The 57,671-nt window shown below is 70.4% G+C and carries 46 protein-coding genes and 1 pseudogene (2 of these 47 cut by a window edge); 32 read left to right on the top strand and 15 right to left on the bottom strand.

The features are described from left to right. The 11 genes from HS104_26200 to HS104_26150 form a co-directional block, all read left to right on the top strand. A protein-coding gene (locus tag HS104_26200; GenBank protein ID MBE7483457.1) for a HEAT repeat domain-containing protein crosses the window boundary here: on the top strand, positions 1 to 851 show its 3' end. 1,252 nt of this gene lie to the left of the window's left edge; only the last 851 of its 2,103 coding nucleotides appear in the window; its start codon lies off the left edge, out of view; the stop codon is at positions 849 to 851. Then, positions 848 to 1,729, top strand: coding sequence for a protein-glutamate O-methyltransferase CheR (locus HS104_26195; GenBank protein MBE7483456.1), 882 nt, complete (start codon positions 848 to 850; stop codon positions 1,727 to 1,729). The genes HS104_26200 and HS104_26195 overlap by 4 nt, the downstream gene beginning before the upstream one ends. Position 1,730: 1 nt before the next feature. Beyond that, entirely contained in the window at positions 1,731 to 2,798 is a 1,068-nt protein-coding gene (gene cheB, locus HS104_26190; protein MBE7483455.1) for a chemotaxis-specific protein-glutamate methyltransferase CheB, read from the top strand. Positions 2,799 to 2,949: 151 nt separating this feature from the next. Further along, positions 2,950 to 3,393 (top strand): Hsp20/alpha crystallin family protein, encoded by a 444-nt coding sequence (locus HS104_26185; GenBank protein ID MBE7483454.1) that lies wholly within the window; start codon positions 2,950 to 2,952, stop codon positions 3,391 to 3,393. A 12-nt stretch (positions 3,394 to 3,405) separates the two neighbouring features. Continuing rightward, positions 3,406 to 3,768 carry an Hsp20/alpha crystallin family protein gene (locus HS104_26180; protein ID MBE7483453.1) on the top strand — a complete coding sequence of 121 codons (363 nt, stop codon included), beginning with the start codon at positions 3,406 to 3,408 and terminating at the stop codon, positions 3,766 to 3,768. Positions 3,769 to 3,780: 12 nt separating this feature from the next. Continuing rightward, positions 3,781 to 5,235 carry a Do family serine endopeptidase gene (locus HS104_26175; GenBank protein MBE7483452.1) on the top strand — a complete coding sequence of 485 codons (1,455 nt, stop codon included), beginning with the start codon at positions 3,781 to 3,783 and terminating at the stop codon, positions 5,233 to 5,235. An 18-nt stretch (positions 5,236 to 5,253) separates the two neighbouring features. After that, positions 5,254 to 6,849, top strand: coding sequence for a serine/threonine protein kinase (locus HS104_26170; protein MBE7483451.1), 1,596 nt, complete (start codon positions 5,254 to 5,256; stop codon positions 6,847 to 6,849). Beyond that, positions 6,849 to 7,616, top strand: coding sequence for a hypothetical protein (locus HS104_26165; protein ID MBE7483450.1), 768 nt, complete (start codon positions 6,849 to 6,851; stop codon positions 7,614 to 7,616). Before HS104_26170 ends, HS104_26165 begins: the two co-directional genes overlap by 1 nt. After that, positions 7,598 to 8,068, top strand: a complete 471-nt coding sequence (locus HS104_26160) for a DUF2269 domain-containing protein (GenBank protein MBE7483449.1) — start codon at positions 7,598 to 7,600, stop codon at positions 8,066 to 8,068. Before HS104_26165 ends, HS104_26160 begins: the two co-directional genes overlap by 19 nt. Before the next feature lie 137 nt (positions 8,069 to 8,205). Next, positions 8,206 to 10,527 carry a transglycosylase SLT domain-containing protein gene (locus HS104_26155; GenBank protein ID MBE7483448.1) on the top strand — a complete coding sequence of 774 codons (2,322 nt, stop codon included), beginning with the start codon at positions 8,206 to 8,208 and terminating at the stop codon, positions 10,525 to 10,527. Position 10,528: 1 nt separating this feature from the next. Further along, positions 10,529 to 11,275, top strand: a complete 747-nt coding sequence (locus HS104_26150) for a serine/threonine protein phosphatase (protein MBE7483447.1) — start codon at positions 10,529 to 10,531, stop codon at positions 11,273 to 11,275. 137 nt (positions 11,276 to 11,412) lie between these two features. Here the strand turns inward: HS104_26150 and HS104_26145 are convergent, their stop codons facing one another. From HS104_26145 to HS104_26135, 3 genes are all read right to left on the bottom strand, one after another. Beyond that, positions 11,413 to 11,805 carry a hypothetical protein gene (locus HS104_26145; GenBank protein MBE7483446.1) on the bottom strand — a complete coding sequence of 131 codons (393 nt, stop codon included), beginning with the start codon at positions 11,803 to 11,805 and terminating at the stop codon, positions 11,413 to 11,415. Positions 11,806 to 11,930: 125 nt separating this feature from the next. Next, positions 11,931 to 13,586, bottom strand: coding sequence for an outer membrane protein transport protein (locus HS104_26140; protein MBE7483445.1), 1,656 nt, complete (start codon positions 13,584 to 13,586; stop codon positions 11,931 to 11,933). 65 nt (positions 13,587 to 13,651) lie between these two features. Then, the gene (locus HS104_26135) at positions 13,652 to 17,608 is read right to left on the bottom strand and encodes a hypothetical protein (protein ID MBE7483444.1); all 3,957 of its coding nucleotides are present in this window, start codon (positions 17,606 to 17,608) and stop codon (positions 13,652 to 13,654) included. A 104-nt stretch (positions 17,609 to 17,712) separates the two neighbouring features. Between HS104_26135 and glmU the strand changes: the two genes are divergently transcribed. Continuing rightward, on the top strand, positions 17,713 to 19,128 hold the full coding sequence (glmU, locus tag HS104_26130) for a bifunctional UDP-N-acetylglucosamine diphosphorylase/glucosamine-1-phosphate N-acetyltransferase GlmU (protein MBE7483443.1): 1,416 nt from the start codon (positions 17,713 to 17,715) through the stop codon (positions 19,126 to 19,128). Position 19,129: 1 nt separating this feature from the next. Here glmU and HS104_26125 read toward each other — a convergent pair whose 3' ends face one another. The 4 genes from HS104_26125 to holA form a co-directional block, all read right to left on the bottom strand. Then, positions 19,130 to 21,037, bottom strand: a complete 1,908-nt coding sequence (locus tag HS104_26125; GenBank protein MBE7483442.1) for a response regulator — start codon at positions 21,035 to 21,037, stop codon at positions 19,130 to 19,132. 22 nt (positions 21,038 to 21,059) lie between these two features. Next, on the bottom strand, positions 21,060 to 22,451 hold the full coding sequence (locus tag HS104_26120) for a sigma-54-dependent Fis family transcriptional regulator (protein MBE7483441.1): 1,392 nt from the start codon (positions 22,449 to 22,451) through the stop codon (positions 21,060 to 21,062). Between the two features lie 123 nt (positions 22,452 to 22,574). Beyond that, positions 22,575 to 23,291, bottom strand: a complete 717-nt coding sequence (ribA, locus tag HS104_26115) for a GTP cyclohydrolase II (GenBank protein ID MBE7483440.1) — start codon at positions 23,289 to 23,291, stop codon at positions 22,575 to 22,577. 91 nt (positions 23,292 to 23,382) lie between these two features. Continuing rightward, complete coding sequence (gene holA, locus HS104_26110) at positions 23,383 to 24,441, bottom strand: DNA polymerase III subunit delta (protein MBE7483439.1); 1,059 nt, start codon at positions 24,439 to 24,441, stop codon at positions 23,383 to 23,385. Between the two features lie 63 nt (positions 24,442 to 24,504). On the opposite strand from holA, the gene HS104_26105 reads away from it, so the two are divergent. The 9 genes and pseudogenes from HS104_26105 (at position 24,505) to HS104_26065 (ending at position 34,051) form a co-directional block, all read left to right on the top strand. Further along, positions 24,505 to 25,485, top strand: coding sequence for a bifunctional riboflavin kinase/FAD synthetase (locus HS104_26105; GenBank protein ID MBE7483438.1), 981 nt, complete (start codon positions 24,505 to 24,507; stop codon positions 25,483 to 25,485). A 29-nt stretch (positions 25,486 to 25,514) separates the two neighbouring features. Continuing rightward, positions 25,515 to 26,627: a tetratricopeptide repeat protein gene (locus HS104_26100; GenBank protein ID MBE7483437.1), complete on the top strand. Its 1,113-nt coding sequence runs from the start codon at positions 25,515 to 25,517 to the stop codon at positions 26,625 to 26,627. Between the two features lie 45 nt (positions 26,628 to 26,672). Then, complete coding sequence (locus tag HS104_26095) at positions 26,673 to 27,470, top strand: hypothetical protein (GenBank protein ID MBE7483436.1); 798 nt, start codon at positions 26,673 to 26,675, stop codon at positions 27,468 to 27,470. 13 nt (positions 27,471 to 27,483) lie between these two features. Further along, a pseudogene (locus tag HS104_26090) lies at positions 27,484 to 28,630 on the top strand (peptide chain release factor 2). A gap of 78 nt (positions 28,631 to 28,708) precedes the next feature. Continuing rightward, on the top strand, positions 28,709 to 28,852 hold the full coding sequence (locus HS104_26085; GenBank protein MBE7483435.1) for a hypothetical protein: 144 nt from the start codon (positions 28,709 to 28,711) through the stop codon (positions 28,850 to 28,852). Between the two features lie 137 nt (positions 28,853 to 28,989). Beyond that, the gene (locus HS104_26080; GenBank protein MBE7483434.1) at positions 28,990 to 30,708 is read left to right on the top strand and encodes a lysine--tRNA ligase; all 1,719 of its coding nucleotides are present in this window, start codon (positions 28,990 to 28,992) and stop codon (positions 30,706 to 30,708) included. After that, entirely contained in the window at positions 30,708 to 32,456 is a 1,749-nt protein-coding gene (locus HS104_26075; protein ID MBE7483433.1) for an ABC transporter permease, read from the top strand. Before HS104_26080 ends, HS104_26075 begins: the two co-directional genes overlap by 1 nt. 8 nt (positions 32,457 to 32,464) lie before the next feature. Continuing rightward, positions 32,465 to 33,202, top strand: coding sequence for an ABC transporter ATP-binding protein (locus HS104_26070; GenBank protein ID MBE7483432.1), 738 nt, complete (start codon positions 32,465 to 32,467; stop codon positions 33,200 to 33,202). 525 nt (positions 33,203 to 33,727) lie between these two features. Beyond that, the gene (locus tag HS104_26065; GenBank protein MBE7483431.1) at positions 33,728 to 34,051 is read left to right on the top strand and encodes a four helix bundle protein; all 324 of its coding nucleotides are present in this window, start codon (positions 33,728 to 33,730) and stop codon (positions 34,049 to 34,051) included. On the opposite strand, the gene HS104_26060 is transcribed toward HS104_26065, so the two are convergent. Further along, on the bottom strand, positions 34,014 to 34,271 hold the full coding sequence (locus HS104_26060) for a hypothetical protein (protein MBE7483430.1): 258 nt from the start codon (positions 34,269 to 34,271) through the stop codon (positions 34,014 to 34,016). The genes HS104_26065 and HS104_26060 overlap by 38 nt on opposite strands. 275 nt (positions 34,272 to 34,546) lie before the next feature. On the opposite strand from HS104_26060, the gene HS104_26055 reads away from it, so the two are divergent. Then, positions 34,547 to 34,795, top strand: a complete 249-nt coding sequence (locus HS104_26055; GenBank protein ID MBE7483429.1) for a plasmid stabilization protein — start codon at positions 34,547 to 34,549, stop codon at positions 34,793 to 34,795. Next, a complete protein-coding gene (locus tag HS104_26050) occupies positions 34,792 to 35,208 on the top strand; it encodes a type II toxin-antitoxin system VapC family toxin (GenBank protein MBE7483428.1) in 417 nt (138 codons plus the stop codon). Before HS104_26055 ends, HS104_26050 begins: the two co-directional genes overlap by 4 nt. 134 nt (positions 35,209 to 35,342) lie before the next feature. On the opposite strand, the gene HS104_26045 is transcribed toward HS104_26050, so the two are convergent. Then, positions 35,343 to 35,813: a TerB family tellurite resistance protein gene (locus HS104_26045; protein ID MBE7483427.1), complete on the bottom strand. Its 471-nt coding sequence runs from the start codon at positions 35,811 to 35,813 to the stop codon at positions 35,343 to 35,345. Positions 35,814 to 35,943: 130 nt separating this feature from the next. Between HS104_26045 and HS104_26040 the strand changes: the two genes are divergently transcribed. Together HS104_26040 and HS104_26035 are read left to right on the top strand one after the other, a co-directional pair. Then, on the top strand, positions 35,944 to 37,641 hold the full coding sequence (locus HS104_26040) for an IgGFc-binding protein (GenBank protein MBE7483426.1): 1,698 nt from the start codon (positions 35,944 to 35,946) through the stop codon (positions 37,639 to 37,641). Positions 37,642 to 37,941: 300 nt separating this feature from the next. Continuing rightward, on the top strand, positions 37,942 to 39,612 hold the full coding sequence (locus HS104_26035) for an IgGFc-binding protein (protein MBE7483425.1): 1,671 nt from the start codon (positions 37,942 to 37,944) through the stop codon (positions 39,610 to 39,612). Positions 39,613 to 39,622: 10 nt separating this feature from the next. On the opposite strand, the gene HS104_26030 is transcribed toward HS104_26035, so the two are convergent. Together HS104_26030 and HS104_26025 are read right to left on the bottom strand one after the other, a co-directional pair. Then, positions 39,623 to 41,533, bottom strand: coding sequence for a serine/threonine protein kinase (locus tag HS104_26030; protein ID MBE7483424.1), 1,911 nt, complete (start codon positions 41,531 to 41,533; stop codon positions 39,623 to 39,625). Between the two features lie 22 nt (positions 41,534 to 41,555). Beyond that, on the bottom strand, positions 41,556 to 42,563 hold the full coding sequence (locus tag HS104_26025; GenBank protein ID MBE7483423.1) for an arginine N-succinyltransferase: 1,008 nt from the start codon (positions 42,561 to 42,563) through the stop codon (positions 41,556 to 41,558). A gap of 102 nt (positions 42,564 to 42,665) precedes the next feature. Between HS104_26025 and HS104_26020 the strand changes: the two genes are divergently transcribed. After that, positions 42,666 to 43,532 (top strand): MoxR family ATPase, encoded by an 867-nt coding sequence (locus HS104_26020; GenBank protein MBE7483422.1) that lies wholly within the window; start codon positions 42,666 to 42,668, stop codon positions 43,530 to 43,532. Between the two features lie 16 nt (positions 43,533 to 43,548). Here HS104_26020 and HS104_26015 read toward each other — a convergent pair whose 3' ends face one another. Further along, complete coding sequence (locus HS104_26015) at positions 43,549 to 44,961, bottom strand: OmpA family protein (protein ID MBE7483421.1); 1,413 nt, start codon at positions 44,959 to 44,961, stop codon at positions 43,549 to 43,551. Positions 44,962 to 45,196: 235 nt separating this feature from the next. Here HS104_26015 and HS104_26010 point away from each other — a divergent pair, with 235 nt between their 5' ends. Further along, positions 45,197 to 46,399: an aminotransferase class I/II-fold pyridoxal phosphate-dependent enzyme gene (locus tag HS104_26010; protein ID MBE7483420.1), complete on the top strand. Its 1,203-nt coding sequence runs from the start codon at positions 45,197 to 45,199 to the stop codon at positions 46,397 to 46,399. A gap of 1 nt (position 46,400) precedes the next feature. On the opposite strand, the gene HS104_26005 is transcribed toward HS104_26010, so the two are convergent. Beyond that, entirely contained in the window at positions 46,401 to 50,279 is a 3,879-nt protein-coding gene (locus tag HS104_26005) for a protein kinase (protein ID MBE7483419.1), read from the bottom strand. 104 nt (positions 50,280 to 50,383) lie between these two features. Between HS104_26005 and HS104_26000 the strand changes: the two genes are divergently transcribed. From HS104_26000 to HS104_25980, 5 genes are all read left to right on the top strand, one after another. Further along, entirely contained in the window at positions 50,384 to 50,722 is a 339-nt protein-coding gene (locus HS104_26000; protein ID MBE7483418.1) for a hypothetical protein, read from the top strand. After that, complete coding sequence (locus HS104_25995) at positions 50,722 to 52,188, top strand: hypothetical protein (protein MBE7483417.1); 1,467 nt, start codon at positions 50,722 to 50,724, stop codon at positions 52,186 to 52,188. Before HS104_26000 ends, HS104_25995 begins: the two co-directional genes overlap by 1 nt. Beyond that, positions 52,185 to 53,114, top strand: a complete 930-nt coding sequence (locus HS104_25990; protein MBE7483416.1) for a hypothetical protein — start codon at positions 52,185 to 52,187, stop codon at positions 53,112 to 53,114. The genes HS104_25995 and HS104_25990 overlap by 4 nt, the downstream gene beginning before the upstream one ends. A gap of 237 nt (positions 53,115 to 53,351) precedes the next feature. Then, positions 53,352 to 54,131 (top strand): AAA family ATPase, encoded by a 780-nt coding sequence (locus HS104_25985; GenBank protein ID MBE7483415.1) that lies wholly within the window; start codon positions 53,352 to 53,354, stop codon positions 54,129 to 54,131. Between the two features lie 13 nt (positions 54,132 to 54,144). Further along, complete coding sequence (locus HS104_25980) at positions 54,145 to 54,351, top strand: hypothetical protein (GenBank protein MBE7483414.1); 207 nt, start codon at positions 54,145 to 54,147, stop codon at positions 54,349 to 54,351. 33 nt (positions 54,352 to 54,384) lie between these two features. Here HS104_25980 and HS104_25975 read toward each other — a convergent pair whose 3' ends face one another. Beyond that, the gene (locus HS104_25975; protein MBE7483413.1) at positions 54,385 to 56,736 is read right to left on the bottom strand and encodes a hypothetical protein; all 2,352 of its coding nucleotides are present in this window, start codon (positions 56,734 to 56,736) and stop codon (positions 54,385 to 54,387) included. A gap of 36 nt (positions 56,737 to 56,772) precedes the next feature. Continuing rightward, positions 56,773 to 57,671, bottom strand: the 3' portion of a protein-coding gene (locus HS104_25970; protein MBE7483412.1) for a cupin domain-containing protein. It continues 124 nt past the right edge of the window; only the last 899 of its 1,023 coding nucleotides appear in the window; its start codon lies beyond the right edge, outside the window; the stop codon is at positions 56,773 to 56,775.

The following is a 57,671-nucleotide window of genomic DNA, read 5'->3' as shown; positions in this document are numbered from 1 at the left end:
CGACGCTGGCGCGCCGGCACCCGGCCGACGCCCTCGGGCTGGTGCGTTCGGCCAGCCCGAGCGGTGCGGGCGCCGAAGCCGCGGCCATCGTGATCGAGGCGCTCGGCGCCAGTCAGCCGGACGTGGGCGCGCACGTCGCCTTCTTGGCGGCGGCGCTGGGCGGACCGATCCCTACGGCGCGGCGCGCGGCGCTCTCGGCGCTCTCGGCGCTCGGCGGGAGCGCAGCCCTCGAGCCGGTCGCGTTCGCCTTGAACGACGAAGAGCTCGAGGTGCGGATCGCGGCGATCCGCGCGCTGGGCCGGCTCTCGGACGAGACGGGCAGGCCCCTTGGTGTGGAGCACCTGACGGAGATCGCGCGCCTCTCTTCGGACCGCTCGCTGGTGGCCGCCGCGGCCCGCGCCCTGGGCGAGGTGGGCGACGCGCGCGCGGTCCCGGTGCTGGGAGAGCTCCTGGGGCGCGAGCCGGTGGTAGCGGTGGCCGCGCTGGAGGCGCTGGGTGCCTTCGCAGGTGTCGAGCGGGACGAGCACGTGGTGTCGGCGCTCTCACACGCGGATTCGGAGGTGGTCAAGTCCGCGATGCGGGTACTGGCCAGCGCGAGCGACCCGCGGGCGGCGTCTCGGCTCGGGGTCTGTCTGGAGCACACCGAGTGGGACGTGCGGCGGCTCGCCGCAGAGCTGCTCGGCACCCTCGGCTGCGACGAGGCGCTGGCGCTGCTGCGCGGTCGGCTCTCCTTGGAGCGGCAGGATCTGGTGCGTGAAGAGCTGACCCGCGCCATCACCGACGCCGAGACGCTGAGCGGTCGCCGGCGCACGGCGCCGCCTCCCAGCTTGCGCGGGATGCGGCGACAATGACGCCGGCGTCCCGCCGGCCGCGGCTGACGCCGGAGGTGTTCCGGCTCTTGCGCGACCTGATCAACGCCCACGCGGGTCTCGAGTACCATGACGACGCGCTGTACGCGTTCGAGCGTCGCCTGTCCGAGCGCGTCGCGGCGCTGTCGCTCGAGGGCTTCAACGACTACTACCAGTACCTGCGGCTCAGCAGCGGCGGCAGCGCCGAGCTCGACGAAGTGGTCGACCTTTTGACCACCAAGGAGACCTACTTCTTTCGCCAGGAGTACCAGCTCAGGGCACTTCAGCACGAGCTGTTGCCCGAGCTCGCGCGGCACAACGTGCGCTCGCGCCGGCTGACGATCTGGAGCGCGGGCTGCGCCACCGGGGAAGAGGCGTACACCGTCGCGATGTGCGTGCTCGAGTCCCGGCTCTTCGAGGGCTGGGACGTCCACATCATCGGCAGCGACATCTCGAAGAAGAGCGTCGCAGCGGCGCGCCGCGGTGTGTACCGTCCGAATGCGTTCCGCTCTACGCCGCCTCAGCTTCGCCGCACCTACTTCGACGAGCGGCCGGACGGCAGCCACATCTCCGAGAACGTCAAGCGTCTGTGCCACTTCGGGCAGGTCAACCTGCTCGACGTTTCCCGGGCTTCCATCGTCGGCCGCGTGGACCTGGTCTTGTGCCGCAACGTCCTCATCTACTTCGACGCGCGCGCCCGCGCCAAGGTCATCGAGAACCTGTACGAGCGCCTGCTCCCAGGTGGCTACCTGCTCCTGGGACACTCGGAATCGCTCTGGAACGTCTCCACCGCGTTCGAGCTGTGTCACCTGAAGGACGATCTGGTGTACAGGAAGCCTCTGGTCACCGGACGACTGGACGGTCTGGTGAAAGACGCCTGAGATGAGCCTGCCGACCATAGCTCCCACCTCCGTCTTGGTCGTGGACGACTCCGCGTACAACCGCCGGAGCATCGGGGCGATCCTGGAGGCTTCGCCGGACGTCCGAGTGGTCGGCAAGGCGGCGGACGGCGAAGAAGCCCTGCGCTTGGCGGTGTCGCTCAGGCCGGACGTCATCACGCTCGACCTCGAGATGCCGAAGATGGACGGGTTCACGTTCTTGCGCATCTTGATGAGCAAGCAGCCGACGCCGGTGATCGTGGTCTCAAGCTACAGCGCCAAGGAGAACGTCTTCCGTGCGCTCGAGCTCGGCGCGCTCGACTTCGTGGCCAAGCCGGATCAGAAGAGCGACGGAGACTTCCAGGGCATCGCGCGGGAGCTCCTGGCAAAGGTGCTCTTGGCGCGGACGCTCAAGCGCGGGGTGTTCGTCGTGCGCCCGCAGCTCGACTCGCTGCCGGGCACCGATTCGGTGCCGCCCCGCTCCGGCGAGCGGCAAGCGCCCCGCCAGGTCATCGGCATCGCCTCCAGTACCGGCGGACCCACGGCGCTCATGCAGGTGGTGTCCCGAATGCCCGCCCGCTACCCCAACGCGCTCTTGGTCACGCAGCACATGCCGGACAAGTTCACGCGCACGTTCGCCGAGCGGCTGGACCGGCGCAGCGAGCTCGAGATCCGCGAAGCGGCCGACGCCGACGAGCTCGCGGCCGGGGCGGCGCTGGTCTGCCCGGGCGGCCGCTGCATGACGCTCGAGGCGGGCGGCCCGGGCGGGATGCCCAGGGTCCGGATCCGGCCGCCGGGGCCCGAGGACCGTTACGTCCCCAGCGCCGACCGGCTGTTCACCAGCCTCTCGCGCCTGCACGGGGCCCGGGCCATCGGCGTGATCCTGACCGGCATGGGGGACGACGGGGTGCAGGGGGCGCGGGCGATCCGCGAGGCCGGCGGGGTGGTCGTGGCGGAGAGCGACGCCACGGCCATCGTCTACGGCATGCCGGGAGCCGCCGTACGAGCGGGGGTCGTGAGCCAGTCGATGGCGCTGCCGGAAATCGCCGAGTACCTCGGCTCGCTGCGCTGAGCTCGGGGCCCGTTGACACTTCCGGGGCCGGTGCACATGGTGCCGGCTATCCACGGCCTCTCAGCCTCGTTCCGGGGCTCCGTGGACGAAAGGGAATGGGCCCTGGCGCGCCTCGTGCCGGTCCGCCCCGACACGACCAGGAGGACTACCGATGTTCGGCTATCGCAATGATCTCGATCGCACGCTGGCGCTGATGGACCAGCTCCGGCGACGCATGGACCGCGTCTTCGACGACTACGACCGCAGCGCTCCGCCGGAGCCCGCCACCGGTGGCGCGCCCCGAGTCAATTTCCACGACACCGGCAACGCCTTCGTGCTTCAGGCCGACGTGCCCGGGGTCCAGGAGAGGGACCTGACCCTCTCCCTGGAGCAAGACGTGCTGACCCTGAGCGGGCAGCGCAAGAGCGACGCTCCGGAAGGGTATGCAGCCTACCGCCAAGAGCGCGCCCCCTATCGCTTCACGCGCAGCTTCGCCCTGCCGGCCAAGGTGGATCCGGAGAAGACGCAGGCGACGCTCAAGGACGGTGTTCTCACCGTGACGCTGGAGAAGGCCCCGGAAGTGAAGCCGCGCCAGATCGCGGTTCGAGTCGCGTGAGGAGGAAGGACCATGGCTCGTGACGAGAAGCTGGCTCAGACCAAAGACCGACCCGTCGCCACGCCGCGCGTGGACGTGTACGAGAACGAGAAGGAGATCCTGCTCCTGGCGGATCTGCCCGGAGTGACCAAGGAGACCCTCGCCATCCAAGCAGACGGCGACACGCTGACCCTCGAGGCCAAACGCTCCGAGGGGCCGAGCGGTGCGGTGCTCGCCTCCGAGTACCAGGCGCTGGACTTCAGCCGAACCTTCACCATCCCGCGCGCCATCGACCGCGAGCGCATCGAAGCCAAGCTCGAGGCTGGGGTGCTCCACCTCCACCTGCCCAAGCAGGCGGCGCTCGCACCCCGGAAGATCCCCGTCCGGGTCGGCTGACCCCGACGGGGAATGTCCAGGAACCTGGGGGTGTTCTCCCTCTACATGTGGGAAGAAGCTCCTCGGCGTGCGCCAACCCTGGTGCTGCTCGCCGCGCTGACCGCGCTCTCTTGCGCGCGCTCCCAGGACTCCGCCGCCAAGGTCGCTTCCCCCGAGCCCACGCCCCCGCCGAACGCGAGCGCCGCTGTCGTCCCGCTCCCGACGCCCGCGCTCGCGCGCGCCGGGGGGGTGAACATCGCCGACGTCGTGGAACGGGTGCTGCCCTCGGTGGTGAGCGTGTCGTCCAAACGTGCGACTCCCTCGCTGCCGTTCGGCTTCGGCCCGCCCGGGAGCGGCTTGGGCTCGGGCGTAGTGGTAGGCCCGGGGCTGGTCGTCACCAACAACCACGTGGTCGCCGACGCGGACGAGCTGAAGGTGAAGACCGCCGACAAGCGCGAGCTCCCCGCCAAGGTGCTGGGGACCGATCCGAAGAGCGACCTGGCGGTGCTGGAGGTCTCCGGGGACACCAAGGGCCTGGTGCCCCTCGAGCTCGGGGACTCTTCCCGACTGCGCCTGGGTGACGTGGTCCTGGCCGTCGGCAACCCGTTCGGCGTCGGTCAGACCGTCACCATGGGCATCGTGTCGGCCAAGGGTCGCGCGAACATGGGGATCGTGGACTACGAGGACTTCATCCAGACCGACGCGGCCATCAACCCCGGCAACTCGGGCGGCGCCCTCGTAGACATGGAAGGACGCCTGGTCGGGATCAACACGGCCATCCTGTCGCGCACGGGCGGCAACGTGGGCATCGGCTTCGCGATCCCGACGAACATGGCCAAGCCCATCATCGAGAGCCTCCGTACCAACGGCAAGGTCGTGCGCGGCTGGCTCGGGGTCTCGATCCAGGACGTGGATCAGGAGCTGGCGACGGCGATGAAGCTGCCCGCTCCGACTGGGGTGCTGATCTCCGACGTGCAGGCGGGAGGGCCGGCGGAGAAGGCCGGGCTCTTGCGCGGCGACGTCATCACCAAGCTCGAGGGCCAGAAGGTAGACGGCGTCGGTCAGTTCAGGAACCGGATCGCAGAGAGCGGCGCGAGCAAACAGGTGAAGCTCGAGCTCCTCCGCGAGGGCAAGGCGCTGGAGCTCATCGCGGCGCTCGAGTCGCAGCCAGGGGACCTGCGCCGGGCGTTCGCGCCGGCACGAAGCGACGGCCTCGACGGCCTCACCCTGGGCGAACTGAGCCCCGACGTCCGGCGCTCGCTGAACCTGCCGAAGAGCGTGACTTCCGGAGTCCACGTCGTCGAAGTGGAGCGGGGCAGCCCGGCGGCGCGCGCGGGGCTGCGCGGCGGGGACGTCGTGCTGGAGGTCAATCGAGAAAAGGTCACGGGTGTCGCGCGCTTCCGCGAGATGTACGCCAAGGCCAAGGGCCGCACGCTGCTGTTGGTGTTTCGCGAGGGCAGCACGCTGTTCGTGGTGTCGCGCCGCTGAGGTAGCATCGCCTCGGCGATGAGCTCGCGTGACCCACAGGGCGGCGGATCGGCCACAGTGTCGAGCGCGCCGTCGATCTCTTCGCTCGGGCTCAGCCCGACGCCGCCGATGGCGTCTTCCGCGCTGCCCCGCATCTGCCCGGCGTGCTCTGGGCGCTACCCCGCAGACTTTCGCGTCTGCCCCCGCGACGCCACGCCGCTCGCGGACGCACCGGAGGACGCAGACCCGCTGGTCGGGGCCACGCTGGCGGAGTCCTACGAGATCACGCGCGTGCTCGGCGAGGGGGGCATGGGGCGCGTCTACGAAGCTCGGCACACACGCCTGCCGAACAAGCGCTTCGCCATCAAGATGCTACACCACGAGCTCGCCCGCCAGCCGGAGGTGGTCGCGCGCTTCCAGCGCGAAGCCGAGGCGATGGCTGCCATCGAGCACGCCAACGTAGTGGGCGTGTACGACGTGAATCGCGCGGCCGACGGCCGTCCCTACATCGTGCAAGAGCTGCTCGAAGGTGAGGAGCTCGGAAAATACCTCGATCGGGTCGGCAAGCTTCCGCCCTCGACGGCGGTTTCCGTCGTGCGCCAGGTGTGTCGTGCCCTGGCTGCAGCACACGCGCGTGGCATCGTGCACCGGGACGTCAAGCCCGAGAACGTGATCCTGCTCGGCGATCTCGCCGCGCCGCGGGTGAAGATGGTCGACTTCGGCATCTCCAAGCTCGACGAAGGCAGCGCGCTCACCAAGACGGGAGTGGTCATGGGCACGCCGGCCTACATGGCGCCGGAGCAGGCTCGCGGCGATCGCGTGGACGCCCGTGCCGACGTGTACGCCGCGGGTGCGATCTTGTATCGCGCGCTCACCGGCAGGAAGCCCTACGAGGGCCTGGACCAGATCGCGACGCTGACGGCCGTGCTCTCCGAGGAGCCGCCACGCCCCCGCACCCTGGCGCCGAGCATCCCAGAAGCGCTCGAGCTCTTGATCCAGCGCGCCATGGCCCGGGAGCCTGCGGATCGCCTGTCGCGTGTCGAGGAGCTCGACGCCGGCCTCGCCGCGTTCGACCAATCCGGACCGTCCGTGTCCGCGACGGGAGGTGACGCCGGAGGTCATGACAAGACGATGCTCGCTGCCGGCGTCGCCACGCTGCTCGGCGCGTCCACCGTCGCGGACGCCAGCAAGAACGCCAAGCGCGCCCGCCCGCTCTTGGTGCTCGCGTCGCTCGTGGGACTCTGCCTGTGCCTGCTCGTGGTCGGCGACGGTGTGCTGGGTGCCGTGCGCTGGATCGGCGACCCGACGCGTGGGCCCAGCACGGGCGAGCTCGTGCTCTCGGTCGTTCTGTCCGTGGTGCTGTTGCTCGCGCCGCTGGGTCTCTGGGTGCGCTTCCTGGCCAGGAGCGTCTGGTCGAGCACTCCGCGCGCCCTCGAGACGCTGATCAGGACGCGCGCCGCGCTCGGCGCGGGGGTCGTCGCCTACGCGCTGCTCGCCCTGGCAGCGCGCCTGTTCGAGCTGGTCGTGCAGCGCAACCCGGCGGCCATCGCGCACCCCGCCTGGTCCTTGGCTGCGATGCTGCTCTGTCCTCTGGCCGCCGCCCTGGCCTGGTTCCTCCCACGGAAGAGGTCGTGATGGGGGAGCCGGCGGGGCGCTCGAACGACGAGCGAGACTCGCTGTGGCTCAAGGTCGGTGTCGCGAGCGTCTGGCTGGCCACCGGCGTCCTGGTCGTTCACCCGCTGTACCGGAGCATCGGCGCGAGCTACCTCGGGCGTCTCGGCCTGCCCGCCTGGCTGATGCCGCTGACCTGCGCGTTCGAGATCGCGCTGGCGTTCCGGGTCGCGCTCGGTCGGGCATCGAGCTGGGTCACCCTGCTCCAGGTCTCGATGGTGTCGAGCTTCACGGCCATCCTGGCCCTCGCCGAGCCGAAGCTGCTCGTGAGCCCATTCGGCATGCTGACCAAGAACGTGCCGATCGTCGCCGCGGTCGCCGGCGCGTGGTTGCTCGAGCGCGAAGGCTTCTCGCGCCGCACGGAGTGGCTGCTCCGGGTCGGCATGGCCAGCGTCTGGATCACGGAGGGCTTGTTCCCCAAGATCCTGTTTCAGCAGAGCGAGGAGCTGTGGATCGCCGAGCAGACCGGGCTCGCCTTCGGTGAGCCGGGCCTCTTGCTCGCGCTCATCGGCGTGGCGCAGCTCGGCTCCGGCATCGCGGCGCTCCTCTGCCGGGGCCGACTCCTTCGGCTCGTTCTGGCGGCGCAGCTCGTGGGCCTGGTCGTCTTGCCCGTGGTGGTCTCGGTGTTCGTGCCGTGGATGTGGTTCCACCCGTTCGGACCGTTCACGAAAAATGTCCCAATCGTGCTCGGCACGCTAGTGGTCCTCAGGCGATGCTCCCGCTGGTCCTGAAGACGATCCACATCCTCGGGGCGGTGCTCTTCCTGGGCACCGGGCTCGGCAGCGCCTACTACAAGCTCAGGGCCGGGCTCTCGAAGGACGTGGCAGTGATCGCCTGGTGCGACCGCGAGGTGGTGCGCGCGGACTGGCTCTTCACCGTTCCAGCCGGTCTCACCATGCCCGTGACCGGCCTTTGGCTGGTCGACCTCTACAAGCTGCCGCTCCACACTCCCTGGGTCTGGCAGGGACTCGCCGGCTACGCCGTCGCCGGCATCACCTGGCTCCCGGCCGCTTACCTCCAAGTCCGGATGCGGGCGCTGTCGGCTGCGGCCCAGCGTGACGGCACCCCGCTTCCTCCCGCGTGGCACCGCATGCAGCGCACGTGGGCCCTGCTCGGTGTGCCGTCGTTCTCGGTCACGCTGGCGGTGGTGTGGATGATGGTCTCGAAGCAGGCGGTGCTCTGATTTGGCCTCCGTGGCAGATCGCGCTGTCGCTGAAGGTCGAGTCTGACCCCCCCGCACAGCTCGCGGCCTCTGCACAAGAGTTCCGCGACAAACTCGGGCGATTTGACCCCATCCGGCTTCGTCGCTACGACTCGACAATGCGTCGCGCGAGTGGCTGGCTGATGCTCGGGGCGTTCCTCGGCCTCGCGTCGCCGGCTCGCGCGCAGGAAGTGGTGCTCCCCAAGCCGAGCGCGGCTCCGCCCAAGGCTCAGGCGCCCGGTGCCGCCGCACCGGCGAAGCCCGCGCCAGCCGCACCGCCGAAGCCCGCGCCAGCCGCACCGGCGAAGCCCGCGCCAGCCGCACCGGCGAAGCCCGCGCCAGCCGCACCGGCGAAGCCCGCGCCAGCCGCACCGGCGAAGCCCGAGCCGGCCCCGGCGACCTCGCCCAGCGGCCCAGCTCCCGCCCTGCCGCCAGCTCCCGCCGCTGCGCCCGCTGCGCCACCCCGCGGGTCGTCCGCGCCGAAGCCGGTCGCGGCCCCGGTCGCGAAGAAGAAGGGCAAGCCACCCCGAAGGCCGGAGGCGACGCTTCCGGCAGGTGCCGCGCGGCCCGTGCCGAACGAGGCGGCGCGACGCCGCGTCGCGGCCGTCGGCGGTTCGACCGGCAGTGACAAGAAGGATCCCGAGCTCGAGGCGTTGAAGGCTGCCGAGCGGGTGTTGTTTCCGAAGCCGCTCCCGGGCTCGACCCCGGGCTTCAGCTGGGATCTGCCGAAGCCCGCCGCGACACCCGGCGCGCGCGTCCACGCCTCGGGCCTGCCGCCGGCTGCTGCCGCCGATCCCGGCCTCGATGACGGGGACGACGCCCCGAGCGACGCCGAGTGGATCCGCTCGCTGACCATGCCGGACTTGCCGGTGCGGCTCGAGTCCCGCGTCGTCCGCTACCTCAAGTTCTACCGCGACAACCCCAAGGGCAAGGCCATCGCGCGGGTGTGGGCGAAGAAGAGCGGGCGCTACGTCGGCGCGCTAAAGGCCGAGCTCACCCGCGCCGGACTGCCCTCCGACCTGGTCTGGCTCAGCTTGATCGAGAGCGGGCACAACCCGACCATCGTGTCGCCGGCTGGCGCCGCGGGCCTCTGGCAGTTCATGCCGGACGCGGGACGCTCGTACGGGCTGAACGTCGATCGCTGGGTGGACGAGCGCTACGATCCGAAGCGCGCGACCGACGCCGCCGTGCTCTACCTGGGAGACTTGTATCGGCGCTTCGGTAGCTGGGAGCTGGCGATGGCCGCGTACAACATGGGCTACGGCGGCCTCTCGAAGGCGATTCGCAAGTTCAACACCAACGACTACTGGGAGCTGTGTCGCTACGAAGCCGGCATTCCCTGGGAGACGACGCTCTACGTTCCAAAAATCTTCGCGCTCGCGCTGGTGATGTCGAACAAGAAGGCGTTCGGGCTCGCCGACGTCGCGGTCGATCCGCCGGAGAGCTTCGACGGGGTCGTGGCTCAGGCGGGGGTGCCCCTCGAGCGCATCGCCGAAGCCGCTCGAGTCCCGCTCGCGACCATCGAGGCCCTGAACCCCCAGATCCTGCTCGGACGCGTGCCGCCCGCCAGGACCCAGGGGCAGGCGACGTTCCGCGTCCGCGTGCCGGAGGGCAAGGCGCAGCAGGTGACCGCGGCGCTGGCGAAGTCCGACGAGGCTGAGCCCGATGCCGAGCCGTACGTGGTGAAGCTGGGTGACGACGCCGCCAGCATCGCAGGAGCGCGGGGCACGGATCGGGTCGTCTTGGCTCGCCTCAACAAGCTGCGAAATGACGAGCCGCTGCGCGCCGGAACGGTGCTGCTCGTCCCGAAGCGCGCGGCCAGCGCTGCGCAGCCGTCCGCCGCGGCGGATGACGTGGTGGTCATCTCGCCGCGCGAGTTCCGCTACGCGGACAAGACCCGGATGTTCTACCGCGTGCTCGGCGGCGACACCCTCGAGCGCATCGCGCGGGCCGTCGGCGTCGCGGAGAGCGAGGTGCTCGCCTGGAACGCCCTGGATCCGAGCGCGCGCTTGGTGTCGGGGATGGTGCTGACGGTCTGGGTGCCCCAGGGCAAGGCCGTGACCGGCGTCCGCCTGCTCTCGGAGAAGGACGTGCGCGTGCTGGTCGCCGGCACCCCTGAGTTCTTCGATCACTTCGAGGGGCTGAACGGCAAACGGCGCATCAGCGTGGAGGCCCGGAGCGGCGACACGCTGGCCAGCCTCGGGCGTCGCTACGGCATGAGCGTCGGCTGGATGGAACGCATCAACCGGCGCTCGCGCAGCAAGAAGCTCGAGACGGGCGAGAAGCTCGTCGTGTACGTTCCCGTCGGCAGCGCGGCAGCAAAGGCAGCGGCAGTGCCGAACGAGCCCGAGCCGCCGGAGACGCTACCGGCGGGCGCAGAGAGCCCCGAGCCCGCCGCCGAAGGGCCCTCGAGCGACCCCGAGCCCGCAGCTGGAGGCTGAGATGGCGGGACGCACCTTCGTCGTGGGCGACGTGCACGGCGACCTCGGGCAGCTGACGACCTTGCTCGGGCGCCTGCCGGCGCTCGACGCCGAGGACACGCTGGTCTTTCTGGGGGACTACTTGGACCGTGGCCCCGACTCCCGGGGCGTGATCGAGCTCCTGATGGGGCTCGACCAGCACACGCCGGCGAAGCTGGTGTTCCTGCGCGGCAACCACGAGGACGGCTGGCTGCGAGTCCTGAACGGTGGTTGGCCGGAGTTCGTGCTGCCGCAACCAAACGGGTGCTGGGCCTGTGTTCGTTCCTACCTCGGGCGTCCCCTGCCCGAGACGCAGCCGCAAAAAGAGGACCTGGAGGCGCTGTTCTCCGGCTCTTTCTTCCCGGAGCCGGTGGCGACCTGGATGGCGGGGCTGCTGCACTTCTACGAGGACGAGCACGCCATCTACGTGCACGCCGGCCTGCCGGAGAAGGCCGGACGATTCCTGCACCCGAGCGAGGTCCCGGACCCGATCGTGCTGCTCTGGCTGCGCAGCTCGAAGTTCTTCCGAGAGTACAAAGGGAAGCGGGTGATCTGCGGGCACACGGCGACCGAAGACCTCCCGGTCGAGCTGTCGACCTACACCCCGGAAGACCCCGGCGATCTCTGGTTTCGGGGCGACGTCGTCGCGATCGACACCCGCTGCGGGAAGGAAGGCGGTTTCCTCACCGCGATCGAGCTGCCCGCGTTGAAGGTGTACGAGTCGCGTTGAGACTAACCGCCAAGACGCCAGACAGAACGCCAAGTACGCCAGCAGAATTTCTTTTGTTCTGAGCCAGGAGACTTGGCGAACTTGGCGCTCTTGGCGTCTTGGCGGTTTGTCTTCCTCTGCTCCGAGCCTTGGCCGCCTCACTCGCCGATGGTGTTGGTGTCCACGACCAGGTCGCCGACCTTCACGCTCACGCCCTTGCCCTTGCGCTGCACCTTCACGTCGCCGGCGCTCACGTCCTGGTCGCCGCTCTTCGTGCTCTTCACCTCGACCTTGCTCGCCTCGTCACCGCCTGGGACACGCACGGCGCTCCCGCTCTTGCCCCGCTGCACCTCGACGCGCTGCTTCTTGTCGGAGCTCTCGACCTTCACCGACTGCTCCTGTTCCGCGGGAGCCTCCTTGGTCTCGAGCACCACCGTCGTGTGCGGGGAAGGCGCCGGGGTCGCCGGGGTGCCGGTAGCGAAGTAGGCGCCTCCTGCTCCTGCGGATGCGGCGAGGGCGGCGATTGCGGCAATGATGTTCCTGACAGCCATGATTCGGACCTCCGACGCGAGGCCTTTTCACGCGGCGTGCCAGCGGCGGAAGCCGCCAATTTCACGGCAGGCGGCGCCAGGGTGGCGGGATGGCCCCTGCCAGCGGCGGGGCGCTGCCCGCCGGGTTACTTCTTCTTGCCGCCCTTGCCGGGCTTCTTCTCCGGCTTCTTCTCCAGCTCCTGCTCGAACGCCTTCTCGAAGTCCTCGTCGGCCTGCCGAGTCTCCGGCTCGGCCTTCGTCTCCGGCGGCTCCTCGCTCTTGGCCTTGGCCTTCGGGGTCTCCGGCTCGTCTTCCTCGTCGGCGGGCCTCACGCTCGGCTTGGTCGGCGGCTCCGCCGGTGAGTCGAACTGATAGACCAGCCCGACGCCGAGCACGTTGGCGCTCGCGTCGTACTTGCCGGCGTTGATGTAGTTGGGGTTCGCGGCCGGGTTCGCCAGCACCGGGTTCAGCTGCTTCACGCGCTGCTCGTCGGTGCCGACCTCGACGGGTGTGCCGATGACTCGGGCGATCACCCCGTCGAAGCGCCACTTGCCCAGGTACAGGCTGCCGCCCACCGCGAGAGTGACCTTGTCCAGATCGATGGTGGTCGCGGACAGGTACTCCTTGGGGATGGCGCTCTTCTCGTACATCGCGCCGGCGCGTAGCCCCAGCGCGTAGCTCGAGACCGGGAACTTGTACTCGGCGCCCACGCGCACCGAGTAGGTGTTCTGGAAGCCGCGCTCGATGCTGAGCGGCGGGATCTTGTAGACGGGAGGGAAGCCCGCGACGTTCTCCAGCGCGATGTCCTCCGAGCTCACCCTGATCTCGTCGTGCATCGCCCAGGCCTCGTAGGCGAAGCCGCCCTCGATCGCGAGTTTGTCGGTCGGACGCAGCTCGACGCCCAGGCGCAAGACCCAGGGCAGGGTGAACTCCACGTTCACCGCGTCGCCGCTCACGCTGGCGCCGTCGAACACGGCGGCGCTGGGCAGCCGGACCTTCTGCGTTCCGGGCGAGTCGATCCAGACCGGCAGGTGGAACGACGCGCCGATGCGCAGCGAGTCGCTCGGCAAGAGTATGACTCCCAGGATGCCCGACGGCGCCACGATGGGGCCGACGCGCAGCTGCCCGTAGGCGTCGTATTCGGGCTGCTCCGGCGCGCAGATGAAGCGCTCGGGCACGCAGGCGCTGAAGTAGACGCTGGTCTGGAAGTAGCCGGTGAGCGCCTCGACGCCGGCGCCGAGAGCGATCTCCTTCTGGGGCCGGTAGGAGGCGTACGCGCCCAGCACCGCCAGCGCGGAGCCGTCGAGGGTGATCAGCGAGTAGCGCTGCGGGGCGGGCTGGCCCTTCACCTTCTCCGGGAAGCTGGTGATGGCCGCATAAGGCGCGTGCAAGCCGATGGCGAAGTTCCAGTCCTTCTGCCCGAGCGGGTTCGAGTAGACGGCGGTGGGGATGGGCAGGATCGGCGTGCGCCCTTCGACCTCCGGAAAGGTGAACTCCCAGGTCTGCCCGGTGGGCTGCCCCGTGTTCGGATCGACCTGCGCCACCAGCTGCTTGCGCTGATAGGTGCTGGTGTAGTTCACCCAGGCGAAGTCGCCGAGGTAGGCGTGGCCCGCGAAGGCGAGGCCGGCGGGGTTGTAGGCGATGGCGCCGCCGTCGTCGGCGCCGGCGACGAACGCGCCGGCGCGCCCGAGCGGACGCACCCCGCGGTCACCGAAGTAGAGCCCTGCTGCCTGCGCGCCGGTCGCGCTCGCGAGCACGAGCCCCGTCACGCACGCGAGCGAAGCACGTCGTTTCCCTGCCACTTCAGCCTATTAATGCAGATTCCCAGCAAATGAGCGAGCGGGATTCTGCGCCACGGACTCCTGACTCACTTGCCGTTCCGGTGGCGCATGATCTCGTAGAGCTGCTCCATGCCGCGGGTCTTGCTGGTCAGGAAGTCCCGCATCGTGGCGAACACCAGCTGCAGGTCGTCCGGAGACAGCGGCTCCTCGCGCGGCGCCCGCGCGTCGATGCGGTTCACCTCCGCGAAGGTGTCGAGGAAGATCTCGATGGGCGTCAGCTTGTCCGGGTTCCCTCCGATGGGGGTGACCAGGTTGGCCAACATGCGATCCTGGAAGCGGTAGGGGTCGTAGGGATTCGGCTGCCCCGCCGGCTCTGCGGTCAGGGCGTCGAGCAGCTCGAGCACCCGGTCCGCGGTGCCCGGTGCCGGCTTGCCGTCGGCCGTGGCCCCCTCTGGCGCCGCCGCCGTCGCCACCGCGTTGTAGATGGCGGGCATGTTCGCGTCGTCGCTCAGGATCTGCATCATGTCGGCGGAGCTCGCCAGCATGCTGATCATGGCGTCGTTCGAGCTCGCCTCCTGCACCAGGTAGCGCAGGTGCTTCTCCAGCGCGCGGCGCGCCTCTTCGTCCTCGTTGATCAGATCCAAGAGGAACATGCTGGTGCCGAACATCGGTCCGCGGATGCTCTCCGCGGCCTTCGCTGCCAGGCTCACCGCCGGGGTCGACGGGCTCGGCGGCTCCGGAGCCGTCGCCCACAGGCACGGGACCGGGCTGGTCTCGCGGTCCGGGCAGTTGGCGTTGATCTGCTCGCGCAGCACGTCCAGCAGGATCGGCACGCTCTTCACGAAGGCCTGGTTGCGGAACGCGGCGTTCGTGCCCTCGCCGTCCACGGTCAGGAACTGGTCCACCAGCTTGCTGCGGGCGCGCTTCCAGCGCGTGAAGCGCGCGCTGCCTGGCTGGAGCCGAGCGTCGATCTTGGCCATGGCGTCGGCGAACAGGTCGAACATCGTGAGCTGGGGCTTCACGATCTGCCCGTTCGCCCACTTCGCCGTCTTGTTGTTGGTGCGGTCGACCATGCCCACGCTCGCGGCGTAGTCCGGGTCCATCATCGCAACGGTCATCTCGTGCAGGATGTCGAGGCCGCTCTTCTTCACGCCCCCGTTGCGGTCGTCGGTGACGAAGTTCGGGTCGTCCAGCGCTTTGACCAGCTCACCCAGGGCCGGGATCAGATCACTCGCGAAGGCCTCGACCAGGATCGGCTCGTAGCGGGTGCCGCCGCTGCCGCCGCACCATTTGGCGTTGTACGCGGGGTTCACCTTGTGAGCCTTGGCGTCGGCGTCGGTCAGAAACTTCTGCCACGGCCGATCGGCGAAGCCGTATCCCGCGGGGATGTTGGCGTTGCACTCCGGGCCGTGCTGCTCCGTCGGCCAGTGACGGTACAGCGCCTCGACGCTGTCGAGGAAGATCTGGCCCGCGCCGTGGTCGTCGAAGGCCTTCAAGAGCGGCTTCATGCTCTTGTAGAACTCGTATTTCTCCCACAGAAAGATCGTGCCCTTGCCCCGCAGGCGCAGGACGTCGTTCGGATCGGCGCCGGCCGCGCCGCAGTCGGAGAGCCAGAGCTGGCTGGGCTCGGCTCCGGTCGCGCCCGGCACGGGAGCCAGGCGGTCTGGGCAGACCGCGGTCGAGACCGCGTCGATGGTCGAAGACACGAAGTCGTTCGTCACCTTGTTCTTGCCGTTCCAGTTCTTGTCCCGGTCCGGCATCGTCCCGCCCAGGAGCGGATCGAACTTCGTGCTCTGGGCGCCGAAGAACACCAGGCGATTCAAGCCTGCGGGGCTGGGCGCCAGGGTCATGCCGTCGATGCCGCTCGACTCTTCGAAGAGCTGATTCGGATCGGCGAAGACCTTCGCCGCGCTCATCAGCGCGTTCAGCGTCGAGGGCCTGACGTTGAGCACCGCCTTGCCCAGGATCGAGGACAGGTAGAAGAGGCCCATGTTCTGGAAGTAGAAGAGCTCGCACTCGTCGTAGGACCCCACGAGCGGCCAGGACAGGTTCAGCCCGAACACCTGGATCCGGACCTTGGCGCCCGGCTTGTTGCAGGCGTTCACCCCGTTCACGTCGTGGATGATCTGAAGGATGCGGTGAAAATCGCTGCGGTTGTCGCCGGCGTCGGGCTGCGTGTAGTCCGGCAGGACGTGCGGCTCCGGATTGGTCGGGTCGGTCAGGTTCACGACCGGCCCGTTGACGTTGTTGGTGTCGTAGTAGAGCGCGTCCTTGTACTTGGCGAAGTTGCTGTAGGCGGGGCCGAGGTACGCCTGGGTGTCCGGGTGAGCCAGCGCCCGGAGCACGTCCTTGAACAGCGCCGGGTCCTTGGCGGTCTTGGCGATGATCTCCTGGAGCTCGTCCCAGATCGTCACCGTGGGGTCGAACTTGGCCTCCGGTCGCGCGTTGCTGATCTCGCGGATCTTCAGCGAGGCACCGATCAGGCGAGCCATAGTCTGCTCGTGGTCGGTGAAGAGCTTCTTCACCATCTTCAGGTGAACGTCGCTGTTCTTGTGCGCGAACATCCAGCCGGTGGCGTGCAAGAGGTCCACGATGGGCGATGCTTGCGTGTCGAAGCTCGGATAGGTGCCGCCGACGGCCCAGTCGGCCTTGTCCTGGATGGGATCGCCGTACAGGACGTAGGCGCCGGAGAGCAGATCGGCCAGGGCCTCGCTCTCGGCGACCGGATCGGGGTTCAACAGCGGATCGAGATCCCGGGTGGTCGAGCCGACGAAGGTCTGGCTGGTGTCGAGGTAGGCGAACAGCGGCGTGCCGCCCGGATCCACCGCGCGCCCGAAGGCGTCCGGCGGGAGCACGCGCGGCAAGCCGGGCACGACGAACGGCGTGTCCACCTGCGCGAGCCCGGCCGGACCCAAGAAGCGTCCGGTCGAGTCCACGTCCGCGAACCCGTCGCCGTCGCCGTCGACGAAGGCTCCGCCGACGGTGCCCGGCACGCCCGGCTGGTTGCCGGCCGGCACGGCGTAGCCGCGGGAGTCGCGCACCACCAGGTAGCTGGGCAGGGCGCCCGGCTTGGCGAAGGCGGGATCGGTGCTGAGCATGATGGCCCGCGCGACCTCGGCGTTGGTGCGCGGCCGGTTGGGCTGGAGCTTGGCGGCGTCGGTCAGCGCGTACGCCACGGGCAGCGGGCCCTCGACGCTGGACGAGAGCTCGTGCTGCGCCATGCCCAGCACGTTCTGGAAGGCGTCGCGCATCAGGCCCGCGCCGGGGTCGGCGTTCTTGCCCGGCGGGCGCAGGCGCACCGCGAAGGTCTGCGTCAGCTGCCGGAGCTCGGGGTAGGCCATGCTCGGCTTGATGGCGCCGAGCGCCACGCGCAGCGGCCGGTAGCCGAGGCGCCCGGACAGGCGCGACAGCGCGACCTGCGCCTGCTTCGCCTTGGCGGGGTCGCCGAACTGCGCGTAGGTGTCCTTGCCCGGTCCCGCGAGGGCCGCGAACAGCCGGCCCGTCGAGCGCGTGACGCTGGGCATCAGCCCCTCGCGCGAGCCGGAGCCGTCCTTGTCGACCGGGTTCGTCTCGTAGAGCGGTACGATGCGTTGCAGGAAGCGCTTGAGCGCGACGTGCCCCCCTACGGTCTTGCCGGGGTTGAACGGATCGGCGACCGGATCGTCACTGAAGGTGGCGTCCAAGGCCTCGATCAGATCTCCGCGCCGGCGCGCCATGGCCTCGACCTTGGCGATGGCGAGCGTGCGCGCGATGCCCGAGCCGCTGAGCGGGTCCTGGATCGGTGGCAGCTTGCTCTGATCGACCTGGTCCTTGTAGTTGCCGGCGGCGTCGCGGTGACAGACGCCGTGGTAGGAAGCGCCGTACACGTCCTCGGTGAGCACCGACGCGCCGACGCGGTCACACAGCGCCGAGTAGATGTCCTCGCCCAGAGTACCCACGGGCTCGGTGCGCTTGCGCGTGTCGTCGAAGTCTCCGGCGCAGGCGGCGGACAGGCAGAGCGCAGCTCCGACGAGCAGCGGCGTCTTCAGACAAGGGCGTCGCATGGTCCGCTAGTTTACGCCGGGCGGCTCGGCCCGGCGGCCTCGCTCTAGCAACGCGGCGCGTCATGCTCGCGCCGCGCCTCGGACCATGCGAAATCACGCCCGCCATGAGCGACATCACCGCCCTCGTCCTCAGTGCCGGTCTCGGCAAGCGCATGAAGAGCTCGCTGCCCAAGGTGCTGCACCGGGCCGCCGGGCGACCGCTCGTGCTCTACCCGGTGCAGGCCGCGCTCGAAGCGGGCGCGAGCGCGGTGGTGTGTGTGGTCAGCCCCGACGTGAAGGAGCGCGTCGCGGAAGCGCTGGCAGAGGAGCTCCCCGGTGCGCCGGTGAGCGTCGCGGTGCAGGAGGTGGCTCGTGGTACCGGCGACGCGGTCAAGGCCGGCATCGGCGCCGTGTCCACCGAGCGCGTGATGATCCTGTGCGGCGACACGCCGCTGGTGCGGGCGGACGACGTGCGCGCGCTGGTGAGCGCCCTCGAGGCTGCTCCGCCTGCCGAGCTCGTGCTGATGAGCGCGCTCTTGGAGGATCCGAGCGGCTACGGGCGGGTGCTCAGGGACCCGAGCGGTCGCGTGCTCGAGGTGCGCGAGCAGAAGGATCTCCGCAGCGCCGAGGAGCGCGGCGTGCACGAGGTAAACGCCGGCGTATACGTCGCGCGCACCGAGGCGCTCAGGGCGGCGCTCGGGCGCATCACCTCCGACAACGCCGCCGGGGAGTATTACCTGACGGACGCGGTGGCGCTGGCCAGCAAGGGGGGCGGCGCGCTGGCGATCCCCGGGCACGCCGACAACCTGCTGGGCGTGAACGACCGCGCTCAGCTCGCGCAGGCCGAGACCTTGTTGTTCCAGCGCATCGCGCGGGCCCACCAGCTCGCGGGCGCGACCATCAAGGGTGATGCGCGCATCGACGCCGGCGTCGAAATCGGCCCGGACGCGGTGATCGAGCCGGGCGTCGCGCTGCGGGGCCGCTCGAAGGTCGGCGCGGGCGCCAGCATCGACGTGGGCTGCGTGATCACGGACTCCGAGATCGGCGAGCGCGCTCAGCTGAAGCCCTACAGCGTGGTCAGCCGGAGCCGGATCGGGCCCGGCGCGCAGATCGGGCCCTTCGCCCACCTGCGACCGGACAGCCAGGTCGACGAGGACGCGCACGTCGGCAACTTCGTCGAGACCAAGAAGACGCGTCTGCGCAAGGGCGCGAAGGCCAACCACCTCGCTTACCTCGGCGACGGCGACATCGGCGAGAAGGCGAACGTGGGCGCCGGCACCATCTTCTGCAACTACGACGGCTTCCAGAAGCACCTGACCGTGATCGGCCCCGGAGCCTTCATCGGCAGCGACAGCCAGATCGTGGCGCCGGTCCGCGTCGGCAAGGACGCCTACGTGGCCACCGGCACGACCGTGACCAAAGACGTCCCGGACGAAGCCCTGGCCATCGCGCGGGTCGCGCAGGAGAACAAAGAGGGCTACGCGCCCCGGCTCAAAGCACGGCTAGCGGCGGCGGCCGCGCGCAAGAAGCAGGGCGGGTAGGTCAGCCGGGGCTCGCGCACAGCCGCGCCATCGCGCCGCGCACGCGCTCGAGTTGGATCCGCAGCTCGGAGACGTGGGCGCTCACGCCGCTCACGCGGATGCGTTCGAGCTCGACGTCTCGAGCCAGGCTCTCGATGGTGCGCGCACCGACGTTCGAGGCCGAGCCCGCCACCAGGTGCGCGATGCGACGCAGCGCCGCCGCGTCTTCCGCGTCGGCGGCCCGCGACAGGTCGTCGAGGCGCGCCGCCATGTCCTCGACGAACACGGCGCACACGTCGGCGAGCACGGCGCGGTCGCCACCGCTCAGGTCGCTGAGGCGCTCGACGTCGATGGCGGCATTCGACGGGCCCGCCGCCGGCGCGAGCTCCGCGGGCTCTGCGTGCGGAGCGCTCGACACCCAGCGCTCCAGCGTCGCGCCCACTTCGGCCAGCGTGAAGGGCTTGGTCAGGTAGTCGTTCATGCCTGCGCGCAGGCACTTCTCTCGCTCGCCGGGGACCGCGCTGGCCGTGAGCGCGATGATGGGCAGGGCGCGCTGGTCGTAACCCAGCTCCCGCAGTCGGGCGGTCGCCGAGTAGCCGTCGAGCAGCGGCATCTGGCAGTCCATGATCACCGCGTCGAAGTCCGCGACGCCGAGGGCGTCGATCACCTCCAGGCCGTTCTGTGCGATCTCCGCGGAGTGGCCCAGCCGCTCCAGCGCCTTCGCGAGGATGACCTGCGTGAAGACGTTGTCCTCCGCGACCAAGATGCGAGCCCGGCGCGGCGCGGGATCCCCGTCGACGCGGCGAGCCGGCAGCGCGCGAGCCGGCCGCGCCTCACTGGGCCGGGCGGGCTCGATGTGCACCGAGAACGCGAACGTCGACCCCACGCCGGGGGTGCTCTCGACGCGCACCGTGCCGCCCATGAGGTCGCACAGCTCGCGGGTGATGGCCAGGCCGAGGCCCGTGCCCCGCGTCTCGTGGCCGGGACCTTGGGCGTAGGCGTCGAAGAGCCCCGGCAGGGTGTCCTTGCTGATGCCCGAGCCGGTGTCCTCGACGCTGACCGCGAGCGCGGGCCCGTCCTGCAAGGCGCTCAGCTCGGCGCGGATGCGGACCGCGCCAGTGTCCGTGTATTTCACCGCGTTCGCCCCGATGTTCATGATGAGCTGGCGGAGGCGCGCCGGGTCCACCCGCACCCAGCGCGGCAGCTCCGGGTGGATCGTGTGCTCGAAGCCGAGCCCCTTGGCCGAGGCGGCGCTCTTCAGCGTGCTCGCCGCCTCGGCCAGCAGCGCCCATAGATCGACCACCCTCGGCGCCAGCACGAAGCGACCGGCGCGCAGCTTCGAATAGTCGAGGACGTCGTCGATGAGCTGCATGAGGAGTTGGCCTGCGTTGAAGATCGCCTCCAAGGACTCGCGCTGCTCGTCGCTTGCGTCGCCCGACGCCAGGAGCTGCGCCGCCCCGAGCACGACGCCGAGCGGCGAACGCAGGTCGTGGCTCATGCGCGCCAAGAAGGCGTCCCGGGACGCGATCGCAGCGTCGCTCTGCTCGCGCGCTTGGCGGTCTTCCATGGCCTCCCGCCGCACCTCGCTCACGTCTCGGAAGCTCCACACGTGGCCCGTGACCGCACCGCCGTCGAACAGCGGCACGTAGTCGCAGGTGAGCTCCCGCCCGTCGGCCAAGATGATCCCGGATACCGATCCCGCTTCCCGCTTCGTGAGTAGCTCGCTGGCGCGCTGCGTGAGCGCAGTGGCGTCAGCGAACAGCGCGTCGGGGCGGGATGCCAGCTCGAAGAAGCGGGCCTTCGCCACCCCCTCCGCGGCGAGCTCGGGCTTGAACAGGCGGCGGAAAGCGCGGTTCGTGTACACGACGCGCCGCTCTCCGTTTTCGCACACCACGGGCGCGGGCAGGTGATCGAGAAACCGCTTCTCCAACCGCGCCAGTATACCCGGCGGCTCAGTCGGCGGCGTAGGCCGTCAGCTTGCGGTAGAGCGTGGCGCGGCCGATGCCGAGGATCCGGGCGGCTTCGGTGATGTTTCCCCCCGTCTTCTTGACCGCGCGCTCGATGGTGAGCCGCTCGACCTCCCGGAGATCGAAGAGGTCGGGTGGGAGCGCTGCTTGCGGCGCTCTCGTGGGCGCGAGCGCTGGAACGACGTCGCTCTGCTTGCCCCGCCAGAGCTCGTGCGGCAGGTGCCCGAGCTCGATCTGCTCGCCGTCGCAGCAGAGCAGGGCGCGGTGCACCACGTTGCCGAGCTCGCGGACGTTCCCCGGCCATTCGTAGGCCATCAGGGCCTCGAGGGCCTCCGGGCTCACCCGCGCGACGTGTTTCTTCGTGTCCGGCGCGAGCTTGTGGAGGAAGTGAACGACGAGCTCCGGGATGTCGCTGGCGCGTTCGCGGAGCGGCGGGACGTGGATCGGGAACACCACCAAGCGGTAGTAGAGATCTTCGCGGAAGCTACCCTGGGCCACCAGCTCGTCCAGCTTGCGGTTGGACGCGCAGATCACCCGCGCGTCCACCGGAATGTCGGTGCGACCGCCGACGCGCTGGATGGTGCGCTCCTGGAGCGCTCTGAGCAACGTCGTCTGGGTGCTCGCGCTCATCTCGCCGACCTCGTCGAGGAAGAGCGTGCCACCGTGAGCCTGCTCGAAGCGCCCGCGATGCTGTGCTTGGGCGCCGGTGAAGGCGCCGCGTTCGTGTCCGAACAGCTCCGAGGCCTGGAGGCTTTGGGGAATGGCCCCGCAGTTGAGCGCGATGAACGGGCCCGCGTGACGCCTGCCGGACTCGTGGATCGCGCGGGCGACCAGCTCCTTGCCCGTACCGCTCTCGCCGAAGACGTACACTGGGACGTCGCTCTCGAGCACACGCGCCACCTGATCGGAGAGCAGGCGCATCGCGGGGCTCGAGCCCACGAGGGCGCCGAGCGCCCGGGTGCCGCGGAGCTCGGTCTCGAGGCGCCGCACCGAGAGCGCGAGGTGTCGGCGCTCGGCGGCGCGCCGGACCGAGCCGAGCAGTCGCTCGCGGTCGAGGGGCTTGGTCACGTAGTCGTAGGCGCCGGCGCGCAGCGCCCCGACGGCCGGCTCCACCTCCTGGGACGCGGTGACCATGACGACGGGCAGCTCGGCGTCTCGCGCCAAGAGCTGCTTCATCAGGTCGAGGCCCGAGCTGTCGCCGAGGCCAAGATCGACGCAGGCCGCTGCCAGCTCCGTCGGATCGGCCGCCAGGGCGCTGGCGGCGTCGGCGTGCTCCACCACCTCGTAGCCCTCGCCGCCCAGCCAATGGCGGAGGATGCGGCGCGCGGTCGGGTCGTCATCGACCACGGCGACCACCCGCCTGCGGTCCATCTGCATGGACGTGATGGTACCATTTTGAGACACAGGAGACGCCCCCTCGGTACCGGACTCCGCCAAAGCCGCGCTATTCGTCTCAGATCGAGCCATGAGGCGGGATCCGAGCACGGGACGTGCCACCCCCTAGTGCGCCGCCGCCGGGTCCGGGCTCTCGGTGTCGTCGGGGTGCTCGGGCTCCGGTGGCTTCTGATTGAAGACGCCGCTCGGCAACTCGTGCCGCATCTTCTTCTTCTTCACTTCCAGGTAAGACTGGCTGAAGGGATTGGCCGCCACGAGCATCGGGAGCCGCTCGGTGACGCTGATCCCGAGGGCGGAGAGCGCGTCGACCTTGGCCGGGTTGTTGGTCATGAGCACGACGGACTCGACGCCGAGCTCCCTGAGGATGGCCGCGGCGACGTCGTACTGCCGGGCGTCTACCGGGAGGTGGAGGCGCTGATTCGCTTCGATGGTGTCAGCGCCTTCGGCCTGGAGGGCGTAGGCCCTTATCTTGTTGGCCAGGCCGATGCCACGGCCCTCCTGCCTCAGGTAGAGGATGACCCCGCGACCCCGGCGCGCGACCTCGGCCTGCGCGCGCTCGAGCTGGCCCTTGCAGTCGCATTTCAGCGAGGCGAACACCTCGCTCGTCAGACACTCCGAGTGGACACGCACGGCCACGGCGCGCTCGCCCCGAACATCGCCCATGACCAGCGCGAGGTGCTCGTCGGACAGGCTGGGATCGGCCTTGGGATCGTCCCAGCGGTAGACGTGGAGCTCGAACGTGCCAAACCGGGTCGGTAGCGGCGCCGTCGCCAGATGCTCCAGATGGCAGCCCCCCGCCTGGGATTCAGTCGGCTTCGTCATGTGAGTGCGGTGCGGCCCGGGAAGCGGATCGTGAGGTTTCGCTAGGGCCTGCCCAAACCTGTCCGCAGCATGGGGCCAGGTCCCAGGACGGTCAAGCGCCGCGGGCTCGCGCGTCCGCTGCCCGTGGCCCACGAGCCGCACACAGCTCGAGGATCGCGTGCTCCAGGACCGCCTGCGGTGGGCGCTTCGAGCCGCCTTTCAGCGCGAGATCCAGCCCCGCCAGAGTTTCGAGCCACGCTTCGAGCTCCGGGCGCGACACGCGCTGGACCTGTTTGGCGAGGTCGCGGGCCTTGAACGGTGGCGCGCCGGCGCGCTTGGCGGCGTCCTCCGGGCTGGCTCCGGCGCGGGTGGCCGACTCGAACTTGAGCAGCTGGCGCGCGGACCAGGCCAAGACCCCGACCAGGCGCAGCCCGCGGTCCGACGGGTCGTACACCCTGCCGAGCGTGCTCAGCGCGGCACCTGCGTCGCGGCGTCCGACCGCGTCGACCAGCTCCCACACCGTGGTCGGTCGCAGCCGGACCACGCACTCCGCCACGTGGTCCTCGGTCAGCTCCACGCCCTTGCCGGCGAACAGACACACTCGCTCCACCGCGTCCGACACCGCACCCAGGTCTGGGCCAGCGAGCTCGGCGATCAGATCGGCGACCCCTGGCGCGGCGGTGTGTCCTCGCTCGCGTGCTGCCCGCGTGATCCAGCCCGGCAGCGAGTCGCGTGACAAGGGCTCGCACGCGACCAAGAAGCCTTTCTTCTGCGCGCTCAGGTACAGGCGGCGGCGCTTGTCGAGCTTCCCTGCGACCAACAGCAGCACCGTGCTCGGCGACGGGTCGTCGAGGTAGTCGGCGAGCAGATCGAGGGACTCGGCGCTCGCCTTCTTTTCGCCCTGCGCGTCCCAGCGCTCGAGCGAGCGCAAGACCACCAGCCGGCGCTTGGCGAACATCGGCAGCGTGCGCGCTGCCGCGAGGACCGCTCGCGCGTTGGTCTCCCCGGCGACCATCTGGTCCTCGTTCAAGCCCGGAGTGCCGCCGGCGAGGGCAGCGTCGCGCAGCGCGCGCACGACCTCGCTCGCGAGGTGTCGCTCCTCGCCTGCCACCAGGTAGACCGGGCCGAGCTTGCCCTCTCGAGCCTGTGCCAGCGCTTGCTCCGGGGTCACGCATCGGCTCTGGCACGCCCGAGGCCCGGCGGAAACCTCGAAAATATACTATGACCCCGTCCCGTGTCCGCCCGCCGTGTCGATGGCTCCTCGCACCTCGGCGCTCGTTCGCGGAGCACGCTGGTCGTGATCGGGAATTTCGACGGCGTGCACCGCGGACACCAAGCGGTGCTCGCCTCGGCCGTCGCCGAAGCCCAGACGCTCGGGCTCGAGCCGGTGGTGTTGACCTTCCACCCGCACCCGGTGGTGGTGCTCGGACGTGGCGTCCCCAGTGTGCTCACCACCATGGCGCGTCGGGTCGAGCTGATGGGGCGCGCCGCGGCGGGCCTGACCGTCGTCGTGCAGCCCTTCACTCGGGAGCTCTCGGAGCTCAGCGCGCGAGAGTTCGTCGAGCGGCTGTTGCTCGGGGATCTCGGCGCCGCCGCCGTCGTGGTCGGCCAGAACTTCTGCTTCGGGCGGGGCCGGCAGGGTGACGTGGCGCTGCTCGGCGAGCTCGGCAGAGAGCTCGGCTTCCGCGCGCGTGCCCACGCGCTCGAGGGGGACGCCAGCGGCTCGTACTCCAGCAGCCGGGTGAGGGGTGCCATCGTCGCCGGCGACATGGCCGAAGCCGAGCGCATCCTGGGTCGCCCGCACTCCATCTCGGGCAAGGTCGAGCGCGGCGACGCGCGCGGCCGGAGGATCGGCTTTCCGACGGCGAACCTCGGCGCCATCGCGGAGCTCGGACCGGCGAGCGGCGTGTACGCGTGCCTCGTGGATCGCGTGCACGCGGACGGCAGCGCGCGGGCCCTCGGCCTCGCCGTGACGAACATCGGCGTCCGGCCGACCGTCGGAGCCGGGCCCAGCATCGAGGCGCACCTCCTGGACTTCGACGGCGATCTGTACGGCGCGGCGCTCAGGCTGCACTTGGTCGCCCGGCTGCGCGAAGAACAGCGCTTCGATGGGCTCGACGCGCTGGTCCGGCAGATCCGGCTGGACGTGGCAAGGGGCCGGGAAATCCTCGCGCTCCGCGCGCCCGATCCGCGGGCGAGTGGGGCGTGGAGCTGAGCTCCAACGTCGGGTAGAGTCGCTTCGCAGTGTCCACCCGCAGCGAGCTCGAGACCCTGACCCGCGACGGGCTCATCGAGCGCGCGCGTCGCCTGGGCGTACCCCGCCCAGAGGTGATGACTCGGGTGGAGATGACCGACGAGATCATCCGGCGCCAGGAGACGGACGCCGCCGCGCGCCGGCGCGCTCGCGGCTGGCTCGGTGTCGCGCGGGATCTGGTGGCGAGCCTGATCGAGCAAGGGCTCAACATGCCGGACGCCGCGGAGCTCGTGCGCCAGGGCGTCACGCCGACGCGCGTCCAGCACCAGGCTCCCGTGGCGACCGTGACCCTGGCGGAGATCTACGCGGCCCAGGGTCACGTCAAGCGCGCGCTCGGCATGCTCGACCAGGTGCTCGACAAGGAGCCCGACCACGCCGCGGCGCGGGCGCTGCGTGATCGGCTCGGCTCGAGCCGGGTCGCGCCGATGCGGCCGGTGGATCCCGAGGAGCCCGAGGAGCCTTCGCTCGACGCATCCCCGTCGTCGTCGGCGTCCGAGGCCGAGGCCACACCTGCAGCCGAGCCCGTGCTCGAGGTCGCGCCCGCGCCCGAGCCTGTGGTCGAGCCCGCACCCGCACCCGAGGCCACACCGGTGCCCGAGCCTGTGGTCGAGCCCGTGCCCGAGGCCGCGCCCGCAGCCCAGCCCGTGCCCGAGGCCGCACCCGCAGCCGAGCCTGTGCCCCAGCCCGCGCCTGCCGCGCCCGCTCCGGTCTTCGAGGCGCATCCCGAGCGCGATCTGCTGGTGCTGGTCACCGGCCCGCGCGGCGTCTCCGCGTTCTGGGACCTGTCGGACAAGACCCGTGCGCTCGGCGTCGAGCGCCGGCTGGTGCTGCGCGTGTGCGCGCTCTCGCCGAGCTTCGGCGGCGCGAAGAAGATCCAGCGGGACGTCGGCGTGGAAGCGCCGGTGGGCTCGCTCGCGCTGCCCGGGCTCGGCGCCGACGCCGTCGTGCGGGCTACCCTGGGCTACGAGCGAGGCGGGGAGCTGGCGCCGTTGGTGATCGCCTGCGTGGTGGGAGCCGAGGGCGGCGAGCTCACGTTCTGCCCCATCGGTGCGCCGCCGCCGGACCCGCGGAGCCTCGCGCGCGCAGAGCGCGCGTGCGCCTGAAAGATCGCACGCAACCGAGCCTCTGCTCCGCCCGAGCAGCGGGGCATGACGACGAAGGTGTTTGCTCGGGTTTGCGTGTTCGGCTTGTGCGCGTGTCTGACGAGCCGGAGCGCATTTGCGTCCAGCGGCTCGCTCGAGCTCTCATTGTCTGGAGGCTGGGTCGCGCGGGCCGACGGCCGACGCGAGCTCGTCGCCATGCTCTCGCTCGACATCCCGACCGCGCGTGTGGCGCGTCCCAAGCTCGCAGAGGCGGCGCCCGCCAAGGCCCCGGAGCCGTCGAGGCCGCGGGCCGCGCTGGTGGTGGTGACTCCGGCGTTTGCCCAGTCCGTGGTCCGCGCAGCGCTCCGCGCGGCGGGTCGCTCCCGCGCCGACGCTCGCTTCGGCAGCCTGGCGTCGCGAGCACGCGCCTCGGCTGCCCTGCCGGAGCTGCGCCTCCGGGCGGCGCGCACGACCGACGAGTCGCTGCGCCTGGCGCCGACGACCACCGATCCGTACCGCTACACCCAGGCGGGGGGAGTGAGCATCGAGCTCGAGGCTCGGGCCACCTGGAAGCTCGACCGGGCGGTCTTCGCCGACGAGGAGATCCAGGTCGAGCACCTGCGCCGGCTGCGGGCGCAGCAGGACGCGCGTCTGGTCGAGGACGTGCTCCGGGCGCTGTTCGCCTGGCAGCGGGCGCTCTCCGGGGCCACCGATCCGGAGCTGCCCCCGGAGGAGCAGGAGCTGTCCGAGCTCCGAGTGATCGAGGCGGAGGTTCGACTCGACGTCCTGACCGGCGGCTGGTTCTCGCCTCGCGCGCCGGCGCTGCGCAAGAACGCCCTTTCCCGGAGGCGCCGCTCGGAGTAAACCTCCGCCTGCCATGGCCATCGTGGTTGCCGAAGTTCGCGGCGTTCTCCAGGACCTCCAAAGGCGTGTCGATGCGCTAAGGGGGTCTCTTTGACGTCCCTGCACTAAAGCGCGAAATCGACGAGCTCGACACGCTCTCCGCAGCGCCCGACTTCTGGGGCGACCAGGCGAAGGCGCAGGCGCTGTTGCGCAAGCGCGCCCTCGCCGCCGAGAAGCTCTCGGGTATCGAGGCGCTGAGCAAGGACGTGAACGACGGCGTCGAGTTCCTGGAGCTGTGCGCTTCGGAGAACGACGAGGCGGCGCTCGCCGACGCCGACCAGCAAGCCAAGGCGCTGGCCGAGCGCGTGCGCAAGGCCGAGCTCGGGCGCATGTTGAGCGGCCCGGCCGATCACGCCAACGCCATCGTGAGCATCCACCCGGGGACCGGCGGCACGGACGCAAAGGACTGGGCGGAGATGCTGCTCCGCATGTACACCCGCTGGTGCGAGCGGCGCGGCTTCAAGACCGAGGTCATCGACTACCAGGTCAGCGACGACGCCGGCATCGACGGCGCGTCGTTCACCGTGAGCGGCCCCAACGCCTACGGCTATCTCCGGGCCGAGGTCGGCGTGCACCGACTGGTCCGCATCAGCCCTTTCGACGCCAATGCGCGCCGTCAGACCAGCTTCGCCGCCATCGAGGTCACGCCCGACATCGAGGACGAGATCAACATCGAGGTGAAGGACACGGATCTCGACATCACGACCATGCGTGCTGGTGGCAAGGGTGGGCAAAACGTCAACAAGGTCGAGACAGCGGTGCGCATGAAGCACATCCCGAGCGGCATCGTGATCGTTTGTCGCGCGGAGCGCAGCCAGCACCAGAACCGCGCGATGGCGCTCAAGATGCTGAAGGCCAAGCTCTACGAGCTCGAGCTCCAGCGTCGCGAGAAGGCCCAGGCCGACTACGAGGCCGCCAAGACCGACATCGCCTGGGGAAACCAGATCCGGTCCTACGTGCTCCAGCCCTACCAGCTGGTGAAGGATCTGCGCACCGAGCACGAGACCGGCGACGTCCAGCGCGTGCTCGACGGGGACCTCGACGACTTCATCGAAGCTTACCTGCTCCAGAACGCGGACAAGGGCCACAAGGCCGGCTCGATCCCGCCCAGGCTCTCCTGAGGAGAACAGATGCTCGTCTCCATCCACTACTGCCACGCTTGAAACTACAAACCACGGGCCGCGAGTCTCGCGGCCGCCATCGAGAAAGCGAAGGGCGCAGAGGTGAAGCTCGTCGTGGGCAAGGTCGGTCAGTTCGACGTGGTCGCGGACGGCAGGTTGGTGTTCTCCAAGGCCGCGGCAGGGCGCTTCCCGGAGCACGAAGAGGTCATCGCCGCGCTCTGACTCGCCGGAAAATTTGCGCCACGAACCCAACGACGCCACGCAACGCACCCGAACCATGACACGGGCGCGCTGCCCGGTACGGCTCGACTCCGCCCCGGTGGACGCCCACGCCGCCCCGCGCTAGACGCCCGGCCCCGATGTCCGAAAAGCCCGATGCGGAGGCGAGCGCCTCAGGTGAGAGCGGCGAAGAGGGCTTGATCCAGGCGCGCCGCGAGAAGGCGGCGCGGGTCCGCGCCCGCGGCGAGAACCCGTTCGCGAACGACCTCGACCCGAGCGACCGCATCTCCTGCCGCTCGCTCCGGGAGCGCTTCGAGCCGGCGCTGCTCGAGCCGAAGCACGAGCTGCGCTACGACCCCGAGCGGGTCGCAGCCCTCGGCGGCGACGACGAGCACCACGTCGCCGGGCGCCTGATGGCACGGCGTGGCTTCGGCAAGGCCTCGTTCCTGCGCCTGCGCGACGGCAGCGGGGAGCTCCAGCTCTTCGCCAAGCAAGACACGATGGGCGCGGCCTTCGCGGCCCTCGACGACGTCGACGTCGCCGACCACGTGGAGGCCCGCGGCCGCCCGATGGTCACCAAGACCGGCGAGCTCAGCCTGGAGCTCCAGTCCCTGCGGCTCTTGACCAAGGCGATGCGCCCGCTCCCCGACAAGTGGCACGGGATGAGCGACGTGGATCTGCGCTATCGCCGCCGCTACGTCGACACCGTCGCGAACCCCGACGCCGCCGCGGCGCTCCGAGCGCGCTCCGCCATCGTGCAGGGGCTCCGGGCGTTCCTCGACGGCGCGGGCTTCATGGAGGTCGAGACGCCCACGCTCCACACAGTGATCGGCGGCGCCGCGGCGCGCCCGTTCACCACTCACCACAACACCCTCGACCTCGACCTCTACCTGCGGATCGCGCCGGAGCTGTACCTGAAGCGCTTGCTCGTGGGCGGCTTCGAACGGGTCTACGAGATCGGGCGCTGTTACCGCAACGAGGGCATCAGCACCCGGCACAACCCCGAGTTCACGATGCTCGAGTTCTACATGTCGTACGCCACGTACGGCACTTTGATGGACCTGACCGAGCAGATGTTGCGCTCGGTGGACGGGTTCCTGGAGGAGCGCTTCCGCCAGACCGGGCAGCTTCCTCGCTACCAGAGCTGGAAGAACGAGCGCAGCTTCAGCTTCGACGAGCCCTTCGCTCGCGTGCCCATGAAGCAGGCGGTGGCGAGCGCGCTCGAGCGCGCCAACATCCCCTTCGAGCTGTTCGAGCGCATGAGCGAGATCGCCCTCGCGAAGGGCGCCGAGACCGGCCCTGGCAGCGCGGGCGCCGCGCTGGTCGGCGAGTGGGCCAAGAAGAGCCCGCGCGCCAAGAAGATCGACTGGACGAACTTCCGCAAGGGACTCGGCGTCGCAGAGAACGACGGCGAGCGCCTGTTCTGCGCGTACGAATACCTGGCGGAGCCGTTCCTCGCGGAAGATTACCGGAGTAGCGACGGTTCGAAGAGCGTGCCGGTCTTCATCATCGACTACCCGGCGGAGGTCTCGCCGCTGGCCCGGCGCAAGGACAGCGACCCGACGCTGGTGGACCGGTTCGAGCTCTTCGTGGACGGGCGCGAGCTCTGCAACGCCTTCAGCGAGCTGAACGATCCGGAGGACCAAGCGGCGCGCTTCGCCGAGCAGGTGGCCAAGAAGACCCGCGGCGCCGAGGAAACGATGGACTACGACGCCGACTACATCCGCGCGCTCGAGCACGGCATGCCTCCGGCGGCAGGCTTCGGCCTGGGCGTGGACCGCCTGGTGATGATGCTGGCGTGCCAGCCGTCGATCCGCGACGTGATCGCGTTTCCGCTGCTGCGCCCCGAGGCGGACTGATGTTTTGGGCCCCACCTCCGCCCAAGCCCGAGCAGCTCTCGCTGATGGCGAAGCTCTGGCTGATGCTGGGCTTCTCGGGCCGCATCGCCGTGGTGGCCGTCGTCGCGCTCGCGGTCGGCTACCTGGTGCTGAAGGCGGTGCGCCGGTTGGGGCAGAAGGGGCGCCGCAGCCTGCTCTACGTGCTGACCGGACTCTGCCTGCTCGGCGTGCTCGTGCTGGGCGGTTGGGCGGCGACCTTGCCGGAGCACCGCGGGAGCTTCTTCGTGTTCTGGCACCAGGTGGTGCGTGTGGGAGCCTCCCTCTCCGGCACCGGGTTCGTCATCTTCTTCATGGCGTTGGCCCTGCCGCGCTTGCTGGACCGGGTGGAGGGCCGCGGCTTCGTGCCGTTCATCGCCGTGCGCCACGTGCGCGCGAGCAAGAGCGGGTTCCTCACGGTGATCTCGGGCCTGAGCATCGCGGGCGTGGCGGTCAGCGCCTTCGCGTTGTGCGCGGTGGTCAGCATCATGGGCGGCTTCGGCGCCGACCTGAAGCGGAAGATCCTCGGCAACAACGCGCACATGAAGGTGGAGGCGGGCACCCACGGCGGCTTCGAGGGCGCGGACGCGCTGCTCGGCGAGGTGCGCCTGCTCAAGGGCGTGAAGGCGGCGACGCCGGTCACCGCAGGCGAGGCCATGGCGTCGTCGAGTTCGAACACCGCCGGCACCATCGTGCGCGGCGTCGAGACTTCGAGCATCGGCTCGGTGATCGACCTCGTGCAGAACATCGAGGTTGGGAAGTTCGCCTACCTCGACGAGCCGGCGAAGCTCGCCGATCTGCCGCCGGAGGAGGTGATCGGCATCTCGACCGGCGGCGAGGTCTTCCTGAAGGGTCCGCGCGTCAAGTCGTGGATGAAGAAGGATCTGGACGACGACGTCGGCTCCGCCACCGAGCCGGTCTACCCGGGCATCGTCCTGGGGCGCGAGCTGGCCAAGACCCTGCACGTGTACGTGGGTGACGAGGTCACGCTGGTCGCGCCGCTGGGCGATCTGGGCCCCATGGGCGTCTTGCCGCGCAGCCGCAAGTTCCGCGTCGCCGCCATCTTCTACAGCGGCATGTACGAATACGACGCCAGTCACATCTACATGAAGCGGGACGACGCGCAGGAGTTCCTCGACCTCAAGGGGCGCACCACCGCCGTCGAGGTGAAGCTGGACGACGCCGAGATGGTTGGCGTGGTGCGTCCGGAGCTGGAGGCGCTGGTGACCCGCCTGGGCACCGACCTCGCCCGCGAGGACATGAAGGTGCGCGATTGGAAGGAGCTGAACAAGAACCTGTTCAGCGCGCTGAAGCTGGAGAAGATCGCCACCTTCATCATCCTCAGCATCGCCATCGCGGTCGCGAGCTTCTGCATCATCTGCACGCTGCTCTTGATGGTGACGGAGAAGAGCAAGGAGATCGCCATCATGAAGGCGATCGGCGCGAGCGACCGCGCCATCCTGCGCATCTTCATGACCGAGGGCGTGATCATCGGCGGCATCGGCACGGTGTTCGGCGTGATCACCGGCCTCAGCACCGTGCTCGGGCTGCTCTGGTTCGGCGTGCGCCTGGACCCGGACGTCTACTATGTGGACCGGCTGCCCATTTCCGTCGATCCCGTGGACTACACGCTGGTCGCGCTGTCGGCGATGGTCATCACCACCATCGCCACGATATACCCGGCCATCGCCGCGAGCCGGCTCCGGCCCGTGGACGGCATCCGCTACGAGTGAAGGACGTCATGGCAGAACCGCTGGTCATCATCGAGGGGCTCGAGAAGAGCTTCGAGCACATGGGCCGGACCCTGCACGTGCTCAAGGGCATCGACCTCTCGATCAACGCCGGGGAGATCATGGCCATCGTCGGGCCCTCCGGCGCCGGGAAGAGCACGCTCCTGCACTGCATGGGGACGCTGGACCTGCCCAGCGCGGGACGCATCCGCCTGGCCGGCGAGGAGCTGACGACCATGTCGAGCTCGCGCCTGGCGGCGGTCCGCAACCGCGAGATCGGCTTCGTGTTCCAGTTCCACCACCTGCTCCCGGAGTTCAACGCTCTGGAGAACCTGATGCTGCCGGGGCTGATCCAGGGCCGCAGCAAGAAGGAGATGGAGAAGAAGGCGGTGGTCTTGCTCGACGAGGTCGGGCTCTCGCACCGCGCCACGCACCGGCCGGGCGAGCTCTCCGGCGGCGAGCAGCAGCGGGTGGCCATCGCCCGCGCGCTGGTGCTCGGCCCCAAGCTGCTGCTGGCCGACGAGCCCACCGGCAACCTGGACAGCGCGACCAGCGGGGCGATCCACGACCTGTTCTTCCAGATCAACAAGGAGCACGGCACGACCATCGTGGTGGTCACGCACAACTCCGGCTTCGCGGAGAGCATGCCCCGAGTGGTGCGCATGGTGGACGGCCGCGTGTTCAAGGACGACACCGGGCGAGCGCGCCAGCTCTCGGAGCCCGCGGCGGAGGAAGCGCCGGCGGGCTGAGCTCGGGGTCGGGACCGGGGTCAGGGTCGGGATCAGCACCAGGGTCGGGATCAGGATCGGGATCAGAGCAGGAACAGGGTCGGGATCAGGACCGGGACCAGACTCGGCAAGAAGCGTTGCAGGACACCCGCGAGGCCGCAGGCCGAGCACGCGACTACATCATCAGTCTTGCCATGATCAGATCATGATCTGCCACTGAAGCCCGAGTGTGAAATACCCGGCGAGTCCGGGCGCCGGCTGTTCCACCGGCTGGAAGAGTCGCGAGGCGCTGGAGGCGTTCGGCGGAGCGTTGGGAAAGGAATCCGAGGCGCTGGGGCGTTCGGCGGAGCGCGAGAGCAAGCCGGCGCGGAGAGAAGATTCTCTTCCTCGCTTTCCGATTCTTGCGCCGTGCTCGCGCGCGTCAAGGGTTCGCGCGGCTGCGCCGCGCCTCGGGCTCACTGCGTTCGCCCTCGCCCTTGACCCGCGCTGCGCGCGGCGCCGTGGGACGGGCGCTCTCAGAAGAGAGAGCAGAATGGGAGAGCTCTCATGAGGATTCTGGATTCGCTCGAAGACATGGTGACGAACGTGCATCGGCTGGCCGATCGGGTTGCACGGCACGATCGGGACTTAGCGGGGCAGATGAAGCGGGCGAGCAATAGCGCGGCGCTCAACGGCAGCGAGGGAGTCTGGGCCAAGGCCGGCAAGCGCCGCTCGCGGCTCGAGGATGCACTCAACTCGGCGCGGGAAACGCTGATGGCGCTGCGGCTCGCGCGCGCGTGCGGGTACCTGCCAGCGGAGGAGGCGAGCGTCAGCATTCAGTCGCTGGACGGGATCATCGCCGTGCTGTGGGTCCTCGCCTACCGGAGGTGAGCGAGGGGGCAGGCCCGCTCGGGCAGGCGCTCGGGCGGGCCCGCTCTGGGGCCGGGGTTGGGATGAGGATCGGGGTCGGGATCGGGATCAAGATCAGGAACAGGGTCAGGAACAGGGTCAGGGTCGGGATCAGGACCGGGATCAGGACCGGGATCAGGACCGGGATCAGGATCAGGATCAGCGTCAGGGTCGGGATCAGGACCGGGACCAGACTCGGCAAGAAGCGTTGCAGGACACCCGCGAGGCCGCAGGCCGAGCACGCGACTACATCATCAGTCTTGCCATGATCAGATCATGATCTGCCACTGAAGCCCGAGTGTGAAATACCCGGCGAGTCCGGGCGCCGGCTGTTCCACCGGCTGGAAGAGTCGCGAGGCGCTGGAGGCGTTCGGCGGAGCGTTGGGAAAGGAATCCGAGGCGCTGGGGCGTTCCGCGGAGCGCGAGAAGAAATCCCGCGGCTTGCTCCTCGATGATTGCAGTGCAATCATTGATGGCATGGCCAGCATGACGATTCGCAACCTCGACCCCGAGACCAAGGCGCGGCTGCGCCTGCGCGCGGCGCAGCACCAGCGCTCGATGGAGGAGGAGGCACGCCGGATCCTGAAGGCCGCGCTGGATGGGAAGACGCCGACGCCGACGAACCTGGCGGACGCGGTTCGCGCGCGTTTCCGGCGTGTCGGCGGTGTCGAGCTCGAGCTTCCATCGCGTGAGCCCATGCGAGAGCCGCCGAGGCCGCGTCGATGATCGTGCTCGACACGAACGTGGTCTCGGAGTTGATGAGCCCGAAACCGTCCAAGGTCGTGACCCGCTGGGTCTCGCGGCACCCCGCCGCTACCCTCTTCACGACCACCATCACCCAAGCAGAGATCCTCTACGGTGTCCTGCTCTTGCCGGCTGGCCGGCGTCGCAAGACCATCGAAGCGCTGGCCGAGGCGATGTTCGACCAAGACTTCTCCGGACGCGTGCTCGGTTTCGACGGCAACGCCGCGCGCAGCTACGCGGAGATCGCCGTCGAGCGACGGCGTTCGGGTCGCCCGATTTCGCACTTCGACGCGCAGATCGCGGCGATCGCTCGGGCAGCGAGCGCGCCGATAGCGACGCGAAACGTCGCTGATTTCGACGGCTGCGGCGTCGAGGTCGTCGATCCCTGGAGCTGAACCGGATCGCCGTGCGGCTGGGGACGACCGGTGGTTCCGCGCGCGCAGGCGCGGCCGCGCGCCGCCCCTCGCCGCGACGCGTGGGCGCTCCGACGCGCCTCGACGCTCAGCGCGCTCGTTTCATTGGTGCGAATTCAGAGCGCGTTCTTGACCTGCTTCACCAAGTTCGCGACCTGGTTCTTCGTCACGCCGGCGGCGGTGCCGATCTTCTCGAGCACGCCGGCCTCTTTCTTGTCGAGGCCGCCGGTGGCGAACGCGGTGTACGCCCCGAGCAGGAGGCCCGCCTCGGCCTGACCGAGCTCCTTGAGCTTCGCGCCCACGGACTTGGCGCGTGCCTCGTGGCCTTCGCTGCCGATGGCGTCGTTGCACTCGTCCATCATCGCGTCCACTTCCCACTCGACGACCAGACCGCTGGAGAGATCGTGCATCGCCTTGACGATGGCCTCCTTCTCGCCGGCGTCGGCCTCGCCGTCGGCGAGCGCGCACAAGTAGCCCGCCTCCATGGCCTGGCGGTAGACCTGATTCAGCGTGGGGCCGGGCATGACCTTGCGCATCTCGGCCGCAATCTTCTTCAGGTCAGCATCCGTGCGTTTGGCTCGACTCATGATCCCTCCGGGCCCGGGAGCATGCGACGCCGGGCGCTCCGGCCTCAAGCGCTTCGAGAAAGAGCCCGGAAAATGGCCCAATCGCTGCACCGGCTTGGACCGGGACAGACCGCTCGTTCATAATCCGCCCATGCAGCGCAAGCTTTGGGGTGCTGCCGTCCTCGTGGCGGCGGGTTCGCTTCTGACCGTGTCCGCGTGCTCGAGCGCGGGAGGGGGCCCCGGCGGCGGCGCCACGGGGTCCGGAGGTGTCGGCAACGGCGGCAGCGGCGGCAGTGGCAACACCGGCGCCATCACCTTCGGTGGCGGCGGCGGGAGCATCAACGTCGGCGGCAACGGCGCTGGCGGCAGCGGTGGCCAGTTCGTCGGCGACCCGAAGACCTGCGCGCAGGCCGCGCAGGCCAAGACGTACATCGGCTGCGATTTCTGGCCGACGGTGGTGGCGAACAACGTCTGGAGCATCTTCGACTTCGCGGTCGTGGTCGCGAACGCCGGCGACCAGGTCGCCGACGTGGTGGTCGAGCGCAACGGCTCCCAGGTGGCGGCCGGACAGGTGCAGCCCAACGGGCTGGAGAAGTTCTACCTGCCGTGGGTCCCGGAGCTGAAGGGTCCGGACGCGAACGCCACCGGTTCGGCTACGCCGCTCACGCAGACGGTGCGCGCGCCAGGGGGCGCCTATCACCTCACCAGCTCCGTGCCCGTCACGGTCTACCAGTTCAACGCCCTCGAGTACAAAGGCCAGGGCGGACCGCCCGGCAAGAACTGGTCGAGCTGCCCCGGCACGTCGAGCGGCATCGGCTGCTTCTCGTTCTCGAACGACGCCTCGCTGCTCCTGCCGACCACCGCGCTCACCGGCAACTACCGCGTCACGGGGCAGGCCGGCTGGTCCACGATCGGCCTGAACATGGGCCCGTACGTCGCGGTCACCGGCACCGCGGACAACACCGAGGTCAGCGTGCTCACGGGCCTCGCCGGCACCATCATGGCCGGCGGAGGCATCGCGCAGACGGGCCCCGGCGCGGTGCTGAAGTTCAACGTGAACAAGGGCGAGGTCGTGCAGCTGCTCGGCGCCGCCACCGGCGATCTGTCGGGCACGCTGGTCCAGAGCACGGCGCCCATCCAGGTCATCCACGGCATCCCGTGCATCCAGGCGCCCATCGGCACCCAGGCCTGCGATCACATCGAGGAGAGCGTGTTCCCCGCCGAGACGCTGGGTAAGCACTACTTCGTCGCGCCGCCGACGGGCCCGCTCGGCAACGCGCCGGGCCACATCGTCCGCATCTACGGCAACGTGGACAACACCGCGCTCAGCTACCCGAGCGGCGCGCCGGCCAAGGCCCCGAGCGTCATCGGCGCCGGTCAGGTCGTGGACCTCGGCGTCGTCAGCCAACCGTTCGAGGTGGTGGGCGACCACGAGTTCGCCGTGGGTATGTTCCAGCTCGGCGCCCAGATGGTCGATCCAGTGTCGCCAGGGGTGACCCAGAAGGGCGATCCGGCGCAGAGCCTGGCCACCGCGGTCGAGCAGTTCCGCACCAAGTACGTGTTCCTCGCGCCGGACGACTACGACGTCAGCTACGTGGACATCGTGATGCCGGACGGCTCGAACGTGGTCCTGGACGGCTCGGCTCCGGCGGGCACTCCCACCTCGCTCGGCAGCGGCTATTCGATCCTGCGCGCCAAGCTCAGCGGCGGCGTGGGCGGCGCGCACCTCTTGACCAGCGACAAGGCCGTCGGGATCCAGGTGGTCGGCTACGGCAGCTACACCAGCTACCAGTACCCGGGCGGCCTGAACCTGACGCTGATCGCGCCGCCGCCGCCGCCCATCAAGTGAGCAGCTCCCAGAGGTCTTGCTGTCTTGGCATGCAGATCGCGGGCTGCCACTGACGCCAGGACCCACGAGAATACCGGCGAGGCCGGCGCATCCCCGCTACCAGGTGGGCGTTGTCGCGCGGCGCCCCTGCTCGATTCTGAACAGGGGCACGAAGAGGGCAGGGCGTAGCAGCAAGCGCGGGCCACGAGGGTAGAGAACAATGAGATCAGGCGAAGTCAGGCGCGGGCGCTTGGCCTCCCGCCCGGCCTGGTTCATCCTGGCGTCATGCGACGCGGGATGATCGGGGCCATCGTGTTTTGCGTGGGTGCGGCGAGCTTCGGCACGGCCTGCTCGTCCACGGGCGGCGGCGTGGGCGGCGGCGCCATGGGCAACGCGGGTGGGATCGGCGGGGGAGGTGGGAGCGGCGGCCTCAACGTCGGCGGCAGCGGCGCGATCAACGTCGGCGGCGCCGGCACCGGCGGCGGGGGCGGCTTCGTGGGCGATCCGAAGACCTGCGAGCAGGCCGCGCAGGCCAAGACCTACATCGGCTGCGACTTCTGGCCGACGCCGGTGACGAACCACGTCTGGTCGATCTTCGACTTCGCGGTGGTCGTGGCCAACGCGGGCGATCAGCCAGCGAACGTCACGGTGGAACGCGCCGGCGCCCAAGTCGCCACCGACACCGTGGCGCCGAACTCCCTGACCAAGCTCTACCTCCCCTGGGTGCCGGCGCTGAAGGGCGCCGATTTCAGCGCGTGCGGCGAGTGGACGCCTGGGACGAGCAGCATCCGCGCGCAGGACGGCGCCTATCACCTGACCAGCTCGGCGCCCGTCACCGTGTATCAGTTCAACGCGCTCGAGTACCAAGGCAAAGGCGGCCCGCCGGGCAAGAGCTGGGCGGGGTGTCCCGGCAACCAGACCTGCCCGCTCACCTTCGGCCCCATCGGCTGCTACTCGTTCTCGAACGACGCCTCGCTGCTCCTGCCCACGACCGCGCTCACCGGTAACTACCGCATCACCACCATGCGCGGCTGGTCGGACGCCGGCGGCATCCCCATCGACGCGCCGGCGTACTTCGCGGTCACCGGCACCGCCGACAACACCAACGTGACGGTCAAGGTGTCCGCCACCGGCGCGGTCGCTGCGGGCGGCGGGATCCAGGCGACCCCGGCGGGCGGCGTGCTCTCGTTCGGCCTCGCCAAGGGCGAGGTGGTCGAGATCGTCGGGACGGCGACCACCGATCTCTCGGGCAGCCTGCTCCAGGCGACGGCGCCGGTGCAGGTGATCTCGGGCATGCCCTGCGTCTACCTGCCGTTCGCGCAGAGCGCCTGCGATCACATCGAAGAGAGCGTGTTCCCGGCGGAGACCTGGGGCAAACGCTACTTCGTGGTGCCGCCCACCGGGCCCAAGGGCGACGTGCCCGGCCATATCGTCAAGCTCTACGGCAACGTGGACGGCACCCAGCTCAGCTACCCGTCCGGCGCGCCCTCGCTGGCGCCGACCTCGATCAACGCCGGGCAGGTGGTGGACCTCGGGATCGTGAAGCAGGCGTTCGAGGTGGTGAGCCAGAACCACGAGATTGCGGTGGCCACCTTCCAGATGGGGGCCAGCGTGGTGGATCCGGTGACCCAGCCGCCGAACCAGAAGGGCGATCCGGCGCAGAGCCTGGCCACGGCGGTGGAGCAGTACCGGACCAAATACGTGTTCCTGACACCCGACGACTACGACGTGAGCTACGTGGACATCGTGATGCCGGACGGCACCAACGTGGTGCTCGACGGAGCGCCGCTCAGCGCGCCGACCACCTCCCTGGGCAGCGGCTATTCGGTGGCGCGGGCCATGCTCGGGCCCGGGCAGAGCGGGGCGCACCTGCTCACCAGCGACAAGGCCGTGGGCCTGCAGGTCATGGGCTACGGCAGCTACACCAGCTACCAGTACCCGGGCGGCCTGAACCTGACCCTGATCGCGCCGCCGCCGCCGCCGATCAAATGATCAACCCAATCTAGATCACGCACTTGGTGGCCGGGGGCGGCAGGCTCTGGACCGCGGGCACCGGGAGCAGCTGCCGGAGGCGCCAGGCCTGCGCGAAGTTCTGGCGCTCGGCCTTGATCAACGTCTCCACGGAGCGGCCGAGGATGGCCGCGGGCAGGACCAACTGGCCGACGGTGATCAGGACCAAGAGCAGCTCCGCAGGAACCGGCGTGAAGCTCAGCATGAAGGGCAGGATCTTCAGCACGCCGTCCTCGAACACGTAGGAAGCCGGCAAGATCCCCAGCCAGCCGAGGCCCGCCGGCACGAAGACCGAGGCGAAGGCGAGCCCGAACACCAACCAGCGCGTCTGGAGGTTGGCGCGGATCCCGACCACGTAGGAGGCGGCGCTGGCAACGGCTATCCCCGGCGTGAACACATAAGGGCCGAAGAGCATGCTCAGCGTGGCGACCGAGATGAAGTTCAAGACCAGATTTCGGCGCATGTAGGTCGGACCGGCGTTGCCCGTGAGCGTGACCCAAATGGTGTTGAGCACGACCAAGAGCAGCGCCGCCGTGAACACGCCCATCGCCAGCCAGCTCTTCACGCCCATCCAGAGCGCCACAGGCGTGAACACGAACCAGCTCAGGTAGCCGACCACCGCGCGCCGGGAAGCCGTGCGCCGGTCGGCGAGCTCCACCGCCTTCAGCTCGGCCTCGGCTTCGGCCGGCAGCTCCTCCGAAGACCCGAGCACCCAGTCGCTGATCATGCCGAGCGCGGCGGGGTCCGTGGGGTTCAGCGCCAGCGCGCGGCTGAGCTCCCGGAGCCCCTCGGCGCGCGCGGCCTTGTCCGAGGCCTGGCTGAGCGCCGCGCGGGCCTTCTCCAGGTGCTGGGCGGCGAGCTCCGCTCGGCGCTCCGCGTCGCGCTCCCCGTCCAGGTGCCGCTCGATGGCCTCGTGCATCGCGCGCGCCGACTCGAAGCGGTCCTTCGGCTCCAGCGCCGTCGCGCGCATGCAGATGGCGTCGAGCTCCGGCGCGATGTTGCGATCCGGCGCCCAGCTGCTCGGCGCGACGGGCTGCTGCGTCAGCGTGGAGGCGAGCAGGGCATTCAGGCTCTTGCCGCGGTGGAGCGGCTCGAGCGAGAGCAGCTCGAACAGGATGGCGCCGAGCGAGTACACGTCGGAGGCCGGCGTTAGCGTCTGGGTCTCGCCGTGGGCCTGCTCGGGCGACATGTACCCCGGCGTGCCCACCACGGCGCCGACCTGAGTCTCCGGCACGGCCTCGGTGTCAGGGACCACGCGCTCCTCGGCGACCACGTCCGCCGTGCCGTGAATGCGCGCGATGCCCCAGTCCAGCACGTACACCTCGCCGAAGTCCCCGAGCATGATGTTGGCGGGCTTCAGGTCCCGGTGGATGACGCCCCGGCTGTGGGCGTAGGCCACCGTCAGGCACACCTGGCTCATCGCCGAGAGCAGCCTGCGCCGGCCGTACCTGGCGGCGAGCTCGGCGTCTCCGCCGCGCAGCGCCGCGAGGATCTCCTCCAGCGTGTGGCCTTTCACGCGCTTCATCGTGAAGAACTCTTGCCCCGTCTCGTCGCGCCCGAGGTCGTAGACCGGCACCACGCTCGGGTGCTCGAGCTGCCCCTGCACGCGCGCTTCGCGCAGGAAACGCGCGCGCGCCGCGGCCTGCGAGCCGCTTCCGGTGCGCATCACCTTCATGGCGACCTCGCGCCCCACCCAGGCGTCGCCGCAGAGCCGGACCTCGCCCATGCCGCCCGTGCCGAGCACGCGGCGCGTGGCGTAGCGCGCGCCGGGATCGAAGGAGACCGGGCTCGGGTCCACCGTGCGCGGCTCGGAGTCGCCGCTGTCCCGCGCCACGATCGTGGTCGCGATGTCGAAGCGGGCGGACTCGAGCTTCAGCGTGCCGCCCCGCTGTTCTTCCTTCATGCCGGGGAGCTTAGCGTGCGGGTCAGCGGATCGGGAGGCAGGCGACCGGGTCGCCTTCGCCGAGGCCCAGGTGCTCGATGACCGCGGGAGGCAGGCGCACGCCCTCTTTGCCCACGAACGAGAGGCCCGCGGGGACGGCGCGGAAATAGGGCGCGTCGCTCGCGTCCCGCGCGGCGAGCCCCGGCGTGGTCTGATCCACGTGGCTCAGCGCACCGACCAGGCGCCTGACCTCGGTCTCCTGGACGAGCGTGATCTCGTCCGTCGGCGCGGTGAAGTGCGGACCGCCGTCGAATGGGTCGACTCGGTGCGCGTAGCGGAACCCGATGCGCTTCAGCATCTTCTCCACGCCTTTGGTCTGCGCGCCGACCTTGCCGATCACGCCTTGCGCATCCTTGGACAGTAGCGAGGCGTAGATGAGCCCGCTCGGGAACAGATCCTTGATGAACTCCTTGTTCTCGCTGGAGAGCAGATCGGCCTCGGCGTAGCTCAGGTTGCAGAAGCGGCGGCCCAGCGCTTCCCAGAGGTGGCTGGTCCCGTCCGGCTCGAGGGGCGGCAGGAGCTCGGCGAGGACCTCGTTCTGGAACAGCTCGCGGTGGGTGGCGATGTAGAGGAAGCGGACGTAGGAGATGAGCAGGCCCAGCCGCTCCTTGGCGGCGCGGTACTCCGGCAGCACGACCAGGCCGCCGATCTCCGTCGGCCCCTTGTAGGAGAAGCCGATGCGCAGCACGGTGTGATGGAAGTGCTGATCCTGCAGGCTGCTGTATTTCTCCTCGTCGATCACGTCCAGGTAGATGTACGGCGCGTCGCGACGCCCGAGCTGGGCGACGACCATGCTGGTGCCGACGGCGCGGTTCTCTCGGAGGTCCCACAGCCCGAACACGAATTTCCGGTGGGAGACGCTGCGGATCTCCGCGGCGAAGCTCCTCTTGCTGTGCTCGAGCAGACGGCTCACGTGCCCCTGGTCGTGCGGCAGATTGACCGTGTTCAGGTGCTGTGCGAGCGCGAGGACCTGCGCCTCGTCTTCCGGCAGTGCCGCGCGGATCTCGTAGCGCACCGACATGGGGATCCCGGGTGTAACACGGTCGGCTGCCTCTCGGGCAACTCGCGGGGCGCGAGCCAAGGCCCGGCTGCCGTGCTAGAAGGCCTGCCCGTGATCGAGTCATTTCGCCAATTTCAGGGCACCAAGAGCTACATCACCGATCCGGCGCTCGAGGCCGCGGTGAACGCGGCGGTCGCGCTCGAGCGGCCGCTGCTCGTGAAGGGAGAGCCGGGCACCGGCAAGACGCTGCTCGCCGCGGCGGTGGCGGAGGCGATGAGTCACCCGATGATCCACTGGCCCGTCAAGAGCACGACGCGCGCCCAAGACGGCCTCTACGTATACGACACCGTGCAGCGCCTGTACGAGGCCCGCTTCGGCGACGCCGGCCCCGAGGCCGTGAAGGACATTCGCCGCTACATCAAGCTCGGGCCCCTCGGCCGCGCGCTGTCCTCGGCGGAGCGGGTCGTGCTCTTGATCGACGAGGTAGACAAGGCGGACCTCGAGTTCCCGAACGACCTCCTGCACGAGCTCGATCGCATGCGCTACTTCGTCTCGGAGACCGGCGAGGAGATCGTGGCCCGCCACCGCCCGGTGGTGATCATCACCAGCAACAACGAGAAGGAGCTGCCGGACGCATTCTTGCGCCGCTGCGTCTTCCACTTCATCGATTTCCCCGAGCCCGACCTGATGAAGCGCATCGTGCGGGTCCACCACCCGGAGGTGGACGAGGAGCTGGTCGATCAGGCGATCGGCGCCTTCTACGATCTTCGGGCGGTGCCGCGGCTGCGCAAGCGTCCGAGCACCAGCGAGCTCATCGATTGGATCTCCGTGCTCTCGAAGAGCAACGTCGGCGCCGACCGCATCAAGAGCGAGCTGCCCTTCGGCGGCGTGTTGATCAAGAAGGAGCAGGACCAGGCCACCGTCGCCGAGCAGCGGTCCGGCCGCGCTCGGCGCTGGTGAGCTGGAAGCCCGGCAACTACTGAAGCAGCTTGAACTCGATGCGCCGGTTCTTCTGCTTGCCGGCCTTCGTCTTGTTGTCGGCGATGGGCTCGTCGGGTCCGGCCCCGCGGGTCTCGATGCGGTCCGCGGCGATCCCCTTCTTCGTGAAGTACTCCTTCACCGACTCGGAGCGCTTCTTCGACAGCTCCAGGTTGTGGTCGCGCTTGCCGTCGGTGTCGGTGTGGCCGCTGATCTCGATGCGGAGTTTGGGGTAGTCGGTCAGCACCTTGACCGCTTCATCCAGAACGGTGAACGACTTCGGGCGGATGGTGGCCTTGTTCACGTCGAACTCGATGCCCTGGATCACGCCCGAGAACTTCTTCACCGCCTCGGGCACCTCGTCGGGGCAGCCGTCCTCGTCATCGAAGCCGTTCTTGGTCTCCGGCTCCGTCGGGCACTTGTCGTTCGGATCGAGGATCCCGTCCTTGTCGGGGTCCCGGTCGGGGCAACCATCGGGCGCGACGCCCTTCTCCTCGGGGCACTTGTCGTCGGGGTCGAGGAAGCCGTCCTTGTCCTTGTCGCCGACGGGGCAACCGTCGGGGGCGACGCCCTTCTCGTCGGGGCACTTGTCGTCGGGGTCGAGGAAGCCGTCCTTGTCCTTGTCGCCGATGGGGCAGCCGTCGGGGGCGACGCCCTTCTCGTCGGGGCACTTGTCGTCGGGATCGAGGAAGCCGTCCTTGTCACGGTCGCTCGGGGCTGCGGCCGGTGGCGGCTTCTCCTCGCTGCGCCCCAAGGTCAGCGAGAGGCCCAGGAGCACCTCCGGATGGTGGGCGATCTCGTGGCGCTTGCTGCGGGACTCCGGGCTCTTGCCCGTCATGTTGTCGCGCAGATCCAGGCGCACCCCGAGCAGGCTGGTGAGCGCGAGCTTGGCGCCGATGCCGACGTGGGCCGCGGGGTCACCGTCGGCGCCCATCGCGTCGGTGTCAGCGCCGATGCGTCCCAGCCCCGCCAGCACGAAGGGTGTGATGCGCGCGCCGGGAAGCTGGCCGATCACGTGGCCACGGGCGGCCCACAGCATCGCGCTCTCGTCGCCCGCCGACGCGCCCGGCCCCAGCGCGCCTTCGAGCTCGGCGCCCAGGAACGAGAGCGGGAAGTACGCGACCCGGAGACCGAGCTCGAGCGCCGGGCGCTTGAACGTGTAGTGGGTGTCCTCGACCTTGCGGAGGTTGTGATCGTTGCTCATCCAGATGAGCCCGCCGAACACGCCGAGCTCGATCAGGCCCGCTTCGGGGGTGTACTGACCCATCCATCCTCCGCCGCTGGCGCTCGCGCTGCCTTCGCTGCCCTCGAGCGACAGCGACCCAGAAGCGCTCGCCTCTTCCTGAGCCGAAGCGGTGAAGGCGAGCAGCGTGGAGAACAGAGCAGTGCAGAGGATGATCGGGGCGCGCATGTCGTTCAAGTGCCACCCGCCAACGCCGGGAGCAAGAGTCCGGGGCAGCGCGCGTGCGCAAAGATTGCTGCGCGCGACGCCGCGTCTTCGCGCCTGACGACGCACGCGAAACGGATGCGTGCGTGCGATGCACGACGTCCAGTCGCCGAGCTGTTGTCCCACGGTCCGGGCCGCATTCCGGCCCCTTCCCGCAAGCCCCTCGCCGCCGCGGGCGGACTTTGCTAGCTCAGCTCTCGTGACGGACACCTGGTCTTTTCCTCGCGCCGACGCCCTACCCACCTACGCCTTCGTCGCCACCGACGCGATCAAGGCCAAGGCCGTGGCGGCCGGCGCCGATCTCATCGATCTCGGCCTCGGCAACCCCGATCGCCCCACGCCGAAGGCCATCGTCGATCAGCTCCACCTGGCCGCCGACGTGGGCAAGAACCACCGCTACCACCCCGGGCGAGGGCTGCCGGCCCTGCGCAAGGCGCTGTGCGGGTGGTACGAGCGCCGCTACCACGCGGGCTTCGACGTGGACAAGGAGGTGCTGGTCACGATGGGTGCCAAGGAGGGCATCAGCCACCTGTGCCTCGCCATCCTCGACCGCGGTGACCACGCGGTCGTGCCGGATCCCTGCTACCCGATCCACGAAGGCGCGCCGGCCATCGCGGGCGCCGCCGTCACCGGCTACGCGGTCAAGGAGGGGCTCGAGCCCGCCAAGGCCGTCGCCGACGCCATGCAGAGGGTCGAACGCGCGGGCGGCAAGACGAAGCTCGTGATCGCGAACTACCCGCACAACCCGACGGGGTTCGTCATCTCGCGGGAGGCGCTGGCGGAGCTCGTGCGCGTGGTCCAGCGCGCGGGCGCGATGCTCCTGCACGACGCGGCCTACGCCGATCTGGACTTCAGCAATCGCTTCGCGCCGAGCATCTTCGACTGCGGCATCGACCGCGAAGAGGTGAAGCGCTTCGCCGTCGAGGTGTTCTCGATGTCGAAGAGCTACAACATGCCCGGCTGGCGTATCGCCTTCATGGCCGGCAACGCGCGCATGGTCGGCGCGCTCGCCCACCTCAAGACGTACATGGACTACGGGACGTTCATTCCGCTCCAGCACGCGGCGGCCTGGGCGCTCGACCACGGCGACGGCCTGGTGGACGAGATCCGCAACCTGTACCAGGCGCGCGCCACCACGCTGACCCAGGGGCTCGCGGCGTCCGGCTGGGGCGACGTGCCGGAGCCCAGCGGCAGCATGTTCGTGTGGGCGAAGATCCCGAAGAAGCTCGCCGGCATGTCGGCGCTCGAGACCACGAACTTCCTGATCGAGAAGGCCCATGTGGCCGTCTCGCCGGGCACGGGTTTCGGTCCGGGCGGTGAGGGCTTCGTGCGCTTCGCCTTGATCGAGGATCCTCCGCGGGTGGCGGAGGCGTGCCGGAGGATCGGCGTGGCGCTCGGCTGACTCAGTTACTCGTCTCCAGCAGCCGGTGGATCCGCTCCGGCACCAGCCCATAGCCCTCCGCGGCCGCCAGGAGCGCCGCGTTGTTCGGCAGCTCGGTCAGGAACAGGCGCGCGTACGTCGTGCCCAGGAGCCCTTCGAGCCGGCGTTGCAGCGGCTTCAGCCCCTGCGTCACCGCGCTCTTGGCGTGGTCGGCGTCGCCCAGGGCCACGAACGCGTCGTGCAGCGGCAGGTACACCGTGGACTCGTTGAGCAAGCAGGGGGCGCCGCTCTCCAGGAGCTCCGCTGCCTCGCGGGCCAGCTCGGCGGCGCGCTCGGAGTTGCCGCAGCTTCGCTCGGCCTCCGCCCACAAGCCGAGGGCCGCCGGCAGGATGTCGCGGTTACCGGTGGCGCGGTAGCCCTGTGCCGCCATGCGCAGGAGCGCGGCGGCCCGCTTGCACGAGGGCTCGTTCTTGGCGCGCAGGAGCTCCATGCCCCGGTAGAACAGCACGCCCAGGTTCGCGCGATCCGGCGCGGCCCAGACGCCGCTGGCGGTGGAGTCGGCCTCGGCGCGCACTTCCGCCAGGTGAGCCTCCAGCGCCTTGTCGTTGCCGAAGGTCGCGGCCCAGCCGAGCAGGTTCATCTGCGCGTGGCGCACCGCTCCGGACGAGCCGATGGCGTCCGCCAGCGCGAGCCCCGTCTCCAGCGCGCCGCGCGCCTCCTGCCGGGCGCCGATGCTGGTCAGCGCGAAGCCCAGGTTCGTCATCAGCATCGCCTCGCGCTCCTTGAGGCCGGCGGAGCGCGCGGCCTTGACCGCGTTGCGGCGAGCCTCGAGCGCCGAGGTCACCGCGCCCTGGGTCTGGCGCACGATGGCCAGCGTCTGCCAGGCGTCCACGGCCGCGGCCGAGATGGCGCGGCGCTCCGCCAGGTCGAGCAGGCGCGAGGCCTCGGTCTCCGCCTCCGCGAAGCGACCGGCGAAGGCCAGGCGCGTGGCCAGGACGGCGGAGCAGCGCCCCTCTTCGTCGTGCAGCCCGAGGGTCGCCGCGCGGTCGCGGGTCTCCGCCAGGCGCTCGGTGATGTCGTGGCCGACCCCGCGGGCGTCGTCGTAGCGCGCGCGGGCGCCGGTCGCGCGGACGGTGCTGGGCTCGTCGTAGACGTTGTCCTCCATCGCGCTGACGGCCGTCTCGCGCTCGCTCGCCCGGGGGTCGAGGCGGCTGTACGCCTCGTCCAGGTAAGAAGCGCGCAGGAAGGCCTGGGGTTTGTCCTCCGCGAACGCCAGGGCGCGCTCGGCCATGCGCAAGGCGTCCGCGATGGCGTTGGTGGCGAGGGCGCGCTGCGCTGCGCGGGCCCAGTGCTCGGCGGCGGCGACCTCTTGGCCGCCCAGATCGTAGTGACCGGCGACGGTTGCGGCGTCTTCGCCCATGCTGGCGAGCCAGCCCGCCGCCAGCGCGTGCAGCTCCTTGCGCTCCCGCTCGCCCAGGCTGGAATAGGCGACCTCGCGCACCAGCGCGTGCTTGAACACCCACTCGCGCGTGCCGGGGAAGCGCGACACGTTCTGCTCCATCAGGATCTCCGCCGCGGCGAGCGCCTTCATCACGCTCTCGGCGTTCGACAGGCCCAGCGCCTCGAGCCCCGCGTCCCAGCAGGTCTGGCCGAAGACGGACAATCGGCCCACGGCGTCGCGACACTCGTCGTCGAGCGAGTCGAGGCTCACCTGGATCGCCGCCTCGATGGTCGGGGCGTTCACCGGTGCGTCGCGGGTGACCGCGATGCGCGCCAGCTCCTCGGCGAACAGCGGCAGCCCCGCGCTCTGCTCGGCGATGCGATCGAGCACTTCCTCCGGGGTGCTCTCGCCCATCAGCGCCCGCGCGATGGTGCGCGTGGCGCGCTTGGAGATGGGTCGGAGCTCGAGCCGCACGTGATCGCGGCCGGCGAAGCGGTTGGGGTTGTCGCTCCAGAAGGCGGGTCGGACCAGCGCCATCACCATCAGCGGGCGGTGCGCCGAACGGCCGAGCATGTGGTCGATCCAGCCGATGCTCTCCTGGTCCGCCCACTGCAGGTCCTCCATCACGATCACGGTGGGCTGCTGCGAGGAGATCTGCACCACGAGCTCAGTCATGGCCAGCCAGAGCACGTCGCGCGCGCCGCGAGGGTCGAGCCCCTCCGGCAGCGCCTCGTTGGCCAGGAGGCGCGCCAGGATCTCGCGGTTCTTGCTGGTCAGATCGCTGCGCGTCGCCGGCCCGAGCCGAGCGATGATGGCCGTCTCGGCCTCCTTGCTGGTGGCGCCCTTCGAGAGGCCGACGATCGCGCGCAGCACGTCCGCGGCGGCGCCCAGGGCGTGACCGCTGCCGTAGGCGTCGCTGCGCTGGAGCACGACCGCCGGGGCGTCGGCGCTGGCGGTGATGCGCGCCAGCACCTCGCGGCGCAGGCGGCTCTTGCCGATGCCCGGCGGACCGGTGACCGTGGCCAAGATCGGAGTCGAGTCGCCGCGGGCGCGCTCGAACGCGCTGACGACCTGGGCCATCTCGGGCTCGCGCCCGACGAACGGCGCGCCGCCGGCGCGCTCGGCCCGCGGCCCGCGCAGCTGCTCGCCGACGATGCTCGAGCCGTCGTCGCGCGCGCGGAACTCGAAGCGGCCGCGCCCGAGCTCGCTGGTGGTGGCGTCCGCCAGCACCATGGAGGCCTCCGCGTCTCGGGCCAGCGACGAGGCGCGATCGACGACCTCTCCCACGGGCTGCATCTCACCGGTCTGACTGGTGAGGTTCATGCGCGCGCGCCCGCTGGCGATGCCCACGCGCGCGCCGGCGTGGGCCAGCTTGCGGCCGAGCTCGAGGGCCGTGGTCGCCTCCGTGCCGACCGAGTGCCGCGCGCCGAGGTGGGCGACGATGGAGTCCGGGCCGAGCGGCACGGCGTCCGCGCCGCGGGAGCGTAGGTGCTCGAGCGCCCGTTCCCGGGCGGATCCCTGGGCGAAGCGCAGGGCGACGATGCTCGTCACCAGGCGCGAGGCGCTGGAGCCGAGCCGCGTCGAGAGCGCCGGCTCTCCCAGGCCCGAGCTCGGCCAGACCACCCGATCGAGCTCCAGCTTCGAGTCCTCGAGCGCGCTGATGACCTCGCGCATGCTGCCCGGGCGGTGCTCCGGCTCGGTCGAGAGCATCCGGTGCACGAGCGCTTCGAGCAACGGTGGGGTCTCGCGGCGCAGCTCGGAGAGGCGCGGGGGAGGGGTCGTCACCAGGCGGGCCAGCGTGGCGATGGCGGTCGGGCCCACGTGCGGTGGGCGTCCGGCGATCAGCTCGAACAGCGTCGCGCCCAGCGAGTAGATGTCCGAGCGCACGTCGATGGGAGCGTCGCCGCGGGCCTGCTCGGGGGCCATGTACGCCGGCGTGCCGACCACGTCGCCGTTGCGCGTGATGCGGATGTCGCCGGCCGCGGCGGTGCCGAAGTCCACGAGCTTGGGCAGCACGTCCAGCTCGCCAGCCTCCGCGGGCCGGGAGGTCAAGACGATGTTGGCCGGCTTGATGTCCCGGTGGATGACCCCAGCCTGGTGCGCGGTCTCGAGGGCGGTCGCCACTTGAATGATCAGATCCACCGCCTGGCGTATGCTGAGCGGGTTCTTGCGCTGGCGGTTCACCAGGTCCTCGCCGTCCAGCCACTCCATGGCGATGAACGGCAGGCACGAGTCGTCGAGCACGCCGTAGGCGATGATCTTCACGATGCCGGGATGATCCAGGTGGCTCAGGAGCTCGCCTTCGCGGGTCAGGCGCGCCTCCTCTTCCGGCGAGACGCCGGCGTCCGCGGCGATGACCTTGAGGGCCACGTAGTGCTCACTGACCTTGTCCCAGGCCCGGTAGACCACCCCCGCGCCGCCGCGCCCGACCTCGCGCTCGACGACGAAGCGGCCTCCCATCAAGCGACCATCGGGGGGGGCAGACGACACCACGGTGGCCCCGAGGGTAGTGCTCTCTCAGCAGGGAGTCGATATTGCCAGAGCTTTGGCTATCATCGCGGGCGATGAGCAAGCTCTACATGCTCGCCGGGGGCATCGTCGAACCCGGCGGGGGGAGCGCCGGCCGCGTCAGCGCCTTCGTCGCGTACAACCCTCGGCCCGGCGTCAGCCGCCTGTTCAAGGTCCACGGCGCGGCGTCCGAGCCGATGGTGAGCGAGCTGCCGTCGGCCACCACGATCGACCTGTCGGCGTTCCGCCACGAGCTCGAGCAGGAGCTCGAGCCGGAGCTTCGCGCCATCGGGGCGCGGGGTGGCGCTGCAGCCATCGCGCAGCCCAAGGCCGACTGGATCGCGAACGTCGTGCGCCGTCACCTGGCGGCGGTCGAAGGGATCGAGGTCGGATAGTGCTCGAGCGCGTCGCGGTCCACCAGACTCGGCTCCGGGTTCCCGGGCTCGGGCTCGATTCCCGTGGCGTGGCGCTCGGCGCGCGGGGGCTCGTGCTCTTGCCCTCTCTCGATCGGCTGATCGCTTTTCTGGCCGTGTACACCGAGGAGCAGTCACTGGGCGCGCTCGGCGACTCGCTCCGGGTGGACGTGGTGAAGAGCAAGCTCGGCACGCGCGAGGTCGCGCTCTCGTTCGACGCCGGAGCGAGCGACCGCATGGACCGTGTCGCAGAAGTGTCGCGCTTGGCCGGGGGCTTCACCTTCACCGGCACCAGCCGTCACTTCGTCCAGTACCGCGACGCGGCGGCGCCCTTCGGCTACGACGCGCCGGAGATCAGCGCCACGGACGCGGCGCTGGCGCTCTACCACAACACGTTCTCGCAGACCTACGACGTGGAGCGCGGCATCGAGCTCAAGTCGCTGCTCTTGCGCCTGATGCCCCACGCCGATCCGAAGGCGTCGCTCCGTCACCCCGAGCTCTGGGTGCTCGCGGAGCCCGGCCTCGGCCCTTCGCTCCTGGGCTACTTCACCCGCTCGAACGTGGCCGCGCGGGCCGGAGTGGCGGAGTGGCCCCCGGAGTCGAGCCTGGACACCGAGCCGGTGCGGCGCTGGCTGTTCCACGTCACGGATCTGCCGGAGCGCATCCTGCCGCTCCTGGCGCGGACCCCCGGGATCTCGTCGTTCGCGCCGGTCACCCCCGGGGCAGCGGTGGAGGTCCTGTGGCGGCACCCGATCGCGCTCGAGGCCTGTCCGGTGTTCCACGACAGCGGCCTGGTGCTGTTCCGAGGCCGCGGCGAGCCGGCGCTGGATCTACCCAGCTTGCCCGCGTTGGCCGAGGTGAGCTCCCTCGCGCGCACTCAGGTCAGCGAGCTCCCGGCGGTGACGGGGCGCTCGCTCCCGACGGCGCCGAACGTCGGCGCGCCGCTGCGCCTCGCGCCGGACATCGCGCCTCCCGGTAGCGTGGCAGCGGTGCTCGTGCCCACCGACGAGCTGCCGCTGCTCCGGCGCCTCTCGTACGCGCTGGGGGCAGAGATCATCCGCACCACCCGCATCGCCATCACGCAGTTCGGCGCGCTGCTCTTGCGCGACGACGGCATCGACGCGCTGCCGCTGGGCACGTTCTTCCGCCGCATCCACCCCTCGGTCTACGTCCCCTCCGGCTACCGCGTGGTGCCGCAGGTGCCGCCGGAGGTGGTGTTTCAGGCGCTCGGCGCGCCCGGTGATCGCGCCGTGTTCCTCTGGCCCGACGGCAGCGCCGCGGCGCTCGCCACGGCCTCGCTGGTGCCGCTCGAGACGGCGCTCGTCGAAGGCCACAGCTGGTCGCCCCTCGGCGTGACGGAGCTCGAGAACGTCTTCGCCGAGGAGATCCCCACCGTGTGGCTGGACGCGCTGGGCATGAACCCCCTCCGCGGGCTGGAGAAGGCGTGAGCGGTCAGCTCGTCGCCGAGCTGACCGGCCGCGTGCTGGTTCCGATGCTCGCGGGCGGAGCGCTCCGCCCGCTGCCTCCCATCGGCCACGCCCGCGCACGCGCAGTGGCCGAGCACGGCGGCTTTGCCGCGAGCGTGCTCGACGAGGCGCGCGCGCGCCGCCTGCGGCTCGCCCGCCGGTTCTGTCCCGTCGACGCGCTGCCCGATCCCGGGCCCGGCGAGTGGATGATGCTGTGCGCGCTGAACGATCTGCTCCAGGCGACCAACCCGACGCTGCTCGGGCCCTTTGGCAGCGAACGCCCGCAGAAGCTGCTCGAGATGGCGCAGGCCACGCTGCTCGTCGCTGGTCCGCCCCGGAGCGTCGGCGAGGCGCTGTGCCGGCACGCGACTTTCTCTCGCCTGCTCGAGATCGTGCGCCTCGACACCCACGTGAGCTTCTGGGTGGGGCGGCGAGTCTACAAGGGAGCCAAGCCCCCGAAGCGCCTGACGCGCTGGCGCAGCGTGCGGCGCGTGAGCGAACGCGAAGAGAGCGTGCGCTTGCCCGAGATGACGCCGGCCAATCCGGCGGCGACGCCGCTCTTCGAGCAGGTGCTTGCCTCCTTGCTCGCGGCCTCTCCGCTCACGGATCTGTGTACGGCGACGCGCGAGCTTCCGCCCTTCCGCTGGACCGGCGCAGCGTTGTCTCTGGTGTCCGTGCCCGCGGGGCGCACCCTGGTTGCCCGCGGCCTCGACCGCGTCCGCGCGCAGAAGGCGCTGGCCAAGGCGCTCGGGGGGCTGCCGGATCCGGTGCGCCGTGGCGTGACCCCGGAGGCGGCCCGAGCGGCGACGGCGGTCGCCGAGCTGCTCGCGGATCTCGAGCGGCGGCGGCACGAGACCCCGTTCAGCGCCCGCGCGGTGGCCGGCGGGCCCGCATCCGCGGGCGCGTGATCACGGGCAAACGGCGTGACCTCTCGTGCCTGGGCAGGTCCATGTACTACGGCCGCGGCCGCGAAAGACCTCGGGCTGACCAGCAAGGCGCCGAACGGGCTCACGTTGACGGGCCTCGAGAGGAGACCAAGCGCCGGTGGCGGCGACTCAGCTCGACTCGGGGAGCACCGATCGATGCTGACGCTTCCGGGGGCGCCGTGGGAACGCCCCGTGCCGGCCTGCTAGAATCGACTGGGAATGCGACGCGCGACCCGGGCGCCGGCGTTGGTCGGCCGTCAGAGTGAGGTCGAGCTGCTGCGGGGCGCGCTCGCTTCGCCGCCTGCGGTGGTCCGGATCAGCGGGGACGCTGGGATCGGCAAATCGCGGCTCGCTCGCGAGGCGATCGCGATGGCACGCGAGCGTGGGTTCGCGGTGCAGGAAGCCGCTTGCTTCCCGCACGACGCCTCGATCGCCTACGCTCCATTCCGCGAGCTGATACGCGGGCAAGGAGACGCGACGCTCGACGCGCTTCTCGCGCACGACCCGAAACGCTTCTCGCCTGTGGATGTCGATGAGCGGCGGCGCGCAGCGTTCGTGGCGTGGAGGGACTGGCTCGAAGCGTCGGCGGCCAATCGACCACTCTGCCTGTGCATCGAGGACCTGCACTGGTGCGACGAGGTCAGCCTCTCGCTACTCGCCGACATCGCGTTGCGCCAGCTGGAGGTGCCTTGCGTCATGCTGCGTCGCGCGCCACTGGTCTGGTGCAGAGGCATGGGAGGAGGCTCTTCCGGCCAGTCTCGCTGCGGCCGACGCAGCGTTTGCGTTGTACGCGTTTCGGTCCGCGAAGGAGCACTGGACGCTGGCGCTCGAGGCCGCCGCTCGCCTGGGACGCGAGCTGTCCCCGGCCGCCGTCGGTCCGTTCATGCAGCGGCTCTCTCCACCCCCGCCGCCGCCCGACGCGCCGAGTCCGCTGCGGTTCGCGCCCCCCGGAAAGCTCGTAGACGCGCTCACCGCCGCGGGCTTCGGCGACACGCGTGAGGAGCGCCGCAGCATGGTGTTGCCGTGGCCAGGGCCGCCCGATGAGCTCTGGCAGCACATCTACGACATCGCCATCCCGCTCCGGCCGCTCTTCGATGGCCTGTCCGGCGACGAGCGCGCGGCCGCGCTCGCCGAGTCGGTCGCGGGCTACGCCAAGCACTACGACGGGAGAACGGTGAACGTGCCTGCCTCGATCGTCACGGTGTCGGCTCGTACTTGAGCCCCCGTCGCCAGCCATGGCACGAGACCCCGTTCAGCGCCCGCGCGGTGGCTGGCGGGCCCGCATCCGCCGGCGCGTGATCACGGGCAACGGCGTGGCGCTCGACGCCAAGTGAGGCACTGGCGAGAAGCCGACCGCAGCCAGATCCGCGGCGGTGAGCACCGAGCCCGTGGCCGCGCGGGCGGCCCGCGAGAGCACGTCCTCGAGCTCGCGGTCGTTCCCCGGCCAGTCGTGCTCGGAGAGCAGGCGGAGCGCCGAGGTGTCGAGGCCCATCGGGCGTCCCTCTTTCTCCAAGCCGCTCCGGGCCAGCGCCCCCAGCGCCAAGGCCCGGATGTCTTCGGCGCGCTCACCCAGGCTCGGCAGGGCGACCTCGGCGCTGCCGAGCCAGCGCGCCAGGTTCTTGGCGACCCGCCCCGCCTCGACCAGCTCCGCGAGCGGCGTTCGCAGGCTGGTCACCAGAGAGACGGGCAGCACGCTGCCGCGCACGGGGACGTCGGCGTGCCGCGAGAGCGTCCTGCCGATGTGCTCTTGCACCGGGAGCGGCAGCGCCGCGGCGTCCAAGAGGCACAGCGTCCCGCCGTCCGCCAGCGCGAGCGGCGAGCTGTCTGGGTCCTGCCACAGCGCGAGCTCGTGCTCGGGACCGCTGGTCCCGTCCACCACCACCAGCGGTCCCCCGCGTCGGGCGCTGGACAGGTGCACCAGCGCCGCCCAGGCCGAGGCGTACACTCCGGGCGGCGTTCTGAGCACGACCGGCGCGCCGAGCCTCCCGAGGCGCTCGAGCTCCTCGCTGGCCAGGCGTGCGGCGGGGCTGTAGAGCGCGCCCTTGGCACGCCGCGCCACGCGCTCGGCGTGCGCGACGTGTCTTCCCGTCTCCAGGCCGATGATGTGGCTCAGGCGTGCGACCTCGTCGTCCGCGCGATCGGCGCGCGCGATGGCGGCGAGCTCGCGCTCACGCGAGCGAGCCAGGGCCGACGAGACCGCGATCAACGCGCTGACCCGGTCGGTCAGCGCGCGCACCGCTCGGGCCTCCTCCAAGCTCATGGCGGAGGAGCGCGCGCCCTGCGGCAAGAGCAGGAAGCCGAGCGGTCCGTCCTCGTCGAGCACCACGGTGGCGCTGAACGCCTTTCTGCTCTTGAACCAGGCGAGCAGGGGGCGCACCTCCGGACGGCGGACCTCGAGCGCCGCCAGCACTTCGGCGCGCAGCGTGCGCTCGGGCTCTGCCAGCGCTAGCTCGTACAGGCGCTCCGGCGCGGCGGTCTTGTCGACGTGGAGGTAGCCGGCCAGATCGACGCTGAGCACTTCTTCCGGATCGCTGCGCCAGAGCTCCGGCCGGGCCCCGGGCACCGCAGTCGCTTTCGACAGCGCGGCGAGCGCGGCGCGGATGGCGGCGTCCGGCTCGGGCTGCAGAGCGCCGCGGCTGGCCGCGTCGATGGCGTCGAGCCAGCGGGACTGCTCGGGGGCGAGGGACGAGGAGACTCGGCGCGCGATCAGGCCGATCAGGATCGCCAATATCGACGCGACCAGCACCACCGCGCCGGCGTGGGCCGGGGCGCTCCGCGCGACGAAGCCGGTGACGAGCAGGGTGGGCGCGCCCAGGATGGCCAGCGCGAGGACGCCGCGCAGCGTCCGGCTCACGCTCGTCGGGTCGCGGGTCGCCGCAGCCCAGGTGGCGCCGAGCGCTGCGAGGAGCACGGCCACGGGGAGCACGCGATCCGGCGCCGCGACGTCGAGCAGCGCGGCAGGGACGGCCACCAGGAGCGCCGTCGTGACCAGCGCCAGAGCGCCGGTGGCACGGTCTGCTGCTCCGAGCTCGAGGCGGCGCAGCCAGCGCAAGCGCAGGCTCGTCGCCACGAGCACCAGTAGGCTGCCCGCGGCGGCGCTGGTGGTCGCGTAGTCGATGGCCAGCGGATCGAGTCGCACCATCTGCTCCGGCAAGATGGCGCGCGTGAGCGGTGCGGCGACGGCGATGGCCCAGAGGAAGGCGGCGAATGCAGCCGCGTCCAGGGAACGCGTCGCGCTCGGCGCCGCCAGCAGCCCGCCCAGCGACGAGACGCGCGCGAGCCCCACCAGCGCGGCGACCGTCGCCGTCCCGACACCGGCGTTCGCCACGGCGTCGAGCCCCGCGCGGCCCGCGCTGCCGGTGCGCGCGGCGACCCAGAGCGCCGCTCCCCAGGCCACGGCGCGCACGACCCGTCGCGCGACGACCTCGGTGTGGTCCTCGCCGGCGCGTGGGCTGTCGGTCCTGCGCCACACCAACGCGAGCCCGAGCGTGAGGCCCACCAGCGCGACCCAGGGCCAGGCTCCGCCCCGGGTGGAGACGGCGCCGAAGCACACGTATGCCACCGCGGCGGCGGGCAGGATGAAGCTCTTCAGGGAGAAGCCCAAGGCGTCCTCAGCATGGTCGCGACGCTGCCCAAACGCCTACTTTTTGGGCTCCGTCGCCGGCTTCTCGCCCTCCGCCAGCTTGACGAAGCGCTGCTCGGGGCCCGACGGCGTGTACATCTGAATCGCGACCAACCCGCTCTTCCCCGAGGACACGAAGGCGTGCTTTTCGCCAGGAGGTATGTCGAAGACGGCACCGGCGCTGACCGGGTGGTCCTTGCCCCCGAGCTTCATCGTGCCGGCCCCGTCCAGCACCGCGATGTGCTCCCAGGTCGGGTGGTCGTGCTCCTTGATCTCGGCCGAGCGCGCCGCCAAGAGCACGCCGAGGCTGCCCGGGATCGGAGCCTCGCCGCCGAAGGCGATGCGGGCGTGGAACGCTCCGGCGCCCCAGCTCAGATCCTTCGCACCAGGCAGCGCGACGTGGGCCAAGGGACCAGGGCGCTTTCTCCAGCGCACCTCGAACGGTTTCTGCTGCGCCCGCGCCAGCGCGGCCTCGAGCGTGCCGCTCTTGGCGGCCAGCCCGAGCACGAGCTTCGCGCCGACGCTGCCGGCCTTCAAGATCACGCCGAGGCCCGGCGCGCGCAGCGCGCCCCACTGTTCCAGCTTCACCGCGCCGCCGTCGTCGCCGCTCACCAGGGTCTCTCCGCTCAGAGCCACTGCCAGGAGCTCGAGCTGGTGGTGGCGCGGCAGGAGCACGACGCTGTTCGGGGCGAGCTCTTCGAGCCACAGCGTGCCGGGTGAGTCCGAGCCGCTCGGGGCCGCCTTGGCGAAGCCGGGATCCGGGACGATCTTGTCGAGCTTGCACTCCCTGTCCTTGCAGGTGTGGCTGCGCGCGAGGACCATCGCCAAGCTGGCGGGCAGGCTCCCGTCGATGCCTGCCGACTCCGGCGGCGCGGCGGGCGCGCTCGGCGCTTCGGCTGGCTCTTCGTCGCTCGGTT

This window comes from Polyangiaceae bacterium (assembly GCA_015075635.1).
GTDB lineage: Bacteria > Myxococcota_A > Polyangia > Polyangiales > Polyangiaceae > JADJKB01.
This window is presented reverse-complemented; position numbering and strand designations above follow the sequence as displayed.

Bases quoted from the DNA above. Each gene is read 5' to 3' on its own strand.
- HS104_26195 (MBE7483456.1), top strand. From the start codon at position 848: ATGACGCCGGCGTCCCGCCGGCCGCGGCTGACGCCGGAGGTGTTCCGG.
- cheB (MBE7483455.1), top strand. From the start codon at position 1,731: ATGAGCCTGCCGACCATAGCTCCCACCTCCGTCTTGGTCGTGGACGAC.
- HS104_26185 (MBE7483454.1), top strand. From the start codon at position 2,950: ATGTTCGGCTATCGCAATGATCTCGATCGCACGCTGGCGCTGATGGAC.
- HS104_26180 (MBE7483453.1), top strand. From the start codon at position 3,406: ATGGCTCGTGACGAGAAGCTGGCTCAGACCAAAGACCGACCCGTCGCC.
- HS104_26175 (MBE7483452.1), top strand. From the start codon at position 3,781: ATGTCCAGGAACCTGGGGGTGTTCTCCCTCTACATGTGGGAAGAAGCT.
- HS104_26170 (MBE7483451.1), top strand. From the start codon at position 5,254: ATGAGCTCGCGTGACCCACAGGGCGGCGGATCGGCCACAGTGTCGAGC.
- HS104_26165 (MBE7483450.1), top strand. From the start codon at position 6,849: ATGGGGGAGCCGGCGGGGCGCTCGAACGACGAGCGAGACTCGCTGTGG.
- HS104_26160 (MBE7483449.1), top strand. From the start codon at position 7,598: ATGCTCCCGCTGGTCCTGAAGACGATCCACATCCTCGGGGCGGTGCTC.
- HS104_26155 (MBE7483448.1), top strand. From the start codon at position 8,206: ATGCGTCGCGCGAGTGGCTGGCTGATGCTCGGGGCGTTCCTCGGCCTC.
- HS104_26150 (MBE7483447.1), top strand. From the start codon at position 10,529: ATGGCGGGACGCACCTTCGTCGTGGGCGACGTGCACGGCGACCTCGGG.
- HS104_26145 (MBE7483446.1), bottom strand. From the start codon at position 11,805: ATGGCTGTCAGGAACATCATTGCCGCAATCGCCGCCCTCGCCGCATCC.
- HS104_26135 (MBE7483444.1), bottom strand. From the start codon at position 17,608: ATGCGACGCCCTTGTCTGAAGACGCCGCTGCTCGTCGGAGCTGCGCTC.
- glmU (MBE7483443.1), top strand. From the start codon at position 17,713: ATGAGCGACATCACCGCCCTCGTCCTCAGTGCCGGTCTCGGCAAGCGC.
- HS104_26120 (MBE7483441.1), bottom strand. From the start codon at position 22,451: ATGCAGATGGACCGCAGGCGGGTGGTCGCCGTGGTCGATGACGACCCG.
- ribA (MBE7483440.1), bottom strand. From the start codon at position 23,291: ATGACGAAGCCGACTGAATCCCAGGCGGGGGGCTGCCATCTGGAGCAT.
- HS104_26095 (MBE7483436.1), top strand. From the start codon at position 26,673: ATGACGACGAAGGTGTTTGCTCGGGTTTGCGTGTTCGGCTTGTGCGCG.
- HS104_26080 (MBE7483434.1), top strand. From the start codon at position 28,990: ATGTCCGAAAAGCCCGATGCGGAGGCGAGCGCCTCAGGTGAGAGCGGC.
- HS104_26075 (MBE7483433.1), top strand. From the start codon at position 30,708: ATGTTTTGGGCCCCACCTCCGCCCAAGCCCGAGCAGCTCTCGCTGATG.
- HS104_26070 (MBE7483432.1), top strand. From the start codon at position 32,465: ATGGCAGAACCGCTGGTCATCATCGAGGGGCTCGAGAAGAGCTTCGAG.
- HS104_26065 (MBE7483431.1), top strand. From the start codon at position 33,728: ATGAGGATTCTGGATTCGCTCGAAGACATGGTGACGAACGTGCATCGG.
- HS104_26055 (MBE7483429.1), top strand. From the start codon at position 34,547: ATGGCCAGCATGACGATTCGCAACCTCGACCCCGAGACCAAGGCGCGG.
- HS104_26050 (MBE7483428.1), top strand. From the start codon at position 34,792: ATGATCGTGCTCGACACGAACGTGGTCTCGGAGTTGATGAGCCCGAAA.
- HS104_26045 (MBE7483427.1), bottom strand. From the start codon at position 35,813: ATGAGTCGAGCCAAACGCACGGATGCTGACCTGAAGAAGATTGCGGCC.
- HS104_26040 (MBE7483426.1), top strand. From the start codon at position 35,944: ATGCAGCGCAAGCTTTGGGGTGCTGCCGTCCTCGTGGCGGCGGGTTCG.
- HS104_26030 (MBE7483424.1), bottom strand. From the start codon at position 41,533: ATGAAGGAAGAACAGCGGGGCGGCACGCTGAAGCTCGAGTCCGCCCGC.
- HS104_26015 (MBE7483421.1), bottom strand. From the start codon at position 44,961: ATGCGCGCCCCGATCATCCTCTGCACTGCTCTGTTCTCCACGCTGCTC.
- HS104_26005 (MBE7483419.1), bottom strand. From the start codon at position 50,279: ATGGGAGGCCGCTTCGTCGTCGAGCGCGAGGTCGGGCGCGGCGGCGCG.
- HS104_26000 (MBE7483418.1), top strand. From the start codon at position 50,384: ATGAGCAAGCTCTACATGCTCGCCGGGGGCATCGTCGAACCCGGCGGG.
- HS104_25985 (MBE7483415.1), top strand. From the start codon at position 53,352: ATGCGACGCGCGACCCGGGCGCCGGCGTTGGTCGGCCGTCAGAGTGAG.
- HS104_25980 (MBE7483414.1), top strand. From the start codon at position 54,145: ATGGTGTTGCCGTGGCCAGGGCCGCCCGATGAGCTCTGGCAGCACATC.